The sequence below is a fragment of the Mycobacterium sp. NGS26 genome (genome assembly GCF_059813025.1).
Window position 1 is genome coordinate 1 of the sequence record NZ_JCALDU010000007.1, and the last position, 56,056, is coordinate 56,056.

The window sequence follows — 56,056 nt, forward strand, 5'->3', positions numbered from 1 at the left end:
TTACCGGTCGCGGTGTTCCGCTGCGACATGCTCCTGGCCGGCACCACCTACACCGGCCAGCTCAACGTCTCCGACATGTTCACCCGCATGGCGCTGTCCATCCTGGCCACCGGCCTTGCGCCCGCCTCGTTCTACCAACTCGACGCCCACGGCCAGCGGCAACGCGCGCACTTCGACGCGCTGCCCGTCGAATTCGTCGCCGAGGCGATCGCCACCCTGGGAGCCCAAACGGTCGACGGGTTGCAGACCTACCACGTGATGAACCCCCACGACGACGGCATCGGGCTCGACGAATACGTCGACTGGCTCATCGAGGCCGGCTACCCCATCCAGCGCGTCGAGGACTTCACCGAATGGGCACAACGGTTCGCCGCCGCCCTGCACGAGCTGCCGGACCCACAGCGACAGCACTCGCCGCTGCGGCTCTTGCCGTTGGACAATCCCGACGCTCTACAGCCCATCGAGCCGACCCACGGGTCCCTAGCGCCGACCGACCGATTCCGGGCCGCGGTGCAAGAAGCCAAAATCGGCCCCGACAACGACATCCCACACATCTCGGCGCCGATCATCATCAAATACGCCACCGACCTGCAACAGCTCGGCCTGCTTTAGTGGCCGAGGTCCGCCAAGGCCGCATCGGCAACGGAGAACACTTCTTTGGGGTCGTAGAGGTCGCGGGCGAACGTGACGTTGACGCTGAGAATGCCGTTTACCACGGCGACGAGAAAGAAAATAGTCTGCGTCTTGGTGGTGCCATAACTGGACTCGATTCCCCAGTTCGCCGGAGTCGTGACGACACCGACGTTCGACACCACGCAGGAAATGTTCTGAAACGGGCCGCGGCGGTTGACGGGAAGCGACGCAATCCGGGCCATTGTGTTCAACAACCGCTGCTCGTTGGACGAAGCGGCGCCCTGCCGGGCCAGCCAGTAATCGACGCCGCGGCGAAGCCAGCCGAATTGACGCGCGATCTGTTCTTGCATCGGTGCTCTGCGCCGCAATTGCACAACCATGCTGCCCGTATAGTTACCGAGCGCCGCGCGCGGCAAATCGGGCAGAAAACGGGCCAGATCAGTGGGGATCCCGATCGTCACGCGCGACTTTTCGGGCTGGGCGGCCAGCATTGCTTCTGCGACCGTGAGACACATGTACTGCTGCAGCGATAGGTCCACTGCGCCGGCTTTGGCCAGGATTCGATCGGTCTCCTGCTCGGAGTAGAAATACGTCCGGGACGCATAGCCGTTGTCGTGTGGAACCGGCGTCTTGCCATGGGTGAGGTCGACCGTCGTGCGCGCTTGCTTCCGACCTGCCCGTGCCAGGTAGCCGAAGATGTACAACGGCAACAAAGCGAATCCGCTTCGCGGGGCGGTGGATTTCGAAGGCCCCGCAGTCTGATCAATATCGACAGATTCAACCGCGACGGGTTCACCATGAGCGGCGGCGAGCCAGTAAAGAATCCACTGGATGGCGGCGCGACCATTCGACAGAGCGTGGCTGATCTGGAAGCAAACTTCCCTGTCGTTCATCCGCGAAATCCGCAGGGGAAGCGGCGGCGTCAGGGTATTGGCGGGAGAAAGCAGCTCCTCGAAAGTGAATGTCCGGGAGAAGAAACGCTCGCGCTGACGGCCGAGAGCGGCGTCCCCCTCCGCCGAATCGAGCGGGATCCACGAAAAGGTTTCACCAGAGGAGCTGAGGACTACCTGTAACGACCGATTCTGTCGCACCAGGGATTCGTAGGCGGCCCACAAGCGATCGGGATCGTAGTTCTCGCGGAATTTCACAACCAATGCCATGTCATCGCCATGGAGCATCGGCTCCAGTGCGCGGATGAACAGGCTGCCGACACGGCTTACGTCCACTGTGGTCTCCAGATTGATCGGGCCACCCGATTGGTTCTGCGCGATGAAAACACCGGATTATGTTTGGGCAGTGAGTTTTTGAAGCCGCCGGCAACCATACAAGGCATACTGCACCATAACGCGACCGCGGCCGCGACGAGCTAAGACCGTGGAGCTAAGGGGACTCGAACCCCTGACCCCCACACTGCCAGTGTGGTGCGCTACCAGCTGCGCCATAGCCCCGAGAAGTTGCCCATCGAAGCTACACCACCGTCAACACACCTTCAAAGTCGCTGCTCAGGTGCCCTACCCGATGACCTGGCCAACCACCTCGCGGGCGGTCTTCTGGACCTCGGCCAGGTGCTCGGGCCCGTTGAACGATTCCGCGTAGATCTTGTAGACATCCTCGGTGCCCGACGGGCGAGCGGCAAACCATGCGTTGGCCGTCGTCACCTTGAGTCCACCCAGCGGCGCGCCATTGCCGGGCGCCGAGGTGAGCTTGGCGGTGATCGGCTCCCCCGCCAGCTCGGTGGCACTGACCTCATCGGCGGACAGCTTGGCCAGCTGGGCTTTCTGGTCGCGGTCGGCGGGCGCATCCACCCGCGCGTAACACGAGCTCCCGTACTCGTCGGCCAGCTCCCGGTAGCGCTGCGACGGGCTCGAACCGGTGACGGCCAGGATCTCCGACGCCAGCAGCGCCAGGATGATGCCGTCCTTGTCGGTGGTCCACACCGATCCGTCGCGCCGCAGGAACGAGGCCCCCGCCGACTCCTCGCCGCCGAAGCCGATGGTCCCGCCGAGCAGGCCGTCGACGAACCATTTGAATCCGACCGGCACCTCGACCAGCTTGCGGCCGAGGCCGGCGACCACGCGGTCGATGATCGACGAGCTGACGGCGGTCTTGCCGACGGCGATGCCGCCCGGCCACGACGGCCGATGGGTACAGAGGTAGTCGATCGCCACCGCCAGGTAATGATTCGGATTCAGCAGCCCCGCATCGGGTGTGACGATGCCGTGGCGGTCGGCGTCGGCGTCGTTGCCGGTGGCGATCTGATAGCGGTCCGAGGTGGCGATTATCGAAATGAGCCCAGCCATCGCGTCCGGCGAGCTGCAGTCCATCCGGATCTTGCCGTCGTGGTCGAGCGTCATGAACCGCCACGTCGCGTCGACCACCGGGTTGACCACGGTCAGGTCCAACCCATGCCGTTCCGCGATCGCGGCCCAGTAGTCCACGCTGGCCCCGCCGAGTGGGTCGGCGCCGATCCGCACCCCGGCCTTGCGGATGACGTCGACGTCGACCACGTTCGGCAGGTCGTCGACGTAGCTGTCCAGGTAATCGTGGCACCGGGCGGTCCGCAGCGCCCGGGCCAGCGGCACCCGCTTCACCCCCGAGCCACCGCGCAGGATCTCGTTGGCGCGCTTGGCGATTGCGTTCGTCGCGTCGGTGTCGGCCGGGCCGCCATTGGGCGGGTTGTATTTGAAGCCGCCGTCGGACGGCGGGTTGTGCGACGGCGTCACCACGATCCCGTCGGCGAGCGCGTCGGTGCGGCCGCGGTTGTAGCCGAGGATCGCGTGGCTGACCGCGGGCGTCGGCGTGTAGCGGTCGGCCGAGTCGACGACGGCCACCACCTCATTGCCGGCCAGCACCTCCAGCGCCGTCACCCAGGCCGGCTCCGAGAGGCCGTGTGTGTCGCGGCCGATGAACAACGGCCCGGTGATGCCGTGCGCGGCGCGGTACTCGACGATGGCCTGGGTGATCGCCAGGATGTGGGCCTCGTTGAACGCCCCGTTCAGGGCCGAGCCGCGGTGACCCGACGTGCCGAACGCCACCTGCTGCGCGACGTCGTCGGGATCGGGTTCGATCGCGTAGTACGACGTGACGAGGTGGGGCAGGTCGACGAGGTCTTCGGGTTGGGCCGGCTGGCCGGCGCGCGGGTTGGCCACCATGACGCCAATTCTGCCGACGTCCTGCCTAGGCTGCTTGGGTGCCCGGTCGTGACTACCGCGAGTTGGCCGCCGTGTTCGCCGGCGGCGCGCTGGGTGCCGTGGCGCGCACCGGCCTGAGCAGCCTCGCCGCCGCCGACCCCGGGAGCTGGCCGTGGGCGACGTTCACGGTCAACGTCGTCGGCGCCTTCCTGGTGGGTTACTTCACCACCCGGCTGCTGGAGCGGCTGCCGTTGTCGAGTTACCGCCGTCCCCTGCTCGGCACCGGATTGTGTGGTGGGCTGACGACTTTCTCGACGATGCAGGTCGAGACGCTGAGGATGATCGAGCACGGCCATTGGGGCCTGGCCGTCGGCTACACCGTCAGCAGCATCGGGCTGGGGTTGCTGGCGGTGCACCTGGCCACCGCGCTGGTTCGCCGGGTGCGGGTGCGCTCGTGACGAGCGCCGGGGCGACGACGGTCTTGGTGTGGGTCGGCGTCGTGCTCGTCGGCGGCGTCGGCTCGGTGCTGCGTTTCCTGGTCGATCGCGCGGTGGCCCGGCGGGTGGCGCGGCCGTTTCCGTTCGGCACGCTCGCGGTCAACGTCAGCGGTGCCGCGGCGCTCGGGCTGCTCGGCGGGCTGGCGTTGAGCAGGGAGGCGGCCCTGCTGGTCGACACGGCGTTCGTCGGCGCCTACACCACCTTCTCCACCTGGATGCTGGAAACCCAGCGGCTCGGCGAGGAGCGCCAGACGTGTGCGGCGGCCGCCAATCTCGTCGTCAGCGTTGTGCTGGGCATGGCCGCGGCGCTGCTCGGGCAATGGGTTGCGGACCGGATATGAGCCAGCCCTGCCTGAAGTTGACCGCGTACTTCGGCGAGCGGCAACGCACCGTCGCCGACAGCGCGCGGTTTCTTGCCGACGAGATGCTGGATCTGTTCGGCGCCAGCGACGTCGCGACCAGCGTGATGCTGCGCGGCATCGCGAGTTTCGGGCCGAGCCACACGCTGCGCAGTGACGTGTCGCTGAGTCTGTCCGAGGATCCGGCGGTGGCGATCGCCGCCGTCGATACCGAGCCGAAGATCCGTTCCCTGGTCGACGACGTCGCCGCGATGACCGGCCGCGGGCTGGTGACCCTGGAGCGGGCGCGACTGGTCACGGGGACCGGCGCGCTCGACGACCTCGACGGACACGACGGGGATGCCGCCAAACTCACCGTGTACGTGGGCCGTCAAGAGCGCATCGCCGGGAGACGCGCGCACTACGCGGTGTGCGAGCTGCTGCACACACACGGATTCGCCGGTGCCATAGTGCTTCTCGGTGTCGACGGGACGGCGCACGGCGAGCGCTACCGGGCTCGCTTCTTCGGCCGCAACGTCAACGTCCCGGTGATGATCATCGGCATCGGGTCGGCCACGCAAGTTTCAACCGCCGCAACCGAACTGGCGGCAGTGCTGCCGCACCCGCTGCTGACCGTCGAGCGGGTGCGACTGTGCAAACGCGACGGCGAGCTGTTCGCCCCTCCCCCGCGGCTGCCGGCCACCGATGACCGGGGACGAACCCTGTGGCAAAAGCTGATGGTGTACAGCGCCGAGGGCACCACCCACGACGGGCTGCCGATCCACCGCGCGCTGGTGCAGCGGCTGCTGCATGCCGAGGCGGTCCGCGGCGCGACGGTGCTGCGCGGCATCTGGGGATTTCACGGGGACCATAAGCCGCACGGGGACAAGCTATTCCAGCTCGCACGCAGCGTTCCCGTGGCCACGATCATCGTCGACACCCCGCAGTCGATCGCGCGCAGTTTCGATATCGTCGACGAGCTGACGACCCGGCACGGGCTGGTGACCAGCGAGATGGTTCCGGCGGCCCTGTCGCTCGACGAGACCCAGCGGCTGGGTGACATCACGCTGGCCCGGCACGACTACTGACTGTGGCAGATCGGGATCAGTGCCTTGTCCTCGTCGATTAGTTCGCCAATGATGGTGCGGTAGGCGGATTCCCGGTTGATGACCTCGTCAGCTGATCGGGTCGACGACGGGTTTCGCCGCGTGTCGCGCACCAACGTTGCCGCCTCCCCGGAGAGCTCGGCAATGCGACGCAGATGCGGCCCGAGCGCGGGCGAGGACACCTGCCGCGAATAGGACTGCAGTTGATTCGCCCAGTGCTGATATCTATTTAGGGCGGGGTCGTCGGCGGCGATCAACGTGGAATCGAGCATGTCCGGGTGGCTGTGGATGTAGTCGACGACCGAATCAGCGGTGCGGCAGTCCGGAGTGCGACGATCCCAGAGATAGAGCGCGGCGGTTCCCGCGGAAACGGCGACGACGACAACGACCGCAAGAGCTACACGCAACCGCACGCTCGGCGGCGGGGCGGCGGAATCCTTGGCCTCGGCGAGCAGCGAAAGCGCTTGCGGGCTCGAGTCAGTCGCCGAGCGCAGCAACTCGAGGCGACGCGACAACCGTCGGGACTTATGCGAAGTCCACCCGAAAAGGAAAGCCATCAGCAGCCCCAGCGCGACCAACGCCCAGCCCCTGCGGGTGCCGTTACCGACTAATCCTGCCACCCCGGCGACGATCAACAGGACTGGCGCCAGCCATCGAATCACCCTCTGGCTCCGCAGCGCCCGACGCTGGTACGCCATCGACAGGTTGCCGATCCGGACCGCAGCCGCCAACACCTGCGGATCGGAGGGAACCTCACCGCGTCGTAGCGCCCCGGCCGCCTGCGAACGCTGCGACGGACTCAACCCGGCGACCGCGGGCGCATAGCTCCGCTGCACGGGGAGCTGGGCAATGGTCCCCAACGCGGCGAAGAGCAAGCTGAACCCCGCCACCGACACCCAGGGCCACACCCATCCAGCGCCCGTGACGCGGGGAATACCCATTGACCAAAGGAAGGCAAGGACGATCGCGACCGTCGATGCATTTACCAGCCACAGCACCCACCAGGGCGCCACAACCAGCCGAGCCCACACGGCTGCTACGCCTGTCGGAGCCGAGGGACGTCGTCGGGCGTGCGGGCCAACGCATACAGCGCCATCCGCCGGTTCGACATGTCGTGTTCGCCCAGAAACACGCAACCCCCACGCTCACAGAACTTGCGCGCCAAAACATTGCGGTGATCGGGGTCGAACATGACACGACGGCATCGCGGGTCGAGGTCGAGCGCGCTGGCCACCAGGTGCGGCAGCAGGTAGCCGACGTGCCCCCGCTGCATGTAATCCAGATCGGCGACCGCGGCGTGCAAACCCAGATCGTAGAGGTCGTACTCGTATCGGGTGGCAATGGAATCCTTTGCCGCCCTGTACAATTCGACGTACCCGCGGTCCACTCCGTCGAGGCTGACGACGAACGGGCGGGAAAACGTGCTCTCGAGTTGCGCGCGCAGGTAACGACGCCAGCGAGCCACCGACCAGGCGTATTCCCACGACTCGGCCAGGTGGGGCCGGTTCATCCACTCGGCTATCGTCTCGGCGTCGGCGTCCGGGTCGGCCAGGCGCAAACCATACGGCGGCGGCAGCTCGGGTATCGGCGGCGGCGGAACGTCCCGCACCTCGTCGGGGACGTCCGTCAGTTCGCGCCGCAGGATGGGTTCGGCGTCAGTCATGTCAACGGGCGAGCCTACCCAGTCTCAGCGGCTTTTCAGGAGCCTTGCCAGGACGGCCGCCTGGCTGATGTCGACCTCGCGGGTGGCCGTGACAAGGGTTACCCCGCCGCGTTTGGCCAGTTTGCGCAGTTCCTCCAGCGCGGGATTGCCGCGCAGTTCCGCCTTGTAGCGCGAGGCGAATTCGTCGAACCGTTCCGGCTTGTGCTGGTACCACTCGCGCAGTTCCTTGGACGGGGCGACGTCCTTGCACCAGATGCCCACCCGTGGGTCGTCCTTGCGGACCCCTCGCGGCCAGACGCGATCGACCAGGACGCGCTGGCCGTCGTCGCTGCCGGCGTCGTCGTACACCCGGGCCACCCGGATACGGCTTCTGGCAGTCACACGGCCAGGGTAGCGCCGTCGTGGCGGTTGTCGGCCGATCCTGCTACTCTCGAACACATGTTCGAATGCCTCGCTCCGCTCGACCCGTCGGCCGACCAATCGGCGCTGATCGAGCGCATCGCCGAGCTGGAAAGGGTCAAATCCGCGGCGGCCGCGGGTCAGGCTCGCGCCGCCGCAGCTTTGGACGCGGCGCGCCGGGAGGCCGAGGCGGCCGCGGGTGTGCCCGCCGCGCGGCGCGGTCGGGGCGTGGCCGGCGAGGTCGCGCTGGCGCGACGGGATTCGCCCGCCCGGGGCAGCCGGCATCTGGGCTTTGCCAAGGCGCTGGTGCACGAGATGCCCCATACCCTGGCGGCGCTGGAATCCGGGACGCTGTCGGAGTGGCGGGCCACCCTGATCGTGCGCGAAAGCGCCTGCCTGGACGTCGACGACCGCCGCACCCTGGACGCCGAAATGTGCGGCGACCCTGCCCGCCTGAACGGAATGGGCGATGCGCGAGTGGCCGCGGCCGCCAAGGCGATCGCCTACCGGCTGGACCCACACGCCGTCGTCGACCGGGCGGCCAAGGCCGAGAACGAACGCACCGTGACCATTCGACCGGCACCCGACACCATGGCGTACCTGACCGCATTGTTGCCGGTGGCCCAGGGCGTTGCGGCGTATGCGGCGCTGCGTCGCGAGGCGGACACCCGTTGCGACGGGCGCTCGCGCGGGCAGGTGATGGCCGACACGCTGGTCGAACGCGTCACCGGCCGCGACGCGGCCGTGCCGGTTCCCGTCGCGGTCAACCTGGTCCTGTCGGATGAGACGCTGCTGGGCGGCAGCGACGCGCCCGCCGACCTCAGCGGCTATGGCCCCATCCCCGCGGCGGTCGCCCGCGCGATGGTCTCCAGCGGTGTCGCCGACCGACGCTCCCGGGCGACGCTGCGCAGGCTCTACGCGCACCCCCGCTCCGGGGCGCTCGTGACGATGGAGTCACGCGCCCGGCTTTTCCCGCGCGGCCTGGCCACCTTCATCGAGCTGCGTGACCAACGGTGCCGCACCCCCTACTGCGACGCGCCGATCCGGCACCGCGACCACGCCCAACCATGGACCGAGCACGGCCCCACCGCCGCGCGCAACGGTCTCGGCATGTGTGAGCGCTGCAACTACACGAAGCAAGGCGCTGGCTGGCGAGTCAGCACAGGCACCGACGAAACCCACACGCACACAGCCGAATTCACAACCCCGACGGGCAAAACATACCGGTCCGCGGCGCCCCCGCGGGCGCCGACGATCGTGTTCAGCGATGTCGAGTTCCGAATCGGGGTCGCGCTCTCGAAGCACGCCGCGTAGGAAGACTCATCCTTGGCCGGTGAGGTGTTCGACGTCGATGACCTCGCCGCGGTTGATGCTCACCCAATCGCGGCCATCGAGGTAGGGGCGCAGGCGGCGGCCGATGAGCTCGACGTCGGCCGGCGCCTTGGGCCGCTGAAGCTCGTAGACGTGCGGCAACTCGGCCATGCCGGTCACCACGCTCCACAGTCTCAGCGAGTCCGGGCCGGTCGGCGGGTCCACCAGCACCGGCCCGAACAGGCATTGCCCGGACAGGAACAGCGTCGGGACCCCGTATCCGCCGGCGTCGACGACCCGCTGATGGTCGGCGCGGACGTCGTCGTGGGTGGTCGGATCGTCCAGCGCCGCATCCAAAGTCGCCGCGTCGACACCGATGCGGCCCAGCAGACGACGCGCGACCGCCGGGTCGTGCGGTTTGCCGCCCGCGACGTGCAGCTCGTGCCCGATCGCGGCGTACCACCGATCCATCAACGCCATGTCGGTGCGGCGCAGCAGCGCCCCGATCCGCATCAGCGACCAGCCGTAGGACCACTCCCGCTCCCACGGATGCTTCTTGCCGTCGGCGCGGTTGATCTCCTCGAGGCTGAAGAACCGCCAGTCGATGCCTATGCCGAGTTGCTCACGGACGTCGCGGATCCACAACGAGGTCTGGTACGCGAACGGGCACATCGGGTCGAAGTGAAACTCCACGACGGTGTCCATCCTGACCCTCCGTCTCGCGTCAGTAGTGGTAGGTGTCCGACGGCGCCGGCATGTGCACCGGTTCGTCCTCGAAGTCGGACGCCTCGATGCCGTAGGAGCGAGCCAGCTCGAGGATCTTGGTGGCCCGGGCGATGCGCGGCAGGTCGGACCCGTTGCGGATCTCACCCCCGTCGCGTTCGAACTCGGCGAAAAACTCCTTCGCCCAGCCGATTTCGTCCTGCGAGGGCGACAGCCCCTCGTTCACCACCGCGCATTGCTCCGGCGACAGGCAGATCTTGCCGGTCATGCCGAACTCGACGGAGACGGCCGTGGCCTCGATGAGCTTGAGCGCGTTGGAGCCGATCGTCGGGCCGTCGATGGCGCTGGGCAGACCCGCCGCCCGCGCGGCGATGGTGAACCGCGACCGGGCGTAGGCCAGCGTGGTCGGGTCTTCACCCAAGCCGGTGTCGCGCCGGAAGTCGCCGATGCCGAAGGCGAGCCGGAAGGTGCCCTTGGCCGCCGCGATCTCGGTGACGCGCTCGAGGCCCCGGGCCGTTTCGACCAGCGCCACGATCGGCACGTCGGGCAGTCGTTTGGCGGTCTCGGTGATGTGGTCCACCGATTCGACCATCGCGAGCATCACCCCGCCGACCCCGGTGCCGGCCAGCGCGGCCAAATCGTCGGCCCACCAGGGGGTGCCGAAGCCGTTGATGCGGACCCAGTCGGTGTGGCCGTCGCGGAGCCAACGCACGACGTTGTCGCGGGCGGCGGCCTTGTCCTTCGGCGCGACCGCATCCTCGATGTCGAGGACGACGATGTCGGCACGCGAGCGCGAGGCGGCCTCGAACCGGTCGGCATGGGCGCCGTTGACCAGCAACCAGCTCCGGGCGAGAACCGGATCGATGCGGGAACCTACCTCGGCAGGATCCAGCGCGTCGGTGTTGACCTCTTCATACATTCCCTAAACCGTAGCGATATCCGAAACGGGTGGTCGAGGCTGGTCACGCGAGGGCCGTTTGCGCGTTGCCCCGCCGGGTACCTTCCGACAAGCGGCGCACAGCCCACGGCGCCTGCATCAACGCCCCCCAATCCATGGAGGTATCGGCGATGGCCGACATGATTGTCCAATCACCCGACGAGGTCGTCGCGTTCCTCAAGGCGCAGCACAACCTCATCGAGGACATGTTCGACGAGGTGCTGCACGCGTCGGATCCCCGAGCCCGCGAAAAGCCGTTCGTAAAGCTGCGCCAGCTGCTGGCCGTGCACGAGACGGCCGAGGAGATGGTGGTGCACCCCCGGGTGCGCCGCGAGGCCGACGCCGGCGACGCGATCGTCGACGCCCGGCTGACCGAAGAGCGCGAGGCCAAGGAACTGCTCTCGCAGATCGAGCAGCTCGACATCACCTCGCAGCGGTTCGTCGACGAGCTCAGCAAGCTGCGGGACGCCGTCCTCGACCACGCCGAGCACGAGGAGAACGAGGAATTCCCGGTCCTGCAGCGAGAGGTCGGCGCCGACGACCTCAAGCGGATGGCGACGGCGGTGCGGGCGGCCGAGGCCATCGCGCCGACCCGTCCCCACGCCGGCGTGGAATCGGCGAAGCTGAATTTCGCCGTCGGCCCGTTCGCGTCGATGCTCGACCGCGCCCGCGACCTGATCGAACAGGCCATCGGCTAGCCGCGGCCGACGGGACTTTCCGTAGTCTCGGTGTGGTGAGCGTTGCACCCGATGTGACCGTCGCCCTGAGCGACCGGTTCTCCCGCGAGTTGCCGGAGCTGGCGGTGCGCTGGCAGGCCGAGGCGCCCCCGGAGACCCGGCTGCTCACCCTCAACGAGCCGCTGGCCGCGGAGCTCGGCCTCGACGCCGCCTGGCTGCGCGGTCCCGACGGGCTGCGGTTTCTGGCGGGCAACCTGGTGCCCGACGGCGCGGTCCCGGTGGCGCAGGCGTACGCCGGGCACCAGTTCGGCGGCTACGTGCCGCGGTTGGGCGACGGGCGCGCGCTGCTGCTGGGCGAGCTCACCGACCGCAACGGGCGCATCCGCGACATCCACCTGAAGGGCTCCGGCCCGACGCCGTTCGCGCGCGGCGGCGACGGGCTGGCCGCGGTGGGCCCGATGTTGCGCGAATACATCGTCAGCGAGGCGATGCACGCGCTGGGCGTGCCGACCACGCGATCCCTCGCCGTGCTGGGCACCGGGCGCCCGGTGGAGCGCGAGTCGCTGCTGCCCGGCGCCCTGCTGGTCCGCGTGGCCAGCAGTCACCTGCGGGTGGGCAGCTTCCAGTACGCCGCGGCATCCGGCGACGCCGGCCTGCTGCGCCGGCTCGCCGACCATGCGATCGCCCGCCACCACCCCGGCGCCGCGCGCGCCGAACGGCCCTACCTCGCGCTGTTCGAGGCGGTGGTCGCCGTCCAGGCGGAGCTGATGGCCCACTGGATGCTGATCGGGTTCGTCCATGGCGTAATGAACACCGACAACATGACGATCTCCGGTGAAACCATCGACTACGGGCCGTGCGCCTTCATGGAGGCCTACGACCCGGAGACGGTTTTCAGCTCGATCGACTTCTGGGGCCGCTACGCCTACGGCAACCAGCCGTCGGTCGCCGGGTGGAACCTGGCGCGGTTGGCGGAGGCGCTGCTGCCGTTGCTCTCCGACGACCTCGAGGAGGCGGTCGCGCTCGCGGAGCAGTCGTTCGGGGTGTTCCGCGATCGCTACGACGCCGTGTGGCTGTCGGGCATGCGCGCCAAACTCGGGTTGCCGGCCGACGTCGCCGCCGAGGTCGTCGCGCCGCTGGTCGACGAGCTGCTCGCCCTGCTGCAACAGAGCAAGGTCGACTACACCTCGTTCTTCCGTCACCTCGCGCGCGCGGCCCGAGGCGGCGCCGACGACCAAGCCGACGGACTCGCCGGGTTCGACGACTGGATGTCACGTTGGCGGGCCCTGAATCCGGACGCGGACGCGATGGACCGCGCCAACCCGGTCTACATTCCGCGCAACCATCTGGTCGAGGAGGCCCTGGCCGCGGCGACGGCGGGCGATCTCGAACCGGTCGAGCGGCTTCTCGACGCCGTCACCGCCCCCTACGCCGAACGCCCCGGCCTCGAGCGCTACGCCAGCCCCGCACCCGAGGATTTCGGCCCCTACCAAACATTCTGCGGGACTTAGCTTTACGCGAGTTTCGCGAACTCCGCCTGCAATTCGTCCAGACGGCGAAGCGTCTGGTCGCGGGGCTCGGTCTCCAGCTCGACCAACACGTGCTCGACTCCGATGTCGCGGTAGCCCGCGACGTCCTCCGGCTTTCCCATGTGGATGTTGATGACGGGCACGTCGACGCCGGCGATCCCGCGCAGTTCGTCGAGCGGACCCGACAGCGCCTCGGCCGACGGGCTCATCGAGATCCAGCCGGCGCCCAGCCGCTCGATGCGCTTGAAGCTCGCCCGGCCGCCACCCACATACAGCGGCGGATACGGTTTCGTCACCGGCTTGGGCCAGCTGTAGATGGGATCGAAATTCACGAATTCGCCATGGAATTCGGCCTTCTCCTGCGTCCAGATCTCGATCATCGCCCACAGCCGCTCGTCGGACAGCCGCCCGCGCACGGCGGGGTCGACACCGTGGTTGGCGATCTCTTCGCGCAGCCAGCCCACGCCCACCCCGAAGCGAAACCGTCCCTGCGACACCAGATCCAGCGACGCCACCTCCTTGGCCGTCAGGATCGGGTCACGCTGCGGGATCAGGGCGATGCCGGTGCCCAACACGAGTTTCTCGGTGGCAACGGCCGCCGCCGCCAGCGCCACGAACGGGTCCAGCGTGCGGTGGTACTTCGGCGGGATCGGACCGCCCATGGGGTAGGGGGTCTGCGCGTCGACGGGGATGTGGGAATGCTCGGCGAGGAAAAGGGATTCGAAGCCCCGCTGCTCGAGCGCGCGGCCCAGCTCCACCGGGCCTATGCCGTCGTCGGTGACGAAAGTCAGCACCCCAAAACCCATGTCCCGCTCCCCTGTTCGACGAAGACCTACTGGTCGCCGTTGGACGCCGCGGTCGGTCTCCGCCGGGTGGCGCCCCACAGCCCGACGCCGATGCCGACAACAGCGCCGCCCAGGCCGACGAGTTGGGAGCCCTTGAGTTCGCGGTGAACGCTCATCCCGCCGAGCAGGTCGGCCGCGTCCGCGCCCCCGGACGCCAAAAACCAGCCGCGGGTGTTCTTGCCGCGCAGCGCCGCCGTCGCGAGCAGCCCGCCGATCAACGCGTCGCGGTAGCCCATCGATCGCAGCAGCAGACGCGCCGTCGGCGTCGGCTCTTCGAAATCGCCCCAGAGCCGGTTGGCGCCCAGCGGGTCGACGAGGAAATGGGTGCCCGAGGCGAGCCGGATGCTGCCCGCGACGAGTCCGGCACGGTCGATCGACATGGCCGCAGCATAGCGCCGCTGGCAAACCCATCGGCCCGGCGAGGCTGGGATCCGCTCGCGGCGAGGATTATTTTGGTCAGTGATGACGGATCAGGGGGACCCGCTCACTCGTCGGCATGACTACGCGAGCGATCCGGTCATGCGGCGGCGGACCAAGCTCGCGCCCGACCCCAACGTGCGTCGCGCCATCGTCGCCGCCGCCACGAAAACCATCTGCGAGCAGGGGGTCCAGGGGCTCAGCATCGCCGCGGTCCTGGATCGCGCCCGGCTCAGCACGCGCGCGTTCTACCGGCACTTCGAATCGAAGGATGAGCTGGTAGCGGCGGTCTTCCTGGAGGCGACGCGCAACGAAGTGCTGCGCCTCAAGGCAAGGATGGCGACGGCCGCCAACCCGACGGCGGCGGTGGCCGCGTGGATCGAGGGACGACTCGACCTGGCCTACGACGAAGACATATCCTCCTCCCCCGAGCTGGCTTCGCCCGTGCACAGCGCGATCCTGGGGCCACTCATCGAGCAGCTGCAGCGCGGCCTGGAACTCGGCGCGTTTCACGACATCGTGCCGGCGATAGCCGCGAAATCGATCCACGGCGTGGTTTGGAGCCACACCCAGCGGCAATGGGCAACGGGTCAATGGGAACGCTCCGACGTTCGCAACCGGGCGCTGCGTTTCTGCCTGCGGGGATTGGGCGTCGCGCCGGAAACGATCGCGCAATTCGTCGCGAGCAGCGGCTAGCATGGCCCCCATGGCCGAGCCAGGCCCGGCTGGCGACAACACCGTCGGACTCAACAATGACGAGACCGTCGCCGTACCCAATTCCGCAGCGTCAGAGGCAGCCGGCCTCGCGTGGTCGACCGACGACGACGGTGGCGACGACGACCGCGGCGGCCCGGCTGGCGGCCGCGACACCAACCGCCAATCATGGCGTGCGACTTGGCGTATCGCGGCCGCGCTCGTTGCGGCCGGCCTCGTCCTCGCCGGGGCGATCGTTCTCGGTCGTTCGCTGTTGACCGGCGATACCAAGTCGGCGCCGAAGCCCTCGGTCACGCCGAGCGACGGCGCGACGCCGGCCTCCACCGCGCCCGCGACGGCGTCAGCCCCGCCCGCCCCGTCGTCGATCGTGTCCACGCCGGATCAGGACAAGAAGTACGTCCAGGACCTCAACGACCGGGGCATCTCGTTCGCCAATCCCGACGCCGCCATCGCCAACGGCAAGATGGTGTGCGACGACATCCGTCGCGGGGTCTCGGTGCCGCAGATCACCGCCGCGTTTCGCGCGGCCAATCCCGCGCTCGCCGGCGACGCCGATGCCTACGTGTCCATCTCCGTCCACACCTACTGCCCGCAGAACAACAACCTGGTCGGCGGGGGCGCCTGAACCGGATCCCGCCACGGGTTGCTCGTGGCTACGATGACCTTATCTTGCAGACGGATTCGAGTTAGCCATGACGACCGCAGCGGCGTGCCGCACGTGTGGGACGCAGCCGCGGCCGGGCGCGCGATTCTGTGACGGTTGCGGCTCACCGGTCGACGACGGCGCCAGCCGCGCGGAGTACAAGCAGGTCACGGTCCTGTTCGCCGACGTGGTGCACTCGATGGCCATCGCCTCGACGGTGGGCGCGGAGCGACTGCGCGAGATCATGGCCGGCCTGGCCGGCGGCTGCGCCGCGGTGGTCGAGCGCTACGGCGGCACGGTGGACAAGTTCACCGGCGACGGGATCATGGCGGTGTTCGGGGCGCCGGTGGCGCTGGAGGACCACGCGGTCCGCGCCTGCCTCGCGGCGCTCGGCGTTCAGGACGAGGTCAAGCGGCTCGCCGCCGAGGTCCGAAAACGCGACGGCGTGGACCTGCAGCTGCGCGTCGGACTCAACTCCGGTCAGGTGATCGCCGGCGAAATCGGTTCGGGCCCTTTCGGTTACACCGCGATCGGAAGCCAGGTCGGCATGGCGCAGCGGATGGAATCGGCGGCGCCGCCGGGCGGGGTGATGCTCAGCGCGTCGACGGCCCGACTCGTCGAGGGCGCGGCGCGCCTCGGCGAACCCGAGCTGGTCCGGATCAAGGGTTCCGACGTGCCGGTGCCCGCCCGGCAGCTGGAGGGCATGGTCGAGGGGCACGCCGCCGCCGGGCGTGCCGAGTCGAATCTGGTCGGCCGGCGAGCGGAGCTGTCCGCCGTCGAGGGCCTGCTGGAGCGCGCGATCGACGGCCACGGCGCGGTCGTCGGCCTGGTGGGGTTGCCGGGCATCGGCAAGAGCCGCCTGGTGCGCGAAGTCTGCACGATGGCGGCCGCCCGGGGTGTCGACGTGTTCACGGCGTTCTGCGAATCGCACACCAGCCAGATCCCGTTCCACGCCGTGGCGCGGTTGCTGCGCACGGTCACCGGCATCGAGGGCCTCGACCCGCGCGCTGCCCGGGAACTGATGCGGGCCCAGGCCGCCGACGCGGAGCCCGAGGACGTTCTGCTCCTCAACGACTTGCTGGGCATCGCGGACCCCGACGTGGAGCTGCCCAAGATCGATCCGGATGCCCGGCGGCGGCGGTTGACCGCATTGATCAATGCCGCGTCGCTGGCCCGCGAAACCCCGGCGCTCTACGTCATCGAGGACGTCCATTGGATCGACGAGATCAGCGAGTCGCTGCTGACCGATTTCATCGCGGTGATCTCGAGGACACGCTCGCTGGTGCTCGTCACCTACCGCCCCGAATACCAGGGCGCGCTGACCGAGCTGGCCGGCGCGCAAACCATCGCCCTTTCCCCGCTGAGTGCTCCGGAGACCGCGGCGCTCGTCGCGCAGCTGCTCGGCCCGCACGTCAAAGAGTTGGCCGGCGTGATCATCGACAGGGCCGCCGGCAACCCGTTCTTCGCCGAGGAGATCGTCCGCGAACTCGCCGATCGCGGTGTGCTGCAAGGAAAGTCGGGTGGATACGTCTCGACGGCGGGGGGTGTCGCGGTGCGTGTGCCCGCCACCCTGCAGGCCACCATCGCGGCGCGCATCGACCGGCTCGACCCGAAGGCGAAGCGCACCCTGACCGCGGCGGCGGTGGTCGGCTCGAAGTTCAGCCGGGACCTCCTGGAAACGTTGGGCATCGAACCGGTGATCGAGGACCTGATGCGGGCCCAGCTCATCGACCAGGTCGGGTCCGGCCCGCAGCCCGAGTATGTGTTCTACCATCCGCTGATCAAGGCGGTGGCCTACGAATCGCAGCTCAAATCCGATCGCGCGGAGCTGCACCGGCGCATCGCGGCCGCGATCGAATCGCGCAATCCGGCCGCGGCCGACGAGAATGCCGCCCTGATCGCCGAGCACCTGCAGGCGGCCGGCGATTGGCACGCGGCCTACGGCTGGCACGTGCGCTCCGCGGCGTGGGCCACCAACCGCGACATCGCCGCGGCATGGCTGAGTTGGGAGCGCGCCCGGGTGATCGCCGATGCCCTGCCCGACGACGACCCCAACCGGACCGCCATGCGCATCACCCCGCGGACCATGCTGTGCGGCATCGCTTTTCGTGTCCACGAACACGTGGCCGGGGAACGCTTCGACGAGTTGCGGGAGCTGTGCGCCATCGCCGGGGACAAGGCCTCGCTGGCCATCGCCATGGCGGGGCTGGTGATGGATCACGCGCTGCAGGACCGGCTGCGGGAGGCCTCGCAGCTGGCATCGGAGGCAATGGCCCTCATCGAGTCGATCGACAATCCCGACTTGACGGTTGGGCTGTCCGTCGCCCCCATCTACGCCAAGGGCGAGAACCACGAGTACTCCGACGTGTTGCGGTGGTCACAGAGAGTCATCGACCTGGCCGACGGTGACCCGGCCAAGGGCAACTTCATCATCGGATCTCCCCTGGCGCTCGCGTTGACGAACCGGGCCATCGGCCGTTATGCCCTGGGGCTTGACGGATGGCGAGAAGGCCTGCAGGAGGGCCTGGCCACGGCCCGCAGCACCGACCCCATGTCCTACGTCACCGTCGTCGCATACGTCTACTTCGCCGGAATAGCCTATGGCGCACTGACATCCGACGATCGCGCGGTCACCGAGATCGAAAACGCGCTCCGGATCGCCGAACGATCCGGTGACGACCTGGCGCTGGCCGTCGCCCGGATGACGTTGGGCGTTGCGCTGGTGCACCGCCACACGGCCGAGGAACGTGACCGGGGACAGCAGCTGCTGGCCGAGCTCAGCGACGTGTACGTGCGCAGGAAGTTCCTTCTGTCCCAGTTATCGGTTGTCGAGGTGTACGTGGCGCGCGAGAGGGCACGACGCGGAGATCGCGACGACGCCATACCGCTCATGCTCGCCACCGTCGACCAGCTGTTCCACAAGGGACTGCAGCTGGGGTGGGGCATTCCTGCGACCGGTGTTCTGGTGGAAACACTGCTCGATCGCGGGACTGCCCGTGACGTGGCCGACGCCGAGGCGGCGATCGAGCGGTTGGCCGACGCGCCGGCCGAGGAGCGCCTGGCGACGCGTGAGATCTGGTTGCTGCGACTGCGGGCGCTGCTGGCGCGGGCGCGCGGCGACGACGCGCCGTACCGGGACCTCAGGAACCGTTATCGCGCAATGGCCGCAGAACTCGGCTTCGAGGGGCACATGAAGTGGGCCGCGGCGCTGCCATGACTGCGGCGGCAAGGGGTTTGCGTTATGCGGCCGGCAGCGCCGGCAGCGACAAGTCGGGGATGAACGCCGATGCCGGCGGGGGCGGCGGTGGCGGCGTCGTCGGATCCCCCAGGTGCTGGGGGCAATACGCGCTCGCCGCGATCGCGGTGAACTTGGTGGCGGCGTCCATCGCGAATCCGGGATTGCTCGCCGACACGCCGTTGATGACGTCGCTGTCGGGATAGCCCTGATCCATCAGTTGGCACGCCTTTTTGCCCGCGGCGACGGCGCCGGTTCGGCTCTGATACGTGATGCCGGCGTTGTCGAGTGCGGTCAGAAAGCCGGCGTCGGGGCCCGATTCAGTGCCGGGCGGATCGGCCTGTGCCGGCGCGGCCAGCCCGATCACCGCCGCGAAACTCGCGAGCAGCACAAGCATTCGCATCGGTTCGTCCTCGCACACATCGGCGTCGTTGTCCTGCCCAGCCTGTTCCTCGGGGTCGTTGCGCGTCAAGGCGCCGGGCCGCATGTGGTACCAAAGGACTATGCACGCGCCGGGTCGTCAACCTCGTTGAAAGCGTCCGCGTGCCCGACGATCGACTGCTGATCCCCGGCCAGACGTGCTGGCGCACGGCGCGCGCCGACAGGTTCGCCTGCATCATCGACGCGGCCGATTACTTCAGGCACGTCAAGGCGGCGATGTTGCGCGCGCGGCGCCGAATCATGCTGATCGGTTGGGATTTCGACACCAGGATGACATTCGAACGGGGCGCCACGACGCTGCCCGGCCCGAATCAGCTTGGCGCCTTCCTTTATTGGATGCTCTGGAAGCGGCCCGCTCTCGAGGTACACCTACTGAAATCCAATCTGCGCCTGCTCCCCGCCTTCGCCGGCATCTGGTACGGGGTCACGCCCGTGGCGGTTCTGAACCAGATCAGCAGTAAGCGAATGCACTTCGCCATCGACGGCGCCCATCCGACGGGCTCCGTGCATCATCAAAAGATCGTGGTGGTCGACGACGCGGCGGCGTTCTGCGGCGGCATCGACCTCACCGTCGGCCGCTGGGACACCCGCGAGCACCAGCACCGCAGCCGCGACCGTCGCACGCTGGGACGCGGCTACGGGCCCCGACACGACGTCGGATTGGCCGTCGACGGTGCGGCCGCCCGTGCACTGGGTGAGCTGGCTCTCGCTCGGTGGCACAGCGCGACCGGCCGATCGCTGGAGCCGGTTGACGCCAGGCACGCCACGTGGCCCAGCCGGCTGGAGCCGACACTGCGCAACGTGGAGGTCGGAATCGCGCGCACGCTGCCGGAGCTGGGCCAGCGCGCCGAGGTGCGGGAGGTGGAGGCGCTCAACCTTGCTTCCATTGCGGCCGCGCGCGACATCATCTACCTGGAGAACCAATACCTGGCGGCCCGACGCGTCGTCGACGCGCTGGCGGCCCGGCTGCGCGAAGACGACGGCCCCGAGGTCGTCATCGTCGTCGCGCGCCGGGGCAACAATCCGATTGAGCGGGGAACGATGGACAGCGCACGTCATCGGCTCATTCAAGTGCTGTGGGCGGCGGACGAGCACCATCGTCTGGGCGTCTACTGGCCGGAGACGGACGGCGGGGCGCCGATCTACGTCCACTCGAAGGTGGCTGCGGTCGACGATCGGCTGCTGCGCATCGGCTCGTCGAACCTCAACAACCGGTCGATGGGCTTCGACAGCGAGTGCGATGTCGCCATCGAAGCGGGTCCGAACGCGACGGACGACGACGGCGTGCGTCGCCAAATCACCCGCGTGCGAGACGAATTGGTCGCCGAACACCTGGGTGTGCCCGCCGGTGAGTTCGAGAACGCGATTCGCCGAAGCGGGTCGTTCCTGAACGCGATCGAGGCGCTGCGCGGACACGGCAGGACGTTGCGGCCGTTCACCGAACGGACCGTGTCCGGTGAGGCGGGCCCGCTGGCGGAGAGCGACCTTACCGATCCCGACCATGTCCCGCCGTCGCTGGCCCGAAGCGTGCAGCGGCTCATAGCGCGGCTGCGGGGCTGACCGAACTCGTTGTCCGACGGAATACCCTCGGACGAGAGACCATGACACACGCATTCGACCCCGTCGGCCCCGACGGCCACCCGCGCATCATCGCCGACTTGCTGCGACCCGAGGCGCACGAGCCGCCAACCGACGACCTGCAACTCCACGAGACGCACAGCTCCTGGGTGGTGCTCGCCGGTCCGAACGCCTACAAGCTGAAGAAACCGGTGGACCTCGGCTTCCTCGACTACACCAGCATCGAGCGCCGCCGCTCCGACTGCGACGAGGAGCTGCGCCTCAACCGGCGATTCAGCCCGCAGGTCTACCTGGGCGTCGTCGAGGTCACCGAGCAGGACGGCCACTATCGCATCGGGGGCGCATCCGGGTCGGGCGAGCCGGCCGTGTGGATGCGGCGTCTGCCCGAAGACGGCATGCTGCCGACGAAGCTCGCACGCGGCGAAGTCGACACGCGTCTGGCACGACGAATCGGCCGCACCCTGGCTAGGCTTCACCGCAGGGCCGAGACCGGCCCGGAAATCGATGCGTACGGCGGCCCGTCCAGCGTCATCGCGAACTGGCAGGAGAACTTCGACCAGATGGTCCCGTTCGTCGGTCGCACCATCTCGAGCGACATCAATGACGAAATCCGTTCCTACGTCGACCAATTCATACGGCAGCGGACGCCGCTGCTGGAGCGGCGCGTGGCCGAAGGGCACGTGCGCGATGGCCATGGCGACCTGCATGCCGCCAGCGTCTGCATCGACGACGGCCGGATTGTGCTTTTCGACAGCCTGCAGTTCGCGCCCCGATATCGGTGCGCCGACCTGGCCTCGGAGGTGGCGTTTCTCGCCATGGATCTCGAGTACCACGGTCGCGCCGACCTGGCGTGGGCGTTCGTGGACTCCTACGTACGCACCAGCGGCGACCGCGAGCTGCTCAGCCTGCTCGACTTCTATACCTGCTACCGGGCGTACGTTCGCGGCAAGGTCCGCAGCCTGCGCCTGGCGCAGACCGAACAGGCATCCGGTGGTGAGGGGGAACCGATCATCGCCGAGTCGCGGGCCTACTTCGATCTGGCGTGGGCGCACGCGGGTGGCCTGCCCCGTGCGCCGATGATCGTTACGATGGGCCTGCCGGCGAGCGGCAAGACCACGCTGGCACGAGCGCTCGCCGGGCGACTCGGGCTGGTCCACCTCTCGTCGGACGTGGCGCGCAAGCGGATGGCGGGCATCGAGCCCACCCGGCGCGGCGGCGATGAATTCGGTTCGGGGCTCTATGATCCCGCGATGACGCGGCGCACCTATGCCGCCCTGCGCCGCGACGCGGCGCGCTGGTTGCGGCGCGGCCGCGGCGTGGTCGTCGACGCGACGTTCGGCGATCCGGCCGAGCGGGCCCAGATCCAGCGGGTGGCGCGCCGGCTTGGGACCGACCTCCACATCGTGCTGTGCGACGCCGACGACGCCACCCTGATTGCGCGACTCGAGCACCGCGCCACGGAGCAAGGAGTCGTCTCGGATGCGCGGCTGGAGCTGTGGCCCGAGCTGCGGGCCGCGTTCACGCCGCCCGACGAGCAGCCGTCCGTGCTACGCGTCGACGCCGCGCGGACTACGGGGGAAACCACCGAGCAAGCGCTGGCGCTGCTGCGCGCTGCCACTCGCTGACGGCGTCGCGCCGTGAAGCCTAGCCCGTTTTGTCAGACCGCGCCCTTCACCTCCGTATGGTGAGGATGTGTGCGATCCAGGGTCCGGCCGGCCGGATGAGCGGCCAGTCAGCCGCCGTCGGCTGCTGGGGCTGGCGGGCAGCGTCGGCGCCGCGTCCGTGCTCGGCGCCTGCTCGAACACGACCGTGCCATCGACGGCCAGTGTCGAGCTGACCGCCGCCACTTCGGCACCACTGCTGTGCCGAGACGCCTGGGGCGCGCGCCCGGCCCGCCCCGGCGGTAAGCGCCACACCATCACCCGCATGACCCTCCACCACGAGGCCGTGGTCCTCGGCGAAAACCGCAACGCCCCAAGCCATCTCCGACAGGACCAGCGGTACCACCAAGATCAGCACGGATGGATCGACATCGCCTATCACGTCGGCGTCGACCGCAATGGCAACATCTATGAACTGCGGAGCACCGAGCTTGCGGGTGACACCGCGACGGACTACGACACGACGGGCCATTTCCTGGTTCTCTGCGAGGGCGACTTCGATCAAGAGACTGTGCCGGAGACCCAACTGCGCGGCGCCGCACTCGTGTTCGCATGGGCCGCCCGCACCTTCGGCATCGCGACCAATACATTGGCGGGCCATCGGGACCTGGCCCAGACCTCCTGCCCGGGTGCGAACCTGTATGCCCACCTCTCCTCGGGTGACCTCAAGCGCCGCATCGACGATCTGCTGGCCGCGGGCGGAGTGGACCTCCAGCACTACTGCGGGCCCGACGCGGCCGCACGGGTCGCGGCCATCGAGGCCGGCAACTAGACCGGCGCTCGGCGCGAGATCAGCTGTTCGGTCTCCGCGGACGCCGGTGCCGCGAGAAATCCGGTGAGTCCGTCCACCGCGCCGCTGACGAACAGGGGGAAAGCAACAACCGCGTCATTGCGGCGAAGCGCGCGCTCCCGCTCGGCGGCGAGATGGACCGCAAGGTCCTGAGCCTGTTGAATCCGCATCGACCGCGCTGGTTCGGGGATGTGCGACAGGAGCCGCTGCATCCCGGAGGTGAATTCCTCGTGGGATTTCATCGCGTCCGATTGCCGAATAAAAACGGCGACCTGGCCCGTGCGCTGCAGCTGATCGATGAACGACACGTATGAGCTGTCGGGCGACTCTGCCAGCTCGATCAACGGAAGGATGTGGGCCTCCACCTGTGCCCGAAGATCATCCGGATCGGCTCGGGCCCGCAGCAGGGCACGGCGTTGCATGAGGTCGCTGAGGCGGTACGCGAAGATCGCGCGCAGGAGATCGTCCTTGGATCCGAAGTGGTACCGGATCGCCGAGTTGTTCGACGAACCCGCCTCTATCGAGATCTGGCGCAACGAAACACCGGCAACCCCATGCTCGGCGAACAACCGCTCGGCGGCCAGCAACAGTTGCAGAGCGGTCGCCGGTGTCGGCCCGGGCTGAGTGCTCATCACCCTTGCGCCTCGATGCTTGCCCGCAGGTAACCCTCGATGTCGTTGGCGCGCTTCAGGAGCGCATCGCGCACCTCGGGCGCCGTCACGACGAGGAAGCGACCCGCCTCGACGGCGTCGGCAATCAGGTCCCCGACCTCTTCCGCGGTCACGATCTGGTGCGCCGGCGCTCGCGGCGTTGCGGCCGCCTCGCCGTAGACGGTTATTCCCTCAAGGATGTTGGTGACCACCCCGGATGGGCAAAGACATGTCACCCCAACACCTTTCGGGCCGAGATAGGTCGCCAGCGCCTCGGACAGTCCGACGATCGCGTGCTTGGACGCAACGTAGGGAAGCCGATCGAACCCGTAGCCCAGCAGCCCCGAGGCGGAGGCGGTGTTGATCACGTGGCCGCTGCCCTGAGCGATCAAGCCCGGGAGAAACACCCGGTTACTGCGCGCGATGCTCAACAGGTTGACGTCGATCGTGCGAAGCCATGCCTCGTCGGGCAACGTCTCGGGAGCGCCGATCGCAATGACGCCAACGTTGTTCATCACCAGGTCGATGCGACCGAACCGCTCGAGCGCAGCATCCCGCAGTTTCTCCAGGTCCGCTTCGACGGTCACGTCGACGGGGAGCCCGATCGCCGGCCGGCCGAGCGCGGTGATCTCTTCGACGACCTCGGTGACCCGATCCTTGGCCAGGTCGCTCACGACGACCGATGCGCCACGCCGGGCGAACGCGACCGCGGTGGCGCGGCCGATGCCACTGCCCGCACCGGTCAAGACGGCGATTGCGCCGTTGAGGCTGTGCGCCTTCGTCATCCGATGCCAACCGCCTTGGTGCGAAGGAATTCGAACAGCCCTTCCTCGCCGCCCTCTCGGCCGAACCCGGAGATGCCGACGCCGCCGAACGCGAGCTCGCAACCGGTCACCGGGCTGGCTCCGTTCACGTACACCCCGCCGGCCCGCAGCGCGGTCACCATTCGTTGCACCCGGTCGACGTCCCTGGTGTAGACGTACGAGGCGAGCCCGTATTCGGTCGAGTTGGCGATCGCGATCGCCTGCTCCTCGGTGTCGAACCGCATCAGCGAGAGCACGGGGCCAAACACCTCGATCTGGCCGAGTTCGGAAGCGGGATCGACATCTCCGAACACGGTTGGCTCCACGAAGAAGCCCTTCGGCAGGTGACCGGGAACGCCGCCGCCGGCCAGCAGCTTCGCCCCGTCGGCCTGTGCTCGCTCGATCATGGCCAGGATCCGCTCCTGGGCCTCGCGGGTCACCACGGGACTGATGATCGTCGCCGGGTCGAACGGATCGCCGCACTGCATCCCGGCGACAATCGCGAGCACGCGCGCGACCACGTCGTCGTAGATGTCGTTGTGGACGATCATGCGCGACGGTATTGCGCACCCCTGTCCGGCGAGGGTGCCGAGGACGCTGAAGGCGTTGACGGCGATCGCGGTGTCCAGGTCGGCATCCGCGAAGAGGACGTTGGCGGACTTGCCGCCGAGCTCGAGCACCGCGGGCTTGAGGGACTCGGCACACCTGGCGAGGATCTTGCGTGCCGTCGCCGGCCCACCGGTGAAGCTGACCTTTTGCACCAGCGGATGAGTCACCAGCGCGTCACCGGTCTCCGGCCCACCCAACACGAGATTCACGACTCCGTCAGGGATTCCGGCTTCTTTGACGAGACGCATCAAATGCTCGGTCGCGTACGGCGTCAGCTCGGATGGCTTCATCACGACCGTGTTCCCGGCCGCCAGCGCCGGTATCAGTTTCATGCCGATCGAGACGACCGGGCCGTTCCAGGTGAGGATGATGCCGACGACGCCGTACGGCTCGGGCATCGAGTAGGCGAGCTCACGCTGGTTCGCCGGGAACGATGTGACGCGCCCTTCGATCTTGTCGGCCCAACCGGCGTAGTAGGAGGTCCAATTCGCCATGATGTCGACGAGGGGCCGGCTCATACCGGCCGACATCCCGTTGTCCAGCACCGACAGCCGGGCGATCTCGGCGGCGTCGCGCTCCATCAGTTCGCCGAGGCGGCGCAAAACCCGTGCGCGCTCCGACGGCCTCCAGGCTCGCCACCCGGCATGCGCGGCGTGCGCAGCCCGCGCGGCGGCGTCGACGTCATCCGGTCCGGCCAGCGGGACCGGTCCCTGGACCTCCCCCGTCGCCGGGTACACGTGCTGGTGCACGCCACCCGAACCGCTGGTTCGCGCCTCGCCGCCGATGTGCAGGTGCACGACGGGAACGCTCAGGTCGACGGTCATCGCGCGTCTCCGATTTCCTGGCTTCCGCCATTAAGTAATATTTCTTATTTCTAAGCTACTTGACTTCACGCGTCAAGTGTTGCCTAATGCTCGGGTGGACGTCAGAGAACTCTTCGACCTCAGCGGCAAGGTCGCCATCGTCACCGGGGGCGCCGGGGGCATCGGCGAGGTGTACGCACAGGCGCTGTGCGAGGTCGGCGCCGCGGTCGTGATCGCGGACATCAACCTCGAAGCCACGCGCCGCACCGCAGATAAGTTGAAGGACAGGGGCTTTCGCGCCATCGCGGTGCATCTCGACGTCACCTCCGCCGAGTCCGCCGCGCAGATGGCGTCGGCGACGGTCGCGGCATTCGGCGGGATCGACATCCTCATCAACAACGCCGCCGTCATGACCGACCTGCCGCCCTATGGGCTGGCGAACATGCCGGTGCCGGACTGGGATCGGGTCCTCGACGTGAACCTGCGCGGGCCGTTGCTCTGCACGCAGGCGGTCATCGAGTCGATGACCGAGCGCGGCGGCGGGCGGATCGTGAACGGCTTGTCCGCGGGCGCGTTCATGCCCGGCGGGATCTACGGTGTGTCGAAATACGCGCTGCACGGCCTGACTTGCAACCTTGCGACCGAGCTCGGGCCGCGGGGTATCAACGTCAACGGCATCGCACCGGGACTGGTCGCCAGCGAAAGCGGCTACGCGAGCCTGCCGAAGGACTCGCCTTTTCGTGACGTCCTCGCCGGACAGATTCCGGGCAAGACGTCGGGCCCTCCGGATGACCTGGTGGGAACGATGCTGCTGCTGTGCGGCCCGGCCGGGGAATGGATCAACGGCCAGACGATCTCGGTCGACGGCGGCTGGATCATGCGGCTGTGACATAGCGGCCCGACGAAAGGACCCGCATGGCCGAATGGACAACTCGCGAGGAACGCCAGGCCGTCGCGAGAGCCGAGTACGAGCGCATCATGATGGCCGCGAGCCCCGAGCCGGCCGGGGCCTACCTCGAGTCCGGGGTGATCGGATACGTGTTCGGCGAGATGTGGCGACGGGGCGTGCTCACCGCCCGGGACCGGCGCTGGATCACCCTGACCTGCGTAGGTGCGGCGGGTTCGATCACCCCGATCGAGACCCACGTCTACGCAGCGCTCAAGAGCGGAGACATCAGCTACCCCGAGTTCGACGAGTTCGTGCTCCACTTCGCAACACAAGCCGGCTGGCCCAAGGCGTCCGTCATGCAGGTGTACGGAATGATGAGCATGTTCAAGATCGCCGAGGAAGCCGGCGAGGCGCCGAAGGCCCACGACTTCGAGCCGTGGGCGGAACCCACCGACGACGCCACCCGCCGGGAACGTGGCACCGCGGCCTACGAGCAGATCCACGGCGCGGCGCCGCAGGAAGCCATGACCGCGTTTCAAGGACGCGCCCGGCTCGACTACCTGTATGGCGAAATATGGAGCCGCCAGCGGTATCTCACTCGCCGCGACCGACGGATCATCGGCATCTGCAGCGCCGCCTCCACCGCGATCGACGAGGAAGTGGCCGAACATCTCCGCGCGGCCCTCGCGCTGGGTGATATGACCCGGCCCGAGCTCGAGGAGCTCGTGGTTCACTTCGCCGTCTACCTGGGCTGGAACCTGGCGCGCCGGCTCGACGACCTGCTGATCGAGGTGTGTTCAACGCGCTGACCCCGATTGAGCGCAGCCGTGGCGCGTCATCGGTGCCTTTGGTCCTTCGGCTTTGCATCTCTTCGGCCCTGACGATCACCGCCGCGCTCAGTGATGCTGCCGGTGGGCAACGATCAGAAACGAATCGAAATGATGCAACCAGCGCGTCGCGGGATCTTGGTAGGTGTCGACGGATCGACAGCGGCACTGGCCGCCGTCCGGTGGGCGGCCCACGACGCCGCGCTGCGGGACGTGCCGCTGACCGTGGTCCATGTCGTCAACGACCCGGTATCGGGGTGGTTCCAGGTCCCGGCGCCGGCCGGCTTCAGGCAGTGGCAGGAGAAGCGGGCACGCGAATCCATCGAGACGGCAATCAAGGTCGCCGAAGATAGCACCGGTGAACGCGGCCCCGTGCAAATCGACGCCAAGGTGCTTCATGCGGCCATCGTGCCGACGCTCGTCGACCTGTCCAAAGGGGTCGAGATGGTCGTGGTGGGCTATCGGGGCCACGGCGGGGTGTTGGTCCGCAACTTTCTCGGCTCGGTGAGTTCGGGGTTGGTGTACCAGGCGCATTGCCCGGTCGCCGTGATCCACGACGACCAACCGATGGTCAGCAACGTGGCACGGGCCCCGGTGCTGGTGGGCATCGACGGCTCACCGGCGTCGGAAGCCGCGACGGCGATCGCATTCGAGGAAGCATCCCGACGGGGCGTCGGCGTCGTTGCCCTGCACGCCTGGACGGATCCCCGCGTTGCCAACCTCAAGGACAAGTACCAGAACGCCGCTTGGGATGCTCAGTTATCCCACGAGGAGGAGACGCTTGCGGAACGACTGGCGGGTTGGCAGGAACGCTATCGCGATGTGGGAATCCGCCGCAGAATCGAGATCGGTGACGCGGCCAGTCCGCTGATCGAGGCGTCCGAACGGGCGCAACTGCTCGTGGTCGGCAGCCACGGCCGTGGCGGGTTCGCCGGCATGGTGCTCGGCTCGGTCGGGGCGGCGGTGGTCAACAGGGCCAAGATCCCCGTGATCGTGGCGCGGCAGTCCTGACGACGGCCGGGAGATCCTCGAAAAGCTCTCCCGCGTGCGGCGTGGCGCGCGCCGCCGGGGTCGTCGCTGTTACTACGCTCTGGGCACAAATTGTGGGGGGACACCGCGACCGCAGAAAGGATTCGCAAAGGTGAACCTCGGCAGCCAGATCAAGAAGCGCGTCTTCCCGGCCGTGGGCGTCGCCGCGTCGGCCCTCTTGTGCTTCGGCGCAGGAACAGCCAGGGCCGACACCGCGAGTGTCCAGTTCCAGCCGGCAACGATGAACAACATTCCAAGTCTGCAGGTCACCGTCACAGACACCAGCGGAAACGGAAACCCCGGCACATACGGCTTCTGTGTTTTCAACGCCAACCCGACGCTGGGCACCATGAACGTGCTCCAGGGGATCGGCACCCCCATGGCCCCGCTCAACCAGACGTTTCAGCTGAACCAGGGCGGTCAGCAACAGTTGAACTTCGCGCCCGAGCTCCCGACGGGCACGCTGTTCAACGTCAACATCACGTGCACCGACCCCGTCCAAAACCAAACCGGAACCATCTACAACCAGCCGATGCCGTTCTGACCGTCGGGAAACGCCAGGTTTCGGTGACCCCAAAAGCGCGAGTTTCGACGAAGAGGCGAGTACAGTGCAACCACCCAAGCGTGTCGGTGTGGCACGCATCACGTGACGGTTGAACGTCAGGGGGTGTGGTACTTGCCTACTCCGGCCTTGTCCCTCGTCGTGACGTCTCGGGTATAGGAATCGATTTCATGCCATACGAAATTGTCGACCGCCACGGAACGCGTTCCTACGTGACGAGTGAGGTCGCTCGGGAACACATCGTCCCGCGCGACGGCACACCGCCGTATTACAGGGAGCGGCTGGCGGCAAAGATCAATGGCAAGACGATCAGGGAAATATTCCTGTACGAGCCCGATACCAGGGAAGTTCCACTCGTCTCCGAAATTCCCACGGTGAAGTTCGGCGGGCTGTGGACGACGGGCAACCTCTACCTCGGAGAAGCGGCCGCCACCGCCCAATCGGGGCGCCGGTTTGTCACCTTCATGACGCACCGCCACCTGCCGTTGCGGGTGCAGCTACTCGACGCGCGGCACCGCAAAAGCCCTTACCTGCGCACCGCGCAGAATGGCCGTGCCGTCATCAAGGCGGTCATCAGGCACACCGGGGTGGATCGGGTCAGGGCCAGCGGCCACTCGTACGGCGGAATGACGCTGCCTGAAATGGCGGCCTTCTCCGGCGAATACATCGAGAGCATGGTGCTGCAGGACCCGTCCGGAATAGGGCCACACGATGTGAGGCTCGGCGATCTGTTGCGCAAGGAGCTGATGCCCGCGTCGCTGCACTTCCTGAAACTCGAACACATGCCCCCCGACACGATGAAGAACGTCCTGCGCCATATCACCGACAATCCCGTGCTTTCAATTCGGGAGGTCCTCGGCCTCAAGAATCCGGACATTCGACCGCATCTGAATGCGGCAAAGGCCAAGGGCGTAAAGGTCGGCTTGCTGGTGCTGGGGCGGTCCGCGATCTTCAATGCCACGGAGAACAGGCGCATCGCCGAATCGGAGGGGCTGTTCCACCTGATCGACGAGGTTCCGGGCGCCTACCACATCGATCCGAACCTGAGGCCCGGCCCAATCGTCGAGGCCCAGAACAGGATGTTCGACGAACTGATGAGGCTTGGAAAAGCCGCCTAAGCCGCCTAGGGCCCAAGGCCCGCCTGGCCGGTTCCGGCGAGTCGCGCCCTCAACTCGCCACGGATGATCTTGCCGATGGCGTTGCGCGGGAGCTCGTCGAGGAGGACGACCTCCCGGGGCACCTTGTAGCTCGCGAGGTTCTCCCGGACATGCTGTTTGAGCATCTCCGGCGTGGCCGACGCCCCCGGCGCCAGCACCACGAAAGCGGCGAGCCGCTGCCCGAACTGTTCGTCGTCGACGCCGATGGCCGATACCTCCGCCACCGCGGGGTGGGTGGCGAGCGCCTTTTCCACCTCGATCGGGTAGACGTTCTCCCCGCCGGACACGATCATCTCGTCGTCGCGGCCCACCACGAAGAGCCGGCCGGCGGCGTCGAAATAACCCAGATCACCGGACGCCATGAAGCCGTCCTGGACGTCCTTGGTCTGCCCGGAGGTGTAGCCCTCGAACCCGGTCTCGGTGCGGGCGAAGATCTGGCCGACCTGGCCGCGCGGCACCTCGCGGCGATTCTCGTCGAGGATGCGGACCTGGGTACCGGGCATCGGCCTGCCGGCGGTGTCGGGTGCGGCGCGCAGGTCCTCCGGCGCGGCGAGCGCGATCACACCGACCTCGGTCGCGTTGTAGTTGTTGTAGACGACGTCACCGAACTGGTCCATGAACCTGGTCACCACATCCGGGCGCATCCGGGAACCGGCGGCGCTGACGAACCGCAGCGACCGTCCGCTGAACCGGTTGCGGATGTCGTCGGGCAGGTCCATGATCCGGTCCAGCATCGCCGGCACCACGGACAGGCCGGCCGCGCGATATCGGTCGACGAGCGCCATCGTGGCAGCGGCGTCGAAGAAGCGCCGCAGCACCAGCGTGCAGGAAAACATCGACCCGATGATCAACTGCCCGAAGCCCCAGGCGTGGAACAGCGGCGCGGCCGCGACGACGGTTTCCTCGGCGCGCCACGGCATTCGCGCCAGCAGCGCCACGCCCTGGCCGCCCCCGCCGCCCGGCGCACGCCGCGCGCCCTTGGGTGTGCCGGTGGTCCCGGAGGTCAGCAGGATCACTTTGCCCCTGCGGCCGGGGCGAGCCGGTCGCTGCCCGGCGTGCCGGGCGATCAGCGTCTCGATCGTGAGCGGTTGGTCCGCCGGGTCGTCGGTCCAGGCGACGATGCGTTGCGTGTCCGTCTTCGCCCCGAGCGCGTGGTCGACGGCGCCGGCGAATTCCTGGTCGTACACGAGGACATCCGGGCGTTCACGCTCCAGCACCTGCGCGATGGCGGGAGCCGCGAAGGATGTGTTGAGCAGCAACACATCCGCGCCGATGCGGTCGGCGGCCGCCAGCGCGTCGACGAAGCCGCGGTGGTTGCGGCACATGATGGCCACCATCCGTGGCGTCCCGGCGGGCAGCCGCTGCAGCGCCGCGGCGAACGCATTGGCCCGCGTGTCCAACTCTCGATAGGTGAGCACGCCCAGTTCGTCGATCAGGGCGGGACGATCCGGGCACCGGCGAGCCGACACCGCGATGCCGACGGTGTTGGTGAAGCCTTCGCGCCGTGCGGCGGCGGCCATCCGCACGTACTTGTCGGGCCTCAGCCCGGCCAGTATCCGGGTGCTGGTCAGCGTGCGAAACGATTCGCGTGCTTCTCGGACCCGTTGGGGCAGGGAGGAATTCGGCACGGCAGTCACCCCAGGATCGGCAAACGGCGCTCGGCGGCCAATCCGTCCAACGCTTTCTGCATCACCGCGCGAACGTGCGCGTCGACCTCGCCGACATCGGGTTTCTTCCCGAACTGTGCGGTGAGATCGATCGGCGGTAGCACCTGGGTGACGATCTTGGCGGGAAGCGGCAGATTGAGCGCCCCTATGCTCAGCCCGAACGGGAAGCCGACGGAGACCACGAATTGTTCGGCGCGGGTCAGGCGTTTCAGCCCCAGCCTTTTCGCCAGCCACTTGCCGCGGGTCAAAAACAGCTGGGTTTCCTGCGCCCCGATCGACACCACGGGCACGATCGGAACACCGGCCTGCAGCGCGGTGCTCACATAGCCGGTCCGGCCGCTGAAATCGATGACGCCCTGCTTCCAGGTGGGCCGCAGCGCGTCGTCGTCTCCGCCCGGGAAGACGATGACGACCGCGCCGGAACGCAATGCCTTGGCGGCGTTGTCGCGGGTGGCGCGGATCATGCCCATGCGCCGCAGCGCGCCGGTCGCCGGCCCGCGGAAGACCAGGTCGTGGGCGAGGGTGTAGATCGGGCGGTCATACCCGAACTTCTCGAAGAAGCCGACCCACAAGATGGGAACGTCGGGGGGATTGGGACCGCCGGAGTGGTTCGACACGATCAGCGCCCCACCGGCTGGAAACTCGTCGAAGCCACGCACTTCGGCACGGAACCAGAATTTGTAGACGGGACGCGCGATCGTGACCATCCGGCGCATCATTACCGGGTCCCAGGTGCCGTCGAAGTCCCCCGGCCGAGGCGAGGTGTCATCGGTCATTGCCCACCTCCGCGTGCCCGAAGTCTGCCCTGAAGCACGGCGAGCGTATCGACCATCGGCCCTGGCCGGACACTGTCAAAAGTCCCTAGTGGCGGGTTACCACGGTCCGTTAGTTTGATGTGAGCCGGGTCACACCGGCCGCCTCAATCGGAGAGGACGGGAACATGCCTCCGGATCAGCAGCGCGACCTGACGATCCGGTTGTCGGGCAGCGACGCCACTTTCATCCTCGACGAGCCGGTCGAACCTCAGCACACGCTCAAGATCGCCGTGTTCGACGAGCAGTCCAGCAAGGCGTTCCGCTTTGAGCGCGTCGGCGATGCGCTCGACAAAGCCGTTGCGCTGCTCCCACAAATGCAGTGGAGGGTGCAGTTCGTCCCGCTCGGACTCGGCCACCCGGTGTGGACCACCGATCCCGGGTTCAACGCGCGAAACCACCTGCGGCACACACGATTACCCAGCCCCGGAACCAAAGCGCAGTTGTGCACGAAGATCAGCGAGATCGCCAGCGAACCACTTCCGGCCGGCCAACCCCCATGGGAGCTGTGGTTCCTGGAGGGCTTCGAGGGCACCAAGGTCGTCGCGGTGCTCAAGCTGAATCACGCGCTGGCCGATGGCGGCACCTTCGCGGACTTGCTCGACTTGGTGACGCGTCCCGAACCGGATTCGCCGCCCATCCTGCCACCGATCCCAAGGGCCGCGGCGCCGGCGAGGAGCGGCGCCGCACTGCGGGACGGCGCCCGCGACCTGTGGCAGGCGGTTCGACGCGAGTTGCCCCAACGGACACGGGTCGTGCTGCGCTCATACACGCGCGGCAGAAAGACGCTCGCTCAACGGCCACCCTCGAGGTTCGGGGCGCCCGCAATACCCTGGCGGGGCACGCTTACGCCGGGGCGAACTTTTTCGTGGGTTTCGGTACCGCTCGACGAGGTTAAGCAGATCGCGCAGGTCATTTCCGGAACCGTGAACGACGTGGTGTACGCCATTGTCGCGCGGGCGATCCGGCAATACCTCGCCGAGGAGGGCATGCTGACCGACCGCCCCGTGATCGCCAACACCGCGGTCCGAACCCGCAAGGAGGGTGACACCCGTCTGTGGGGAACGGCCGTCACCGCCCTACCTTTCCAACTGCCGACGCACCTGTCCGATCCGCTCGAGTGTCTTCGCGAGGCCCACGCGCAGAACGCGATGGTGAAGGCGGCGACGGCCAACCGGCCCGTCCACGCGGAGGATTGGTTCGATTTCGCCCCGCCGCTCCTGTTGCGGCCGGCGCTGAGGTTGACTCGGCTCATCGCCCGTCGGGTCAACGGGGCGTTGATCGTGTCCAACGTCAGGGGGCCCGGGGAGAAGCGCTACATCGGCGGCATGGGCATCGAGAACTTCATCTCATGCGGCCACTTGAAGTACGCAGCGGGCGTCAACACCACCGTCTGGGGCTATGACAAGCTGCTCAACTTCGCCGTGTACGGGTGTTCGCGAACGCTGCCCGACGCGGAGTTGTTCACGCAGCGGATTCGGGCCGCATTCGACGAATTGCGTTCGGCGACGAGCGATCTTGCCGATAACCGGACCGACCCGCCCGCAGTCGTCAGTTCTGCACCAGGTCGGGGATGGGCTCCGCGCCCGTCAGCCAGTGGCGTCCGGTCCGGCGGGCCGCCTCCCACTTCGGGACGCTGACCGCGTCGTCCTGGCCGAGGTCCTCGGGCGTCGGGCCGATGCGCTCGGCCAGCCCACCGAGTGCACCGAGGTCGAAGTTGTATATCTCGGCCGCCGCCAGGCCCAGCATCTGTCGGGTCTCCTCGACGGGAACATCCCAGAAGGAGCGGCGCAGCCAGTCCCGGGTGTGCGGCCAGGTTCCCTCTGGATGGGGAAAGTCGTTGCCCCACAGCAGGTTCGACACGCCGATCTCGTAACGCCGCGCCAGCTCCCTGCGCTCCGTGGTGGTGGCCCCGATGAAACAGTTCCGGTCGAAGTAGGCCGACGGCGGCATCGTCAGGTCGCCCTCCATCTGATGGCTCATCTTCTTGGCCGAGTGCTCACGCAGATACCGCGTGTCCATCAGCCAAAGCAGGTCGTTGGCCCAGAACGCGCCGCACTCGGTGACCCCCCAGCGCAGCCGCGGGAAGCGCTCGAACACGCCCGACCACAACGCGAACCACAGCGGCCGGGCACCCCACCAACGCACCTCGGTGACATAGATGCCGAGGTGCCCGCCGTACTCCTCCTGCGGGGCGGGACCGGAGTGGGTGTGTATCGGCATCTGCAGGTCCTGGCAGGCGGCCCAGACCTTGTCGTAGCGACGGTCGTGGTACGGCGGGTAGCCGACCCAGCGCGCGGGGATCAGAATCCCGCCCCGCAGTCCGGATTCCGCCGCGCGGGTGATCTCGGCGACCGCCGCGTCGACGTCCGCGAGTATCGGCACCACCGCGACGCCGGCCCGCCGCTCGGGGCTGTGGCTGCACAGCTCGGCCAGCCAGCGGTTGTGGGCCCGCGCCCCGGCCATGGCACGCCCGGGGTCGAGGTCGCCGGACTGGCCCAGCCCGGCCCCGAACGGGGCGCCGGCGACCCCGGTCACGGCGTCGGCGTCGGGAAAGATGACCTCGCCGACAACGCCGTCGCCGTCTAATTCCTTGTCCCGCAGGCCCACATCCCATCCGCCGGCGATGCCCTCGCCGTGCTCGGAGAACCACGCTTGCGCGAACTCCTCGTCGATGAATCCGCCGGCCTGCGCCGCGGCGGTCTTCTCCGCCAGGTAGACCTCGAAGTCCTCCCGGTATTCCGGGTCGACGTATTCGCGGTACCGCTCGGTCGGCAGCTCGGCGTGGCAGTCGGCCGAGATGATGGTGTAGGGGTCCACTTTGGTCCTTTCGCTACCAGGTGCGGATGGGGTCGGGCTCGAAGACGGTGCTGCTCGCGTCGGCGGGCACGGCCGCCAGCGGCTCGGCGACCTCGGCCACGGTCGGGCCGATGCGGTCGACCAACGGCGCCAGCGCGTCGAGGTCGAAGCCGTAGACGGCCGCCGCGTTCCCGCCGATCATGGCCGCCACCTCGTCGGCCGGGACGCGGGAGAAGGTGTGGCGCAACGCCTCCCGGGTGTAGGGGGCAGTGCCCTCCAGGTGGGGGTAGTCGCTTCCCCACATGATCTTCTCGACGCCGATGCGGTGGCGCTCGGCACACTCGACCGGTCGCATGAAGCTGGCGCCGACGTAACACTGGCGGGCCCAGAACTCGCTGGGCCGCAGCGAAAGCGAGCCGGCGGTGGGCCCGGCGAAGCGGGCGATCGCCGAGTTCGCCCGCCCGTAACGGGCGGCCGCCACGTCGAGCGAGTCGAGCGTCGCCGGTATCCACCCGGCGCCCTGCTCGGTGAAGACCACCGTGAGGTCGGGATGGCGATCGAGTGCGCCGCTGAAGATCAGGTGCCACAACGCCCGGTGCGCAAACCAGTGCGTCTCGTACACCCATACCGCAAACGAGCTGCCCCACCCGTCCGTCGGGCTCGGGCCGGCGTTGCCGCCGTGGTGGTTGACCACGACGCCCGCGTCGTCGCACGCCGCCCACAGCGGCTCCCAGTGCTCGGCGTAGAGCTGGGGGACGCCGGCCCCGGGCGGGATTCCGGGCAGCAGCACGCCGCCGCGCAGGCCCAGCTTGGCGATCTGCGCTACCTCGGCGGTGGCTTGGTCGAGGTCCGGCAGCAGGATCTGACCCACCCCGGCGCGCCGCTCGGGCGAGGCGGAGCAGAAGTCGGCGAGCCAGCGGTTGTGCGCGCGCAGGCCGGCCCAGCGCAGCTCGAGCTCGCGCGCGGTCTCCGGTTGGGGGGCGGCCAGGCTCGCCTGAGGGAAGAACGGCGGCACGGTGTTCGGGAAGATGACCTCCCCCGCGATGCCTTCCCGGTCCAGGTCCGAGTTGCGTCGCTCGCTGTTCCAGTTGCGCTCGGCGTCGGCCTCGGTGAGATCGCCGAACGGGTTGACGTATTCCCTTGCCCAGCCGTCGAATTCGTCGCGATACTGCGGATCGAGGTACTCGCGGTAGTCGAGCAGGTCCGCGCCGGCGTGACAGTCGGCCGAGATGACGGTGTAGCGGTCCATGAGTTACGCGCGCGCCGGCTCGGGCCGGGGGGCGGCCAGCAGAGCCACGTCGTCGTAGCGCTGGTGCACGTACGGCAGCAGCCATTCCTGCGGCACCCGCGCCGCGATCCGCCCCACCTGCACGGTGCGCCGGCGGCACCAGGTGATCGCCCTGATCTGGCGAATCACGATGTCGGCCACCGGATCCAGCGGCGACTCCCCCAACTCGAGGGTGCCGTCGATGTTCTCCAGCAGCTCGTAGTGCCGGTGGTACTCGCCGTAGACCAGGTGGGGGTCGGTGATGCCGCTGCCGTCGGGGGCACGCAGGAACTTGAAGTAGAACTCGGTGTTCACCTGGTCTGGCGGCAGCTCAGCCGGGCCGGTGACCCGGCCGCTCATCCGGATGAGCTGATAGCCCAGCCGGTCCACGGTTGCGGTGACGCGGTCGCCGTCGCGCTGCAGGTCGATGTGGGCCAATTTCTTTGGCTCACCGAACGTTTCGCGCCCGCCCGTGACCGATTGTTCGGTGGACTGGGGCATGAAAAGCGGATAGTCGCCCTCGACTTCGCCATGCCGGGCGGTCACCGAGAACACCGCCGACCCGAACGGCGCCATGCCCTCGATTTGGACCCGCTGAAGCTGGACGCGCACCAGCGGTTCGGCCGCCGGCTCGAGCGGCTTGGGCAACACGGCCGCGACGATCGCCGGATCCGTGAGGTAGGCGACGGTCACCGCCTCGGTGGCGATGGGCGCCTTGGTAGCGTCGATCTCGTGGTCGACCTGCTCCTCGGGTGGGCGGGGGCCGTAGCGAATCATGTTGCTGCTCCTTTGGTTTGCGGCTTCTTCTCGGCACTCTGGCCGAGAACGTCGACCAGGTAGTCGGGCTCGCCGCGCGCCAGGATCGATGCCGCCTTGCGGCTCACCACCTGATCGGCCGAGGTGGGCGGGCCCATCATCCAGAAGCGGTCCGCCCGGATTCCGTCCACCACCTGATCGGCGACCGTGTCGAGCGGGGTGAACTCGACGCGCGATCCGGCGGCCTCGAAGCGGGCCACGACGCTCGCCAGGGTCTGCTCGGGCGTGCGGCGTTCTTGGGTCGCGGCGTAGCGCTGCGGTCGGTGCCGCCACGACTCCCAGATGCCGGTGTTCAGGAAGCCGCCGGGAAACAGGACGTGCGCGCGAACCCGCGTCCCCGTCATCTCCAGGTGGGTGTAGAGGCTCTCGGTCAGGCACAGCACCGCGGCCTTGGTCATCGGGTAGACCGCCGTGGCCGGTCCGCCCATGGCGCCGCGCGCGATCGGCGCGAACCCGCCGTTGCCCGAGCAGGTGTTGACCACGTGTCCCTCGCCCTGCTCCAGCAGGATGGGCACGAAAGCCTTGATGCCGTGGATGACGCCCAGCACGTTGACGTCGATCCCCCAGCGCCAATCGGCGAGGTCGTGCTCCCACATGTAGCCCTCGGAGACGCCGCCGGTGCCGGCGTTGTTGCACACCACGTGCACCGCGCCGAAGCGATCGAGTGCGTCGGCGGCCAGCGCCTCGACCGACGCGTAGTCGGTGACGTCGGTGATGACTCCGACCGCCTCGATGCCCTCGCCCGCGAGTTCCCGGGCCGCCTCGTCCAGCGGTTCGGCGAGGACGTCGGCCAGCACCACCCTCATGCCCTCGCGGCCGAAACGCCTGCCCATGGCCCGGCCGATGCCCCCGGCTCCGCCGGTTACGACCGCCGTCTTGCCTCGAAGGTCCGTCATTGTGGCCATGGTCACATGGTCGCTTATATCACCGCAAGCAGTCGCATTATGCGACCATCGGGTCCATGGCCCCGCGTCCCTCCCCACAGACCGAGCGGGTGGTGAACCTGTTCGAGCACCTGGCGGGCGACGGGAGCCGGGGGATGAGCCTGGCCGAGGTGTCGCGGCACTTGAACGTGCACAAGGCCAGCTGCCACTCGATGCTGTCCGAACTGCTCCGGGCCGGTTGGCTGCTGCGCGACCCGGTCCGCAAGACCTACCACCTCGGTCCCGCCCTGGTCCGCCTCGGCCACGAGGCGGCGGGCCGCTACCCGGCGCTCGTGCTGGCCCGCTCCGCGATGGCCGAGCTGTCGGCCGCGACGGGCGCGCACTGCGTCGCGTTCTCGGTGAGCGACGACCACTCCACCGTCGTCGATCAGGTCCGAAGCCCGCGCGGCGGCGGTCACCCGATGCCCGTCGGCACCCAGTTCCCGCACCGCCCGCCGTATGGGGCGTCGATCGTCGCCTGGGCCGGGCCGGAGGCTCGGGAGCGCTGGCTGGCCGCCCTGCCCGGGGACGCGCGCGATCGCTACCGCCGCGCCATCGCCGCGGCCAAGCGGCGCGGCTACGCGGTCGGCCTGCACATCCTGCCGGACCTGCGCCTGCGGGAACTGGCGCAGGTCGTGCGCAGCGCCGAGGTGCGTTCCAGCCGGCTGAGCCGGCTTGCGCAGGAGTTGACCGACGAGCTGATCCACACCGAGGAGTGGTTCCCGATCAGCCTGGCCCCCGACCGCAGCTACGAGGTGAGCCACATCGACTCCCCGATCCTGGAGCCGGGGTCGGGCATCGCCCTGATGCTCAGCCTGGTTCCCAGCGCCGAGCCGATGAGCGGCGCGGCGGTCACCCGGCTGGGTACGCAGCTCGCTGCTGCGACCCGCCGGCTCGGCGCCGCCCTGGCCGAGGAGTCCGGTTAGCGCCGTTCGGGAGCCAGCCGCTTGAGGGCCAGGCCCCCCTCGAACGGCCGGTAGCCGAAAGCCGCCGGGGAGCGATAGCCGGTGTCCTCGACGGGAGTGGCCACCTCCGCGACGGTGGGCCCGATCTTGGCGGCCACCGGCACCAGCGCGTCGAGGTCGAATCGGTAGAGACGACCGGCGTTGCCGCCCAGGATCTTTCGGCAGGTGTCCTCCGGCCGGTCGTGCAGGGCCCAGCGAATGGCCAGCTTGGAGTGAGGCGCAAATCCCTCCTCGTGGGGGTAGTCGCTGCCCCACATGATGTGGTCGGCCCCCATGAAGTCGATCATCGCCGACTCGTAGGGCATCAATTCGCTTGCCAGATAACAGTTCCGCTTGGCGTACTCGCTCGGGCTGAGGGTCAGCGCGTCGACCGACGATCCACCGAACATGCCGTAGGTGCGGTTGTGGGCCTCGGATTTCATGGTGGGCACCATGGCGTCGAGCACCGCCAGTTGCTCCTGCACCCACATCGTGCCCTGCTCGGTCGGCACGAACCGCAGCGTCGGATACCGCTCGAACACGCCGGCCAGGATCAGGTGCCCGAGCGTGCGCTGGGCCCACAGCGCCATCTCGGTGATCAGCACCGCGTTGGACGCCGGCTGGTCCATCGGCATCTCGGGGCTGCCGGCGCCCGCGTGCTGCACCACCGTGAGGTCCAGCTCGGCGCACAGCGCCCAGATCGGTTCATAGCGGGTGTGAAAGAGCGGGGCCACGTGCGGGTCGCCGGGCGAGACCGCCGGAATGAGCACGCCACCAAAGCAGTCCTGCTGCGCGCCCCAGCGGATTTCCTCCAGCGCCAGCTCGACGTCGTTGGGAAAGATCTGGATCAGCCCGCGCCGCCGGGCCGGCGCCAGCGAACAGAAGTCGATCTGCCACCGGTTGTGGGCCTGCACACCGGCCCAACGCTTTTCGAAGTCCTCGCGGGTGCGGGGCAGGCTGATGGTGATGTTCGGGGTGGTCGGGAAGAACGGCGGCACCGTGTTGGGCAGCAGCACCTCGGCGGCCACGCCGTCGGCGTCCATCTCGGCGATGCGAAGCTCGTGGTCCCAGTTCCGGTTGGCGGTGGCGACGATCAGGTCGTCGAACGGGCTGGCGTAGGCCTTGGCCCACGCATCGAACTCGTCGTGCAGCCGCGCCGGCAGATACGGTTTGTACCCGTAGAGATCCGCCCCGGCGTGCGTATCCGTCGAGATGACGACATAGCGATCCAACGTGTCCCAGGTTGTGGTCATCGCACCCTCCAATGAGTAGGTCGAGTATAGGAGCAAGGGACCGGCGTCAAACCCTCGACGGCGAACAGCCTGTCGGAATCCGGTGGGACCATGGTTCGCATGGAGGAGGTTTTTGATTTACCCGACGGCCGGAAGGTGGTGATCACCCAGCGGGCGCTAGAGAACTTCGAAGATCACGATGACTGCCCGTTCTGCCTGGGCCGCGCCGCCGCGCATCGAGGTGACGGGGAGAATTCCAACCCGTTCCCCGAGGTCGACTTCCCACCCGGCTCGATGGAGCGGTACGAAGACGACCACTGGCTGTGGATGATGGGCCACTCCCTCGGTTCCACGGAGCCGGGCGGACTTCTGTGGTTCGAGCAGCCGAACCGTGGTCATGACACATAGGGCGCGAGTGCTTACCCGGGGAGGGACGCGAAGACGGTCGGCCGGCTGGCGATTTCGATTTGCTGTGGCTGATACCTTGGCAGGGTGAGCACGGTATATCGCAGGGCCCGGGACTCGGTGGAGACACCGCAGCCCCTGTCCGTCCTCACCCGGGGGTAGCGGGCAGGGGCCTTAGTCCCCGGAGGCTCTGCCTTGTCCCGCACCGATGCTCATAGTCCCTTTTGGGTTCAACTCGCCCGCGGCGATCTTGCCGCTGAAGCGCAACACGCATCCGATCACTCCATCTGCGATCTTCCTGAGCGGCCTCCCGCCAAATGGGGCGGTTGGCTGCCAAAGACCAAGTGCCACTGGACACTCCATTACACCGGCACCAATGTCTGCTCCTGCTCGATGTGCCATGCCGGACCGCAGCACCGTCAGGAAAACCGCAATCAGCGACATCGCGACCGCATGGCCCTGCACGCCGCACTTGGTCGCTGGCGCAGCGGCGACGACGCAGCTTTCGATGAACTCGCTCCACCGTCGCGCGTGTACTACTGGTAGCGCCGGCCCCCTGACCTGGCGCGATCTTTCGCGCACCTGGCGCACGAAGTAGCGTACCGACATGAGGGTTCTCCTCGTCGAGGACGAGGCACGATTGTCGGCGACGCTGTCTTTGGGACTGAAGGCCGAGGGCTTCGTCGTGACCGCCGTCCACACGGGCGTAGACGCCCTACGCGAGGCGGTCGAGAACAGCTTCGACGTAGTGGTTCTCGACATCATGCTCCCCGGGCACAGCGGATATGAGGTGCTGCGCCGGATGCGGGAACGGGAGGTGTGGACACCGGTGCTCATGCTCACGGCCAAGGATGGTGAGTACGACGAGACCGACGCGTTCGATCTCGGAGCCGATGACTATCTGACGAAACCGTTTTCGTTTCGCGTACTGGTGGCGCGTCTGCGTGCGTTGGTGCGTCGCGGCGCGCCCGAGCGGCCGGTGGTGCTGACCGCCGGATCGCTATCCCTGGACCCCTCTCGGCACCTGGTGCAACGCGGGCCGACGCAGATCTCGCTGACGCCGCGCGAGTTCGGGCTGCTGGAGTTTCTCATGCGCAACAAGGAGGCCGTGCTGACGAAGGCCGAGATATTGCGCAACGTGTGGGACGCCCACTACCAGGGACCGGACAATGTCGTCGAGGTGTACGTGGGATATCTGCGCCGCAAGATCGATGTTCCCTTCGGTACCAACACTATTGAGACGGTTCGAGGTGTCGGCTACCGGTTGGTTTGTTGAGGCAACATCACGATCACGGCGGTTCCACCGCCCGGGCGATCGTCAATGGTGACGGTGCCACCGTGCGCGGCGACGATCTCGGCGACGATCGCCAAGCCCAGGCCGGTTCCCCCGCCGCTGCGCGCGCGGTCGGAGTCCAGGCGCACGAACCGTTCGAAGACCCAAGCCCGGTCGGCCGGCGCGATGCCTGGCCCGTCGTCGCTGACGGTGAGGATGACGTTGCCGTCTCGGCTGCCGACGTCGACGTCGACACGCGATTTCGCGTGATACACAGCGTTATCCACGAGATTGCGAATCACCCGCGAGACCGCCGCCGGATCGCCGACCAAACTCGTCGGCGAGATTGCGGTGTGAATTGCGCAGCCATCGCGCCGTACCCGTGCAGCCTCCGCTTCGACGAGGTCGCCGAGCGGCACCTGCTCTTTGCGCATCGCCAGGCTTTGCTCGTCGGCGCGGGCCAGCAGGAGTAGATCCTCGATCAGTGCCCGCATGCGGTGCGCCTCCGGAAGCAGGGTGTCGATCGCCAATTCCGAATCGAGCAATTCGGGATGCGCCTCGGCGACTTCCAAACCGGAGATGATGGTGGCCAGCGGGCTGCGCAGTTCGTGAGAGGCGTCGCCGAGGAACCGCTGTTGCGCGCGGTGGCCCGATTCCAGGCGCGCCAGCATTTCGTTCATGGTGACCGCCAGGGCCGAAATCTCGTCACGACTGGCGGGCACGGGCACCCGATCGGCCAGGTCGGAGGTCGAGATCTCGGCCACCCTGCTGCGGATGGCGTCGACCGATTGCAGCGACCGGCGAACCAGCCTGTAGGTGGCGGTTGCGGCCACCCCGACGACGATCGGGGCGCCGCCGGCCAGCAGCAGCGCAACGATCCGCGCGGTCGCCTCGGCCGCCTCGCTTCCTCCGCCGACGAGCACCGTGTACTCGCCGAATGCCGTGTTGACCCGCTGACCGGCGACACGCATGTCGTCGTTGGGCACCGCATCGTCCGATATGCCGCGGCGCAGGCTGAAGCCGAACTCCGTGGTGGGTAGCAGCGGCGTCGCGGGCGCGGTCCCGGACCGCTGCACCACTTTGCCGTCGGCGCCGATCACCTGGATGGCGACCACGCGCTGGTTGGTGGTCAACAGCGTGCTGTCGAGCTTGTCGGGCGGATCCGAGTGCAGGGCGTCGACAATGAAATGAACTCTGCCGGCGGCGGCGTCGTCGACGCCCGCCAACAACGACCGGTACAAGATCAGGTCCAAGCCCGCTCCCGCGATCGCAAGCGCAACCAGGACGACCACCGCCGAGACCGCGGCCGAGCGGGCCGGGATACCCCAGGTGGGCAGGCGCGCGACACGGGCAAACACCCCCATAGTCTGATTCTGCCGGGCTGAGAGTCAGCTGAGAACAGCGAAGCTCTCCGTCCCGCCCGCGGGAGGTCACCCCGCCGTTCTCAGCGGCCTCTCAGCGACCCGCCCATACCCTGGCGCTCCCAGGGATTGCCTGGCGCAGAGCCACTCAACGGCAATCCGGGTCGCGAGCAAGGGAGGGATGTTGAGCTCTCAGGTCGATACACGCCCCGAAAACACCGGGCGGATCGCCGAGCCGGGGGCCGGTGTTCTGAGCAAGCCACGGCTGCGCGGATGGATCCATCACTATTGCGCCTACGCGGCGCTCGCGGCCGGTTCGGTGTTGGTCGCGGTGTCGTGGGCTGTCGTGTCGACGCGGGCCGGGCAAGCAACGTTGGCCTACGCGCTGGCGATCGTCGCGATGTTCGCGGTCAGCGCGACCTATCACCGCGTCCACTGGGGTTCGGCGACCGCACGGACCTGGATGAGGCGGCTGGACCACTCGATGATCTTCGTCTTCATCGCCGGCACCTATACGCCGTTCGCCAGGCTGAGCATGCCGCCCCCGACAGGTCGCATGGTGCTGGCGATCGTGTGGGGCGGGGCGCTGGCCGGGATTGCGCTGACATTGTTCTGGCCCGGCGCCCCGCGCTGGCTGGGCGTGGCGCTCTATCTGCTGCTGGGTTGGGTAGCGGTTTGGTACGCGGAGACGATCGTGCACAACGTCGGTGCGGCCGCGGCGATATTGCTCGCGGTCGGCGGCGCACTCTACAGCCTCGGTGCGGTGTTCTACGGACTGCGCCGGCCCGATCCGTGGCCGGTGACGTTCGGTTATCACGAGATATTTCACGCGTGCACGGCGGTCGCGGCGATCTGCCAGTTCGTGGCGGTCTGCATCGCGGTGTTCTAACACAAGCCACCTTGATGCGGATCGCGTCCGTCGTCGCCCGCCAACTGCTGGATTGCAAGGCGCGTCCGATGGTAGAGGTCGAAATCACCACCGACACCGGCCATGTCGGCCGCGGCGCGTCGCCGACCGGTACGTCGGTCGGTGTGCACGAGGCGTTCGTGCTGCGTGACGGAGACCGGGCTGAATACGACGGGCTGAGCGTGCACCGCGCGGTCTCCGCCGTGGCCGACGAAATCGGTCCCGTTCTAATCGGCGCCGAACTCGACGACCCGCGGTCTCTGGACCGGGTCCTGATCGAATTCGACGGCACACCGGACAAGCACCGGCTCGGCGGAAACACGATTTACGCCACCTCTGTCGCGCTGCTGCGCGCGGCGTCCGCGGCGGCGGGCGTGCCCACGCACACCTATGTCCGCGCACTGCTGGGACGCGAGCCGCCGACCACCGTGCCGGTGCCGAGCTTCAACATGATCAACGGTGGCCGTTACGGAGACGTCTTCCAGACGTTCAACGAGTTCCTCGTGTTGCCCTATCGCGCCGACTCCATCGAGTCAGCGGTCGAGAAGGGGGTGCGTTTGTTCGGCGTGCTGGGCGAGGTGCTCACCAAACGGCTCGGCCGCGCGCCGCTGGTGGCGCCGTCGTACGGGTATGTCGCGCCGTCCGGCGACCCGCGTGTGGTCATGGCGGTGCTGGCCGAGGCCGTCGATCGCGCCGGCTGCGCCGACGTCATGGCGTTCGCCCTGGACTGTGCGTCCAGCGAGGTCTACGACAAGAGTTCTCGGACATACGCATTCGACGGCGGGCGAGTGAGCGCGGAGGCTCTGATCGACTATGCCCGCGGGCTGTCGGAGGAGTTCCCGCTGGTGTTCATCGAAGACCTGCTCGACGGGGATGACTGGGATGGGTTCACCAAGGCGGCGCACACCATCGGCCGTTCGATCATCCTCGGTGACGACCTGATCGTCACCAGCCGCGAACGCCTGGAACGTGCCGTCAGGTCCTCCGCGGTCGACGGGTTCATCATGAAGCCCAACCAGGTCGGCACCATCGCCGAGGCGCTGGACTGCTTCGAATACGCCGCAGCGAACGACATTTTGGCGATCCCGTCGGGGCGGTCCGGCGGTGTCCTCGACGACATCGTGATGGATCTGGCGGTGGGGTTGGGGGCACCGTTTCAGAAGAACGGCGCGCCGCGGTCCGGTGAGCGAATCGAGAAGCTCAACTTCCTGCTGCGCGCGGCCGAAGGCATCCCCAACTGCGCATTGGCGGACGTGCCGGCGTTGGTTCGGTTCTGAGCAAGAGCCAGCCGCTAGGCGCCCAGCACCAACGCGGCCAGGCAGACCGCCGACACGATCGAAAGTGCCACCCAGTCAACCAGTTTCGGCCGCGACGGGGCCGCCGAGATTTGACCGGCGCCGCCGCGGGCGGTGATCGCATCACCCATCTCGTCCGCGCGTCGCAGAGTCACGGTGATGACCGCGACAATCAGGTCGATCACGTCCGCCGCCAACCCCCTGAAGCGGGCCGTGCGGGTCCCCGCTCGTTGTTTGGGCCGCAACCGGCGAGCGGCGTGGAGCACCCGGAATTCGTCGATCAGCATCGGGAATGTGCGCAGCGCCAGCGCCAACGCGACCGACCACTCGTCGACGGGAATCCGCAGCCGCCGCAGGCGTCGTCCCAAAGTGGCCACCGCGGGTGCGATTTCGGCAATGTTGGTGGTCCAGGACACCAGTGCGCCCAGGCCGAGCAACACGATCGACAACGCTGTGAAGCGCAGGAAATCCAACAGTCCGCCGAGTCCGAGCGAGACCGTGCCCACCTGGATGTGCGGACCGCCGCCGGCCAGAGCCGCCGTGACGCCCACGATGGCCAGCAGGATCGGAAGCCAACGCGGTACGGACGGCAGCACGCCTCGGGGAATGTGTGCGACCCATGCCGTCGCCAGCATCAGCGCGGCCATCAGTCCGATCGGCACCCAGCCCGGGTTGAGCGTCAACAACAGCGAAATGCCGAAAACCGCAGTCAGTTTGGTGCCGGCCCACAGGTCGTGGATGGCGGAACGCCCGGGCACCGGGCGCAGCAGAACGACGGGGCGAGGTGGGCGGCGGGCCGGGCGCTTCGTCGGCGACGCCGTTTCCACGCTGTTTTTCCCGGCCGCGACCGGTGCCGGTGCCAGCATGCCCTCTCGCAAGTGCAGCGTGCGGGGGCAAAGCTCCTCCAGGCCGGCGAAGTCGTGGGAAATGACCACCACGGTCAGACCGGTGTCGCGGCGCCGATCCGCGAGCAGCCGCACCAGGCCGCGCTGGCTGGCCGCGTCCAGTCCCGCCAGCGGCTCGTCGAGGATCAACACGCGCGGCGACCGCGCCAGCAATCCGGCCAGGACCACTCGGCGCATCTGGCCGCCGCTGAGCTGGTCGATGCGCCGCTTCGCCAGTGCGGCGTCGAGTCCGACAGCCGCCAGTGCCGCGGTCACCCTGTCGTGATCGTCAGGCGAAAAGCCCGCCGCCGCAGCCACTTCCAGATCGACTCGACTGCGCATCAACTGCAGCCGGGCGGCCTGGAATTGGAGCGCGACCGCGCCGACCTGCTCGGCGGCGGGGCGGTCGTTGAGCAGACAGGTGCCGGTGGTGGGTGTCGTCAAGCCGGCCATGATCCAGGCCAGCGTCGACTTACCGGAGCCGTTGCCGCCGTGGATCAGCAGGCCGTCGCCCTCATGCACCACGAAACTGACGTCGCGGAGCGCGGCCTGCGCCCACGGGGTGCCACTGCCGTATTCGTGGCCGACACCTCTGAGTTCGAGCACCGGGGTGTCAGACCGAGTTACCATCGCGGCCGTCGGCGCGGGCGCGGCGGCGGTCTCGACCGTCGCGGTGTTGTCCAGCGAATCGCTGAGGTCGATCGTGCGGTCGGCGTATTCGGCCTCGTTGTCGTAGTGGGTGATGTGCACCAACGCGGTTTCGTGACGGTCGGTCAGACGCGACAGCACGGCGAGCAGTGCGTCCCGGCCCTGCTGGTCGACCATGCTGGTGACCTCGTCGGCGATGAGCAGCGCCGGCTCTCGCGCCAGCGCCGCGGCCACCGCCAGGCGCTGCAGTTCACCGCCGGACAGGCCGCCGGTGTCGCGCCCGCCGAGGCCGGCCAGCCCGACCTCACCGAGCAACCCGTCGACGTCGGTGGTCTTGCCGGGCGGCAATCCCCAGACCACATCGTCGGCGACCCGCGTGCCCAGCACCTGGCTTTCCGGGTGCTGCATGACGACGGCAGTCCCACCGGGCTGACCGAGACCCACCGCGCCGGGGCGTTCGACGGTGCCCGAGGTCGGTCCGCGGCCGGCCAGGATCAGCATCAAAGTGGTTTTCCCCGAGCCATTGGCACCGGTGACCGCCACGTGGTCGCCCGCCCGCAGGTCCAGGCTGACCGGGCGCAGCGCGTCGCGATCGCGGTGCGGGTAACGGAGGCGCACCTCATCGAGCCGCACCGGGACCGGCGCGATCGGCCCGGTGCCGACCGGCGCATCCAATTTGTGCACGTCGGGAACGCCGCGCAGCCGGACCAGCACCCGCGACAAGACCAACCAACCGACCACCGAGGCGCCCATGATCCCGACGACGGCGGATCCGAGGACGAGCCACTGCCAGTAATGCAGCGCGGCGGCGAACAAACGCTTGATCTCCGCCGCGACCACCTGGAGGTGCGGCACGCGCGCCACGGCCATCGCGACTCCGTCCACCGTGGCGGTGATCGTGTGGAATGCCAGCTCCCGAAGCCGGACCAGGACGGTCAGCGCGATGACGACCGCGACACCGACGACAAGACCGGCGCCAATCGAAAACGCGATGACGGTCGGCGTGCCACGGCGGCGGCGTTTCACGATTCCGGCCAGGCCGCCGACGTAGGCACAGAGGGCGACCGCCCCGAACCCGCTCAGACCGACCACCAGGAAGCCGATCACACTCGCGGCGACGGTCGCGGTGATCAGAACGCGAATCCGGTAGCGATAGGCCACCAGCCCCATCGGCGCGGTGCCCAGCAGTCCGAGCCCACCCGCGTGGGGAAGGATCACCGCGACGATCGCTATCGCCGCGCACAGGGCACCCATCACCGAGGCGTGCGCCAGTTCGCCGGGCAGGAGCGCCCGGCTGCGTCCGCTCATCGTTCGCGTGTCGCAGTCGTCGGCGTCATTCCGAACATGCGCCGAAACCGATTGCCCCGTCATCTAATCAAGACCTCGGCGCGGGCCACCCGGTGGGCGAAATGATTTGCTGTAAACATGGCAGCGCCAGCGTATGGACGGGCCGCTGAGAAGCCGCTGAGAAGGCCTATTGAACGATTTGTACCGTGGGGCAGCACTATGTTGATATCGCGATGCTGCGAAGGTGCTCGTCCTCTCCGCCCAGCGCGTACCTGAATCCGCTGCCTCTGAGGCTACATTCGGCACCTAGTTGAGTGGAGCCGCCGGGAATCGAAACCAAGGCTCTACCGCGGTTTGCCAGTTCGTTCCGCGCACCGTCCAGGCGCGTTACCGTCCAAACAAAATGCCTGCTGAACTGTCGATTCGTTCCGCCTCAGCCCCGATTCAGGTCCCTCCCGTTTGGCGCGGTTTGTTTATGGCGTCGACGACGCGGTCAACGAGTCGAACAAAGCCTGCCCTAACATTTCACCCGCTTGGGTTCCAGTACTCTGGTCCGTGCACTTCGAGGATGCCATCGTGGGCAATACGGAAATACTTTTCGATCCGGTCTCTCACCCACTCAAGTCTTTGAGTAGTGGTCGGAAATTCGGCTGGGATCTTGTCCTTCATAATCTCTTCGCGTGGAATGCCTTTTCTTATGGCAAACATAACAATATATTGCCACTTGCCATAGCGATCGGAAGGACCAAACACGTTTGGGGCGTCAAGCGGGGCGATCATACAATTGATCGAAGCTTCCCGAGGTGAGTCATATATTTGGATCTTGCAATCCCTCGAACGGAAGTATACGACAGAGCTTTTCGGCCCGCCTTCAGTCACATCACTGTCGTACGCATCCATCTGAAAGCCAAGACTCGTCAGGAGAGGCTCGACAATTGACCGAACTTCAATCAGGAATTCCTCTGTCATTTCCCCCCATCCGCAATACGCACCCACGAGTTCCCAACTTGCTGATAGCCATACAATGCCGCATTGCTCTTTAAGAACGCTATCTCTCTAGCCGAGAAAGAATCCGGATCCACGACTAAGACGTCGTCCACGGAAGAAAATTTGCCGAGTAGTTCGTAGTCGATCCGAGGTATTCCGCTCTCCATTCGACTTCGGAGGAACTGTTCGTTGACTTGCCACGCAAGTCCTTCGGATTGAGGATGGCTTAGCCCATGGGTCATGGCCTCCCAGGCTGGGTCGCCGGTATCGAAGTAGATGCCGCCGTGCCCTCTGCCTTCGCCGATATAGCCGCCGTCCTGGCCACCGAACTTGCCCAACACAACTCGGTCTGGGTTTTCGCCGACGTAGTGGGTCGACATGTCAGCGAGTTGTCGCGTGAGTCCTGACGTGGGCCCTCCGGGCGCGAACGCGTAATTGAGATCCGCCGCCGCCCCATCTGCCCACGGGTTGTAGGTCGGAGGGTGATCGAAGCCAATCGGTACATGGGGTGAAACCGCCGGACCTGTGTCGAGCACACCGGGGCCGATGTCGCCCAGGCCTGCCTTAACGGCAGCTCCCTCCCCGCCGAACAGCAGCCCGGGCAGAGTCGTGGCAGCGTCGGAGGCTTTGCCGCCGAGATAGTAGGCCGCGCTCGGTGAGTCCCACGCGTTCTTGACTTCCCCGGCCACCGCGCCGATCGGGTTTTGGGTCGTCTCGACGGTGCCCTGGAGCAACTTCGACCACGACTCGAGGACGCCGGGCGCTCCAGGTCCTCCTTGTCCGAGAAGGTTCTTGATCCCCTGTTCGGTCGCCAACCAACGGTCGCCGAAACCTTCGCCAAATCCCGGTGGCGGCGGGGGCGGAGGTTCAGGGGGAATGTAATGGGGCCCGCCGGTAGCGACCCATTGCTGGGCTTGCTGCAAGTAATCGTTTAGTTGTGCCTCGATCTGATCGGGCGGCAGACCGTCCCTACTCAGCATTCCGCGGATGATCGCCTTGGCGTTCTCCAATTCCGCGGGCTTAGGCGGAGGCGGCAGTGCGCCAGGAACAACCGGCTGTTGAAGCCGTCTCAGCAGGTCGAGCGGACCGCCGGGTGGAGGTTGATCCCCAGCGCCGGGGAGATCATTCTTGCCGGTCGGCAGCAAGAGGTCCTCAAGCGACGGCGGCTTGCCCCCGGCCGCGGGAGCCCGCGGGCCCTTCGGCGGAGCGCCACCGGGCTCAGAATCTGCGGCGCCACCGGGCAGCATCATGTCCTGCCACGTCTTCGGCTTGCCCTCCGGCGCGGGCTTCGGTGGGCCTTGCGGCGGCGCGGCATCGCCTGGCTGGGCACCCGCGGCATCGAGCGGCACGTCAGCAACGGACGCGCCGACCGCGGTGGCGAGCTCGTGGTCGGCGTTGTGGGCATGCACCTTGCAGGCATTGAGTTCGCCCTGCAATATCTGCAATTCGTTGGCGAGGTCGATTCGATTCGTGCCAATCCCCTTGGGGCCGACGTCGATTCGCCAGTCCGGCGTGATGGACCAGCCGTTAGCCTGAGCGGCCCGTTCGATGTCATCCAGCTCGCGCTTGCACGCGCTCACGTCCGCCTCGGCGTGCGACACCGCCGCGGCCACCCGCTGGGATTCCGCACCGTCCGCAGCAATGTCGCGGCGAATCTTGCCCACGTCGGCGCGAAAAGCATCCCCTGCTTCCCCTTGCCATTCGGCGAGGACGTTGTGGGCCTGCTGCAGGCTGTCCCCCAAGCGCTGCAATGTGTTAGCGCGTCCGCTGGCGGTCTCGAACACCGAGTGGATCGCGTTGAGATCCCAGCGCTTGACGTCAGCAGGAGTCAGGAGTCCCACCCGCTACGCCCCTATTCCCGCACCGACCTGAGCGCCTGGGCCGATGTGTCCTCGTTCGAGACGAAGTTGACCATCGCGTCGGCCACGTGGATGCCCAAACCGCCCACCTGGAGCTTGTGTCGGTCGTGCCGGGCCTCCCACCGCGCCGCGAGCTCGGTCAACGCGAGTTGAGAGGAACCGACCCATGTCGGCGCAGCCTCAGCCAGCCCGTCCTCATGGCTGACGAACTCCGCCGCGGCCTCGCCGACGCCGTTGAGGATGTGGTTGCTCCCGACGTGCAGCGCGATGGGATCTACCTGCAACTCATCGGCCACGACGGCGCCCTTATCTGTCGGCGATACTGCGCAGTGAAGCTTAGCCCGTTCGGTAAGGCCACGCCCCTCACCTCACCTAGGCGCACGGCCGGCGTCATCGGTTTCTTTGGTCCTCCGGCTTGCATCTATGCATCACCGGATCCGAGAGGCCGGCGCCCCGCTTATCGATGGCGATCACGCGCCGGAAGGAGCCGAGCCGCGAGTAGAAGTGGGCGACGACGACTCCTCCCACATGAGATCGAGGTGCGAGAAGAAGCCGGGGGCGACGAGGTCGGGCCCCGCTCCGGTCACCGAGAACGCGAGGTTCAGCCCGCCGCTCTTGAAATAGCGGATTTCCGGCGCCCTGCTCCCGACGTCCATGGTCGAACCTTACGCACTGGCTGCCGCGCGGAGCGTCAAGAGTCCTGCGTGGTGGGTGGGTCTACCGCTCGGCGGCGGAATTCGCTCCCCGGTCTTGCCGGTTTGTAGGCTTCGGGACATGCCGTTCGATAACGGTGACGTCTTCGCTGGCTACACCATTCAGCGCCTGCTCGGCACCGGTGGTATGGGTGAGGTCTACCTCGCCCAGCATCCTCGGCTGCCTCGTCAGGACGCGCTGAAGATCCTGTCGGTTGCCGCGACGGCCGATGAGGAGTTCCGGGCGAGATTCAACCGCGAAGCCGAATTGGCAGCGACGCTATGGCACCCACACATCGTCGGCGTTCTGGACCGCGGTGAGTTCAACGGCCGGCTGTGGATCTCGATGAACTACGTTGACGGCACCGATGCGGGTCGACTGGTTCGGGAGCGTTATCCGCGCGGCATGCCGGAGGAAGATGTCGCGGAAATCGTGACGGCGGTGGCCGATGCGCTGGACTTCGGCCATGATCGCCGTCTGCTTCATCGGGACGTCAAGCCCGAGAACATCCTCGTGACCGCGGCCGACGGCCACCGGCGCAGGGTGCTGCTAACCGACTTCGGCATCGCTCGCAGAATCGACGACGTCAGCAACCTGACCGAAGCCAACGTCGCCATAGGGACCATCAACTACGTGGCCCCCGAGCAACTCCTGGGCAAGCCGCTCGACGGCCGAGCGGATCAGTATGCGCTGGCCGCCACGACCTTTTACCTATTGACCGGCGCCCCACCTTTTCACGACTCAAATCGTGCTGTCGTACTCAGCCGTCATCTCAGTGCGCCGCCACCGCGGATATCGGAGCGCCGACCCGATCTCGCGCACCTGGACGCCGTGCTGGCAAGGGCGCTGGCCAAGGACCCGAACGAGCGATACCCGAGTTGCGCCGACTTTGCTCGAGCCCTCACGCAGCAGGATGCCCGCCGGGACGCCGCCGCACCGCATCCGGATGAACGCCCGCCCACGCAGCGTCTCGAGCGTCTGGTCCTCAACGGGACGGTACGCGGCGTCGAGCAAAGGGCGGTCGGTGCGCAAAACCAGGTCGGGATCCTGTCGTTCCAGGTGGTCCCATATGAGCCACTGGATGACCGGCATACTCTTGTTCCGGTCGAAATGCCAACCGATCTCGTAGGGCCGGGTCAGCTCGCGGACGGCGACGAGGTCGAAGTCAGCGGCGCCTGGGACGGCGACACCCTCGACGCCGACAAGATCATCAACTTTTCAGTCGAACCTCCCCCGAAACGACGCCGGCCCCGACTCCGCGCCGAATCGCCGCGAGACAAGGAACGGAAAGGCAGAAAGGTCCGGATCGCCGCGGTCGCCGCCGCCGTCGCCGCGATCCTGTTGACCGCGGCGGCGGTTCTGTACCTCACCGACGGCTTCGGTCGCTGGACTCGCCCCGGACCAATGGTCAAGCCGGTGAGCGCGACGGTCTTTTCACCCGACGGTGCCCCCGACAACCCGCAGAACGCCAATTTGGCCATCGACGGCAACCCGAACACCGCGTGGTCCACCGTCACGTACAAGGATGCCGATCCGTTCCCGAAATTCATCCAAGGGATGGGACTGCTGCTGCACCTATCCCAACCGACCGCGCTGAGCAACGTGACGATCGACGTATCCAGCACGGGAACCCGGGTGCAGATCCGCTCGTCGCCCACCGACACCCCAACCAAGTTGGCCGACACCACCGAGCTGACCCCGAACACGCCGCTGCAGCCGGGGCACAACCGCATAGAAGTGCACAACCGGACCAAGACTTCCAATGTCCTGGTGTGGATCTCTACCTTGGGCACGACGGACGGCGAGAGCCGGACGGCAATCTCCGAAATCACCCTGCAGGCGGCCGCGTAAGGTTCGCCTTCCGACAGGCGATGTTGTCAGCCAGCGCTCTTCAGACCCGGCGCGCTCGTCGGAGTCGTCGAGGCAGTCGGACTCGTTGGGGTCGTCGGACTCGTTGGGGTCGTCGGACTCGTCGGGGTCGCGGAACTCGTCGGGGTCGCGGGGCTTGTAGGCCGCACAGGGCTCGTAGGACTTGTCGGGCTCGGAGGACTCGCGGGCGCGGGACTCGCAAGGCCGGGACCTTCGCCACACCAGTCCGCCACATCTTTCGGGTACTGCTCGAGCGGTGGAGGACAACGCTGCCCCGGCGGGAAGTTGGCGCCGGCGTTGAGCAGATCGCAGGGCACGTAGACCTGCTTGCCCGTGGGAGTGTTGGTCAGACACTTCGTCAGCGGCTCGCCATGGGCCTGGACGGGGATGACGGCCGCCACCACCACCGCGCCCAGCGCCCAGGCAAGACGGCGATAGGTCACGAGACCTCCTCTAACTGCGAAAGTTCTGCCTCCGCTACGAATTAAAGCCGGTCACCCCAGGCAGAATCCAACTCGCGTCTCTCGACGTAGTTGCGGCGCGTACCCAATTTATCGCTTTGAACAGCACTTTCTTGGTGGAGCTGCCGGGAATCGAACCCGGGTCCAACGGCATTCCCTCAAGGCTTCTCCGTGCGCAGTTCGCTATGCCTCTGCTCGGATCTCCCGGTCACGCGAACTAGCCGGGATGACGATCCCAGTCGCTGTGTATGTCCCGATGAGTCCCGCGACCGGACTCACCGGTGGATCCCTCTAGCTGACGCCAGGCTCCGGGCCGAGGGCGTTCCCGGGCTGACGGACTAGCTGTCGCTTAGGCAGCGAGAGCGTAGTCGCGCTGATGTGAATCGGCGCTTATATATTTGCAGCGACGCTTACGGTGGTCTCTTGCCTGCACCGGCACGCTTCCCTTGATTCGATGCGCGATGTCGAAACCTTTCAGCCCCATGTCTATCGCTCATCCCCGCCGACCTTCGGCAGGACTATCAATGGTACGCCGCTGTCAACCAGCGGCAACGCAATTATGTTCCCCGCCGGGCTGCGGTCAGATCACGAAGTTCAGGTGCTCGACGACCCGGGCGGCCAGGTCCTCGTCGCCGCCGAGCTCGATGTCCTGGCTGCGCGCGGGGCTCATCGGGCGCCCGCCGGAAAGCCTGGTGAACTGCAGCCCGTCCATCCGGATGGTCGCGGTGGGCTCTTGGCCGCCGAAGTCGTCGACCACCTGCGCGCGACCGTCGACGCTGACGCGGATGTCGCGGGTCACCGAGCCGGTCAGCTCGAACAGGATGCGCGACCCGTCGGGCGCCTTGGCGAGTTTGCCCACCACGTAGCCCATGCTGGCCGCGACCTCGTCGAGGGACAGTTGCGACGGGGCCCCGCCGAGCTCGTCGTCGGACGACGGCCGCGACAGGGCCTGGCGCATGTCCTGCTCGTGCATCCAGCAGTCGAACACCCGCACCCGCATGAACCGGCCGTAACTCTCCGGGCCCACGGGCGTCGCCGTGACCGCGTTCCACTCGTCGTCGGACAGCCCG

53 protein-coding genes, 1 tRNA gene, 1 other RNA gene and 1 pseudogene (1 of these 56 cut by a window edge) are annotated in these 56,056 nt (G+C 67.6%); 26 read left to right on the forward strand and 30 right to left on the reverse strand.

The window, feature by feature from the left end:
* On the forward strand, nt 1-612 hold a 612-nt coding region (locus tag AC5Y6X_RS21110), incomplete at its 5' end, for an SDR family oxidoreductase (protein ID WP_499988919.1).
* On the opposite strand, the gene AC5Y6X_RS21115 is transcribed toward AC5Y6X_RS21110, so the two are convergent.
* The 3 genes from AC5Y6X_RS21115 to pgm form a co-directional block, all read right to left on the reverse strand.
* On the reverse strand, nt 609-1,859 hold the full coding sequence (locus tag AC5Y6X_RS21115) for a hypothetical protein (RefSeq protein WP_499988921.1): 1,251 nt from the start codon (nt 1,857-1,859) through the stop codon (nt 609-611). The genes AC5Y6X_RS21110 and AC5Y6X_RS21115 overlap by 4 nt on opposite strands.
* 149 nt (nt 1,860-2,008) lie before the next feature.
* Nucleotides 2,009-2,081, reverse strand: a tRNA-Ala gene (locus AC5Y6X_RS21120).
* Between the two features lie 63 nt (nt 2,082-2,144).
* Nucleotides 2,145-3,785: a phosphoglucomutase (alpha-D-glucose-1,6-bisphosphate-dependent) gene (gene pgm, locus AC5Y6X_RS21125; protein WP_499988923.1), complete on the reverse strand. Its 1,641-nt coding sequence runs from the start codon at nt 3,783-3,785 to the stop codon at nt 2,145-2,147.
* A 38-nt stretch (nt 3,786-3,823) separates the two neighbouring features.
* Here pgm and crcB (AC5Y6X_RS21130) point away from each other — a divergent pair, with 38 nt between their 5' ends.
* Genes crcB (AC5Y6X_RS21130) through AC5Y6X_RS21140 form a run of 3 tightly spaced genes read left to right on the forward strand, consistent with a single transcriptional unit; the run spans nt 3,824 to nt 5,687 of the window.
* The gene (gene crcB, locus AC5Y6X_RS21130) at nt 3,824-4,222 is read left to right on the forward strand and encodes a fluoride efflux transporter CrcB (RefSeq protein WP_499988925.1); all 399 of its coding nucleotides are present in this window, start codon (nt 3,824-3,826) and stop codon (nt 4,220-4,222) included.
* Nucleotides 4,219-4,602 carry a fluoride efflux transporter CrcB gene (crcB, locus tag AC5Y6X_RS21135; protein ID WP_499988927.1) on the forward strand — a complete coding sequence of 128 codons (384 nt, stop codon included), beginning with the start codon at nt 4,219-4,221 and terminating at the stop codon, nt 4,600-4,602. The genes crcB (AC5Y6X_RS21130) and crcB (AC5Y6X_RS21135) overlap by 4 nt, the downstream gene beginning before the upstream one ends.
* Complete coding sequence (locus tag AC5Y6X_RS21140; protein WP_499988929.1) at nt 4,599-5,687, forward strand: DUF190 domain-containing protein; 1,089 nt, start codon at nt 4,599-4,601, stop codon at nt 5,685-5,687. Before crcB (AC5Y6X_RS21135) ends, AC5Y6X_RS21140 begins: the two co-directional genes overlap by 4 nt.
* Here the strand turns inward: AC5Y6X_RS21140 and AC5Y6X_RS21145 are convergent.
* The 3 genes from AC5Y6X_RS21145 to AC5Y6X_RS21155 are packed head-to-tail and all read right to left on the reverse strand — an operon-like array spanning nt 5,681 to nt 7,749.
* Nucleotides 5,681-6,736, reverse strand: a complete 1,056-nt coding sequence (locus AC5Y6X_RS21145; protein ID WP_499988931.1) for a hypothetical protein — start codon at nt 6,734-6,736, stop codon at nt 5,681-5,683. The two genes, AC5Y6X_RS21140 and AC5Y6X_RS21145, sit on opposite strands and share 7 nt — an antisense overlap.
* Nucleotides 6,737-6,741: 5 nt before the next feature.
* Complete coding sequence (locus AC5Y6X_RS21150) at nt 6,742-7,368, reverse strand: GNAT family N-acetyltransferase (protein WP_499988932.1); 627 nt, start codon at nt 7,366-7,368, stop codon at nt 6,742-6,744.
* A 24-nt stretch (nt 7,369-7,392) separates the two neighbouring features.
* The gene (locus AC5Y6X_RS21155) at nt 7,393-7,749 is read right to left on the reverse strand and encodes a DUF488 domain-containing protein (RefSeq protein WP_499988934.1); all 357 of its coding nucleotides are present in this window, start codon (nt 7,747-7,749) and stop codon (nt 7,393-7,395) included.
* A gap of 57 nt (nt 7,750-7,806) precedes the next feature.
* Between AC5Y6X_RS21155 and AC5Y6X_RS21160 the strand changes: the two genes are divergently transcribed.
* Complete coding sequence (locus tag AC5Y6X_RS21160; RefSeq protein WP_499988936.1) at nt 7,807-9,081, forward strand: DUF222 domain-containing protein; 1,275 nt, start codon at nt 7,807-7,809, stop codon at nt 9,079-9,081.
* Nucleotides 9,082-9,087: 6 nt separating this feature from the next.
* Here the strand turns inward: AC5Y6X_RS21160 and AC5Y6X_RS21165 are convergent, their stop codons facing one another.
* Entirely contained in the window at nt 9,088-9,783 is a 696-nt protein-coding gene (locus tag AC5Y6X_RS21165) for a mycothiol-dependent nitroreductase Rv2466c family protein (RefSeq protein ID WP_499988937.1), read from the reverse strand.
* Nucleotides 9,784-9,802: 19 nt separating this feature from the next.
* Nucleotides 9,803-10,720: an HpcH/HpaI aldolase/citrate lyase family protein gene (locus AC5Y6X_RS21170; RefSeq protein WP_499988938.1), complete on the reverse strand. Its 918-nt coding sequence runs from the start codon at nt 10,718-10,720 to the stop codon at nt 9,803-9,805.
* A gap of 149 nt (nt 10,721-10,869) precedes the next feature.
* Between AC5Y6X_RS21170 and AC5Y6X_RS21175 the strand changes: the two genes are divergently transcribed.
* Together AC5Y6X_RS21175 and AC5Y6X_RS21180 are read left to right on the forward strand one after the other, a co-directional pair.
* Nucleotides 10,870-11,436 (forward strand): hemerythrin domain-containing protein, encoded by a 567-nt coding sequence (locus tag AC5Y6X_RS21175; RefSeq protein ID WP_499988939.1) that lies wholly within the window; start codon nt 10,870-10,872, stop codon nt 11,434-11,436.
* A 35-nt stretch (nt 11,437-11,471) separates the two neighbouring features.
* Entirely contained in the window at nt 11,472-12,926 is a 1,455-nt protein-coding gene (locus AC5Y6X_RS21180; RefSeq protein WP_499988941.1) for a protein adenylyltransferase SelO, read from the forward strand.
* Between the two features lie 2 nt (nt 12,927-12,928).
* On the opposite strand, the gene AC5Y6X_RS21185 is transcribed toward AC5Y6X_RS21180, so the two are convergent.
* A complete protein-coding gene (locus AC5Y6X_RS21185; RefSeq protein ID WP_499988942.1) occupies nt 12,929-13,750 on the reverse strand; it encodes an LLM class F420-dependent oxidoreductase in 822 nt (273 codons plus the stop codon).
* A gap of 26 nt (nt 13,751-13,776) precedes the next feature.
* Nucleotides 13,777-14,169: a DUF4267 domain-containing protein gene (locus tag AC5Y6X_RS21190; RefSeq protein WP_499988944.1), complete on the reverse strand. Its 393-nt coding sequence runs from the start codon at nt 14,167-14,169 to the stop codon at nt 13,777-13,779.
* A gap of 82 nt (nt 14,170-14,251) precedes the next feature.
* Here AC5Y6X_RS21190 and AC5Y6X_RS21195 point away from each other — a divergent pair, with 82 nt between their 5' ends.
* The 3 genes from AC5Y6X_RS21195 to AC5Y6X_RS21205 all read left to right on the forward strand — a co-directional run bounded on the left by AC5Y6X_RS21195 (nt 14,252) and on the right by AC5Y6X_RS21205 (nt 18,780).
* A complete protein-coding gene (locus tag AC5Y6X_RS21195) occupies nt 14,252-14,902 on the forward strand; it encodes a TetR/AcrR family transcriptional regulator (RefSeq protein ID WP_499988945.1) in 651 nt (216 codons plus the stop codon).
* Between the two features lies 1 nt (nt 14,903).
* Nucleotides 14,904-15,545, forward strand: coding sequence for a DUF732 domain-containing protein (locus AC5Y6X_RS21200; protein WP_499988946.1), 642 nt, complete (start codon nt 14,904-14,906; stop codon nt 15,543-15,545).
* Between the two features lie 67 nt (nt 15,546-15,612).
* Nucleotides 15,613-18,780: an ATP-binding protein gene (locus tag AC5Y6X_RS21205; protein ID WP_499988947.1), complete on the forward strand. Its 3,168-nt coding sequence runs from the start codon at nt 15,613-15,615 to the stop codon at nt 18,778-18,780.
* 22 nt (nt 18,781-18,802) lie between these two features.
* Here AC5Y6X_RS21205 and AC5Y6X_RS21210 read toward each other — a convergent pair whose 3' ends face one another.
* Nucleotides 18,803-19,285, reverse strand: a complete 483-nt coding sequence (locus AC5Y6X_RS21210) for a DUF732 domain-containing protein (RefSeq protein WP_499988948.1) — start codon at nt 19,283-19,285, stop codon at nt 18,803-18,805.
* Between the two features lie 56 nt (nt 19,286-19,341).
* Here AC5Y6X_RS21210 and AC5Y6X_RS21215 point away from each other — a divergent pair, with 56 nt between their 5' ends.
* The 3 genes from AC5Y6X_RS21215 to AC5Y6X_RS21225 all read left to right on the forward strand — a co-directional run bounded on the left by AC5Y6X_RS21215 (nt 19,342) and on the right by AC5Y6X_RS21225 (nt 23,250).
* Nucleotides 19,342-20,799 carry a phospholipase D-like domain-containing protein gene (locus tag AC5Y6X_RS21215; RefSeq protein WP_499988950.1) on the forward strand — a complete coding sequence of 486 codons (1,458 nt, stop codon included), beginning with the start codon at nt 19,342-19,344 and terminating at the stop codon, nt 20,797-20,799.
* A gap of 41 nt (nt 20,800-20,840) precedes the next feature.
* Entirely contained in the window at nt 20,841-22,442 is a 1,602-nt protein-coding gene (locus tag AC5Y6X_RS21220; protein ID WP_499988952.1) for a bifunctional aminoglycoside phosphotransferase/ATP-binding protein, read from the forward strand.
* Nucleotides 22,443-22,509: 67 nt separating this feature from the next.
* The gene (locus tag AC5Y6X_RS21225; protein ID WP_499988954.1) at nt 22,510-23,250 is read left to right on the forward strand and encodes a peptidoglycan recognition protein family protein; all 741 of its coding nucleotides are present in this window, start codon (nt 22,510-22,512) and stop codon (nt 23,248-23,250) included.
* Here AC5Y6X_RS21225 and AC5Y6X_RS21230 read toward each other — a convergent pair.
* From AC5Y6X_RS21230 to AC5Y6X_RS21240, 3 genes are read right to left on the reverse strand one after another with little or no spacing between them, the layout of a single operon-like run.
* On the reverse strand, nt 23,247-23,855 hold the full coding sequence (locus tag AC5Y6X_RS21230) for a TetR/AcrR family transcriptional regulator (RefSeq protein WP_499988955.1): 609 nt from the start codon (nt 23,853-23,855) through the stop codon (nt 23,247-23,249). The two genes, AC5Y6X_RS21225 and AC5Y6X_RS21230, sit on opposite strands and share 4 nt — an antisense overlap.
* A gap of 44 nt (nt 23,856-23,899) precedes the next feature.
* Entirely contained in the window at nt 23,900-24,703 is an 804-nt protein-coding gene (locus AC5Y6X_RS21235) for an SDR family oxidoreductase (protein WP_499988957.1), read from the reverse strand.
* A complete protein-coding gene (locus tag AC5Y6X_RS21240; RefSeq protein WP_499988959.1) occupies nt 24,700-26,154 on the reverse strand; it encodes an aldehyde dehydrogenase family protein in 1,455 nt (484 codons plus the stop codon). Before AC5Y6X_RS21240 ends, AC5Y6X_RS21235 begins: the two co-directional genes overlap by 4 nt.
* Nucleotides 26,155-26,248: 94 nt before the next feature.
* On the opposite strand from AC5Y6X_RS21240, the gene AC5Y6X_RS21245 reads away from it, so the two are divergent.
* The 5 genes from AC5Y6X_RS21245 (at nt 26,249) to AC5Y6X_RS21265 (ending at nt 30,558) form a co-directional block, all read left to right on the forward strand.
* On the forward strand, nt 26,249-27,022 hold the full coding sequence (locus tag AC5Y6X_RS21245) for an SDR family oxidoreductase (RefSeq protein WP_499988960.1): 774 nt from the start codon (nt 26,249-26,251) through the stop codon (nt 27,020-27,022).
* Between the two features lie 26 nt (nt 27,023-27,048).
* Complete coding sequence (locus tag AC5Y6X_RS21250) at nt 27,049-27,831, forward strand: carboxymuconolactone decarboxylase family protein (RefSeq protein ID WP_499988961.1); 783 nt, start codon at nt 27,049-27,051, stop codon at nt 27,829-27,831.
* Between the two features lie 129 nt (nt 27,832-27,960).
* Nucleotides 27,961-28,860 (forward strand): universal stress protein, encoded by a 900-nt coding sequence (locus AC5Y6X_RS21255; RefSeq protein WP_499988962.1) that lies wholly within the window; start codon nt 27,961-27,963, stop codon nt 28,858-28,860.
* A 130-nt stretch (nt 28,861-28,990) separates the two neighbouring features.
* Nucleotides 28,991-29,422 (forward strand): hypothetical protein, encoded by a 432-nt coding sequence (locus AC5Y6X_RS21260; protein ID WP_499988964.1) that lies wholly within the window; start codon nt 28,991-28,993, stop codon nt 29,420-29,422.
* A 188-nt stretch (nt 29,423-29,610) separates the two neighbouring features.
* Entirely contained in the window at nt 29,611-30,558 is a 948-nt protein-coding gene (locus tag AC5Y6X_RS21265) for an alpha/beta fold hydrolase (RefSeq protein ID WP_499988965.1), read from the forward strand.
* 5 nt (nt 30,559-30,563) lie between these two features.
* On the opposite strand, the gene fadD12 is transcribed toward AC5Y6X_RS21265, so the two are convergent.
* Together fadD12 and AC5Y6X_RS21275 are read right to left on the reverse strand one after the other, a co-directional pair.
* On the reverse strand, nt 30,564-32,210 hold the full coding sequence (gene fadD12 / locus AC5Y6X_RS21270) for an acyl-CoA ligase FadD12 (RefSeq protein ID WP_499989395.1): 1,647 nt from the start codon (nt 32,208-32,210) through the stop codon (nt 30,564-30,566).
* A 20-nt stretch (nt 32,211-32,230) separates the two neighbouring features.
* Nucleotides 32,231-33,040, reverse strand: a complete 810-nt coding sequence (locus AC5Y6X_RS21275) for a lysophospholipid acyltransferase family protein (RefSeq protein WP_499988966.1) — start codon at nt 33,038-33,040, stop codon at nt 32,231-32,233.
* A gap of 164 nt (nt 33,041-33,204) precedes the next feature.
* On the opposite strand from AC5Y6X_RS21275, the gene AC5Y6X_RS21280 reads away from it, so the two are divergent.
* Nucleotides 33,205-34,716, forward strand: a complete 1,512-nt coding sequence (locus tag AC5Y6X_RS21280) for a wax ester/triacylglycerol synthase domain-containing protein (protein ID WP_499988968.1) — start codon at nt 33,205-33,207, stop codon at nt 34,714-34,716.
* Here AC5Y6X_RS21280 and AC5Y6X_RS21285 read toward each other — a convergent pair.
* From AC5Y6X_RS21285 to AC5Y6X_RS21300, 4 genes are read right to left on the reverse strand one after another with little or no spacing between them, the layout of a single operon-like run.
* A complete protein-coding gene (locus tag AC5Y6X_RS21285) occupies nt 34,628-35,896 on the reverse strand; it encodes an amidohydrolase family protein (RefSeq protein ID WP_499988969.1) in 1,269 nt (422 codons plus the stop codon). The two genes, AC5Y6X_RS21280 and AC5Y6X_RS21285, sit on opposite strands and share 89 nt — an antisense overlap.
* Before the next feature lie 13 nt (nt 35,897-35,909).
* Complete coding sequence (locus tag AC5Y6X_RS21290) at nt 35,910-37,124, reverse strand: amidohydrolase family protein (RefSeq protein WP_499988970.1); 1,215 nt, start codon at nt 37,122-37,124, stop codon at nt 35,910-35,912.
* Between the two features lie 3 nt (nt 37,125-37,127).
* A complete protein-coding gene (locus AC5Y6X_RS21295) occupies nt 37,128-37,919 on the reverse strand; it encodes an acetoacetate decarboxylase family protein (RefSeq protein WP_499988971.1) in 792 nt (263 codons plus the stop codon).
* Nucleotides 37,916-38,854, reverse strand: a complete 939-nt coding sequence (locus AC5Y6X_RS21300) for an SDR family oxidoreductase (protein WP_499988974.1) — start codon at nt 38,852-38,854, stop codon at nt 37,916-37,918. Before AC5Y6X_RS21300 ends, AC5Y6X_RS21295 begins: the two co-directional genes overlap by 4 nt.
* A gap of 65 nt (nt 38,855-38,919) precedes the next feature.
* Between AC5Y6X_RS21300 and AC5Y6X_RS21305 the strand changes: the two genes are divergently transcribed.
* Complete coding sequence (locus tag AC5Y6X_RS21305) at nt 38,920-39,807, forward strand: IclR family transcriptional regulator (protein WP_499988975.1); 888 nt, start codon at nt 38,920-38,922, stop codon at nt 39,805-39,807.
* On the opposite strand, the gene AC5Y6X_RS21310 is transcribed toward AC5Y6X_RS21305, so the two are convergent.
* Complete coding sequence (locus AC5Y6X_RS21310) at nt 39,804-41,078, reverse strand: amidohydrolase family protein (protein WP_499988977.1); 1,275 nt, start codon at nt 41,076-41,078, stop codon at nt 39,804-39,806. The genes AC5Y6X_RS21305 and AC5Y6X_RS21310 overlap by 4 nt on opposite strands.
* A 99-nt stretch (nt 41,079-41,177) precedes the next feature.
* Here AC5Y6X_RS21310 and AC5Y6X_RS21315 point away from each other — a divergent pair, with 99 nt between their 5' ends.
* The 3 genes from AC5Y6X_RS21315 to AC5Y6X_RS21325 all read left to right on the forward strand — a co-directional run bounded on the left by AC5Y6X_RS21315 (nt 41,178) and on the right by AC5Y6X_RS21325 (nt 42,738).
* Nucleotides 41,178-41,465 carry a hypothetical protein gene (locus AC5Y6X_RS21315; protein ID WP_499988979.1) on the forward strand — a complete coding sequence of 96 codons (288 nt, stop codon included), beginning with the start codon at nt 41,178-41,180 and terminating at the stop codon, nt 41,463-41,465.
* Between the two features lie 192 nt (nt 41,466-41,657).
* The gene (locus AC5Y6X_RS21320) at nt 41,658-42,008 is read left to right on the forward strand and encodes a hypothetical protein (RefSeq protein WP_499988981.1); all 351 of its coding nucleotides are present in this window, start codon (nt 41,658-41,660) and stop codon (nt 42,006-42,008) included.
* A 61-nt stretch (nt 42,009-42,069) separates the two neighbouring features.
* Nucleotides 42,070-42,738 carry a response regulator transcription factor gene (locus AC5Y6X_RS21325; RefSeq protein WP_499988983.1) on the forward strand — a complete coding sequence of 223 codons (669 nt, stop codon included), beginning with the start codon at nt 42,070-42,072 and terminating at the stop codon, nt 42,736-42,738.
* On the opposite strand, the gene AC5Y6X_RS21330 is transcribed toward AC5Y6X_RS21325, so the two are convergent.
* Nucleotides 42,720-44,099, reverse strand: coding sequence for a sensor histidine kinase (locus AC5Y6X_RS21330; protein WP_499988985.1), 1,380 nt, complete (start codon nt 44,097-44,099; stop codon nt 42,720-42,722). The genes AC5Y6X_RS21325 and AC5Y6X_RS21330 overlap by 19 nt on opposite strands.
* A 178-nt stretch (nt 44,100-44,277) precedes the next feature.
* Between AC5Y6X_RS21330 and trhA the strand changes: the two genes are divergently transcribed.
* Together trhA and eno are read left to right on the forward strand one after the other, a co-directional pair.
* Nucleotides 44,278-44,985, forward strand: a complete 708-nt coding sequence (trhA, locus tag AC5Y6X_RS21335) for a PAQR family membrane homeostasis protein TrhA (protein WP_499988987.1) — start codon at nt 44,278-44,280, stop codon at nt 44,983-44,985.
* An 11-nt stretch (nt 44,986-44,996) separates the two neighbouring features.
* The gene (eno, locus tag AC5Y6X_RS21340; RefSeq protein WP_499988989.1) at nt 44,997-46,280 is read left to right on the forward strand and encodes a phosphopyruvate hydratase; all 1,284 of its coding nucleotides are present in this window, start codon (nt 44,997-44,999) and stop codon (nt 46,278-46,280) included.
* A 14-nt stretch (nt 46,281-46,294) separates the two neighbouring features.
* Here the strand turns inward: eno and AC5Y6X_RS21345 are convergent, their stop codons facing one another.
* From AC5Y6X_RS21345 to AC5Y6X_RS21370, 6 genes and pseudogenes are all read right to left on the reverse strand, one after another.
* A complete protein-coding gene (locus AC5Y6X_RS21345; RefSeq protein WP_499989397.1) occupies nt 46,295-48,007 on the reverse strand; it encodes a CbiQ family ECF transporter T component in 1,713 nt (570 codons plus the stop codon).
* 12 nt (nt 48,008-48,019) lie between these two features.
* Nucleotides 48,020-49,201, reverse strand: a pseudogene (locus AC5Y6X_RS21350) (ATP-binding cassette domain-containing protein); the annotation flags it as partial.
* A gap of 441 nt (nt 49,202-49,642) precedes the next feature.
* Nucleotides 49,643-50,086 (reverse strand): hypothetical protein, encoded by a 444-nt coding sequence (locus tag AC5Y6X_RS21355; protein ID WP_499988991.1) that lies wholly within the window; start codon nt 50,084-50,086, stop codon nt 49,643-49,645.
* Nucleotides 50,083-51,945, reverse strand: a complete 1,863-nt coding sequence (locus tag AC5Y6X_RS21360; RefSeq protein ID WP_499988992.1) for a hypothetical protein — start codon at nt 51,943-51,945, stop codon at nt 50,083-50,085. Before AC5Y6X_RS21360 ends, AC5Y6X_RS21355 begins: the two co-directional genes overlap by 4 nt.
* Before the next feature lie 11 nt (nt 51,946-51,956).
* Entirely contained in the window at nt 51,957-52,259 is a 303-nt protein-coding gene (locus AC5Y6X_RS21365) for an RNA 2'-phosphotransferase (RefSeq protein ID WP_499988995.1), read from the reverse strand.
* Nucleotides 52,260-52,433: 174 nt separating this feature from the next.
* Entirely contained in the window at nt 52,434-52,619 is a 186-nt protein-coding gene (locus AC5Y6X_RS21370) for a hypothetical protein (protein WP_499988997.1), read from the reverse strand.
* A 118-nt stretch (nt 52,620-52,737) separates the two neighbouring features.
* Here AC5Y6X_RS21370 and AC5Y6X_RS21375 point away from each other — a divergent pair, with 118 nt between their 5' ends.
* Nucleotides 52,738-54,507, forward strand: coding sequence for a serine/threonine-protein kinase (locus AC5Y6X_RS21375; RefSeq protein WP_499988999.1), 1,770 nt, complete (start codon nt 52,738-52,740; stop codon nt 54,505-54,507).
* Between the two features lie 593 nt (nt 54,508-55,100).
* Here the strand turns inward: AC5Y6X_RS21375 and ssrA are convergent.
* Both ssrA and AC5Y6X_RS21385 read right to left on the reverse strand, forming a co-directional pair.
* Nucleotides 55,101-55,468, reverse strand: a transfer-messenger RNA (tmRNA) gene (gene ssrA / locus AC5Y6X_RS21380).
* Between the two features lie 98 nt (nt 55,469-55,566).
* Nucleotides 55,567-56,056 carry the 3' portion of a maleylpyruvate isomerase family mycothiol-dependent enzyme gene (locus tag AC5Y6X_RS21385; protein ID WP_499989000.1) on the reverse strand. Its footprint extends 356 nt past the window's final position, so the window shows 490 of its 846 coding nt (coding positions 357-846); its start codon lies beyond the right edge, outside the window; the stop codon is at nt 55,567-55,569.

Excerpts from the sequence above, each read along its gene's own strand:
- pgm (WP_499988923.1), bottom strand. The coding sequence starts at position 3,785 with ATGGTGGCCAACCCGCGCGCCGGCCAGCCGGCCCAACCCGAAGACCTC.
- AC5Y6X_RS21140 (WP_499988929.1), top strand. The coding sequence starts at position 4,599 with ATGAGCCAGCCCTGCCTGAAGTTGACCGCGTACTTCGGCGAGCGGCAA.
- AC5Y6X_RS21150 (WP_499988932.1), bottom strand. The coding sequence starts at position 7,368 with ATGACTGACGCCGAACCCATCCTGCGGCGCGAACTGACGGACGTCCCC.
- AC5Y6X_RS21160 (WP_499988936.1), top strand. The coding sequence starts at position 7,807 with ATGTTCGAATGCCTCGCTCCGCTCGACCCGTCGGCCGACCAATCGGCG.
- AC5Y6X_RS21165 (WP_499988937.1), bottom strand. The coding sequence starts at position 9,783 with ATGGACACCGTCGTGGAGTTTCACTTCGACCCGATGTGCCCGTTCGCG.
- AC5Y6X_RS21170 (WP_499988938.1), bottom strand. The coding sequence starts at position 10,720 with ATGTATGAAGAGGTCAACACCGACGCGCTGGATCCTGCCGAGGTAGGT.
- AC5Y6X_RS21175 (WP_499988939.1), top strand. The coding sequence starts at position 10,870 with ATGGCCGACATGATTGTCCAATCACCCGACGAGGTCGTCGCGTTCCTC.
- AC5Y6X_RS21185 (WP_499988942.1), bottom strand. The coding sequence starts at position 13,750 with ATGGGTTTTGGGGTGCTGACTTTCGTCACCGACGACGGCATAGGCCCG.
- AC5Y6X_RS21190 (WP_499988944.1), bottom strand. The coding sequence starts at position 14,169 with ATGTCGATCGACCGTGCCGGACTCGTCGCGGGCAGCATCCGGCTCGCC.
- AC5Y6X_RS21195 (WP_499988945.1), top strand. The coding sequence starts at position 14,252 with ATGACGGATCAGGGGGACCCGCTCACTCGTCGGCATGACTACGCGAGC.
- AC5Y6X_RS21200 (WP_499988946.1), top strand. The coding sequence starts at position 14,904 with ATGGCCCCCATGGCCGAGCCAGGCCCGGCTGGCGACAACACCGTCGGA.
- AC5Y6X_RS21205 (WP_499988947.1), top strand. The coding sequence starts at position 15,613 with ATGACGACCGCAGCGGCGTGCCGCACGTGTGGGACGCAGCCGCGGCCG.
- AC5Y6X_RS21210 (WP_499988948.1), bottom strand. The coding sequence starts at position 19,285 with ATGCGGCCCGGCGCCTTGACGCGCAACGACCCCGAGGAACAGGCTGGG.
- AC5Y6X_RS21220 (WP_499988952.1), top strand. The coding sequence starts at position 20,841 with ATGACACACGCATTCGACCCCGTCGGCCCCGACGGCCACCCGCGCATC.
- AC5Y6X_RS21235 (WP_499988957.1), bottom strand. The coding sequence starts at position 24,703 with ATGACGAAGGCGCACAGCCTCAACGGCGCAATCGCCGTCTTGACCGGT.
- AC5Y6X_RS21240 (WP_499988959.1), bottom strand. The coding sequence starts at position 26,154 with ATGACCGTCGACCTGAGCGTTCCCGTCGTGCACCTGCACATCGGCGGC.
- AC5Y6X_RS21250 (WP_499988961.1), top strand. The coding sequence starts at position 27,049 with ATGGCCGAATGGACAACTCGCGAGGAACGCCAGGCCGTCGCGAGAGCC.
- AC5Y6X_RS21255 (WP_499988962.1), top strand. The coding sequence starts at position 27,961 with ATGATGCAACCAGCGCGTCGCGGGATCTTGGTAGGTGTCGACGGATCG.
- AC5Y6X_RS21265 (WP_499988965.1), top strand. The coding sequence starts at position 29,611 with ATGCCATACGAAATTGTCGACCGCCACGGAACGCGTTCCTACGTGACG.
- AC5Y6X_RS21275 (WP_499988966.1), bottom strand. The coding sequence starts at position 33,040 with ATGACCGATGACACCTCGCCTCGGCCGGGGGACTTCGACGGCACCTGG.
- AC5Y6X_RS21280 (WP_499988968.1), top strand. The coding sequence starts at position 33,205 with ATGCCTCCGGATCAGCAGCGCGACCTGACGATCCGGTTGTCGGGCAGC.
- AC5Y6X_RS21290 (WP_499988970.1), bottom strand. The coding sequence starts at position 37,124 with ATGGACCGCTACACCGTCATCTCGGCCGACTGTCACGCCGGCGCGGAC.
- AC5Y6X_RS21295 (WP_499988971.1), bottom strand. The coding sequence starts at position 37,919 with ATGATTCGCTACGGCCCCCGCCCACCCGAGGAGCAGGTCGACCACGAG.
- AC5Y6X_RS21300 (WP_499988974.1), bottom strand. The coding sequence starts at position 38,854 with ATGACGGACCTTCGAGGCAAGACGGCGGTCGTAACCGGCGGAGCCGGG.
- AC5Y6X_RS21305 (WP_499988975.1), top strand. The coding sequence starts at position 38,920 with ATGGCCCCGCGTCCCTCCCCACAGACCGAGCGGGTGGTGAACCTGTTC.
- AC5Y6X_RS21310 (WP_499988977.1), bottom strand. The coding sequence starts at position 41,078 with ATGACCACAACCTGGGACACGTTGGATCGCTATGTCGTCATCTCGACG.
- AC5Y6X_RS21315 (WP_499988979.1), top strand. The coding sequence starts at position 41,178 with ATGGAGGAGGTTTTTGATTTACCCGACGGCCGGAAGGTGGTGATCACC.
- AC5Y6X_RS21325 (WP_499988983.1), top strand. The coding sequence starts at position 42,070 with ATGAGGGTTCTCCTCGTCGAGGACGAGGCACGATTGTCGGCGACGCTG.
- AC5Y6X_RS21330 (WP_499988985.1), bottom strand. The coding sequence starts at position 44,099 with ATGGGGGTGTTTGCCCGTGTCGCGCGCCTGCCCACCTGGGGTATCCCG.
- trhA (WP_499988987.1), top strand. The coding sequence starts at position 44,278 with ATGTTGAGCTCTCAGGTCGATACACGCCCCGAAAACACCGGGCGGATC.
- AC5Y6X_RS21345 (WP_499989397.1), bottom strand. The coding sequence starts at position 48,007 with ATGGTCGACCAGCAGGGCCGGGACGCACTGCTCGCCGTGCTGTCGCGT.
- AC5Y6X_RS21355 (WP_499988991.1), bottom strand. The coding sequence starts at position 50,086 with ATGACAGAGGAATTCCTGATTGAAGTTCGGTCAATTGTCGAGCCTCTC.
- AC5Y6X_RS21370 (WP_499988997.1), bottom strand. The coding sequence starts at position 52,619 with ATGGACGTCGGGAGCAGGGCGCCGGAAATCCGCTATTTCAAGAGCGGC.
- AC5Y6X_RS21375 (WP_499988999.1), top strand. The coding sequence starts at position 52,738 with ATGCCGTTCGATAACGGTGACGTCTTCGCTGGCTACACCATTCAGCGC.